General features: G+C 55.7%; 53 protein-coding genes, 4 tRNA genes, 2 pseudogenes, 1 riboswitch and 1 other annotated feature (1 of these 61 running past the window's edge). Of the genes and pseudogenes, 52 read left to right on the top strand and 7 right to left on the bottom strand.

Going from position 1 to position 57671, the window contains the following annotated elements; genetic code table 11:
• From DWZ54_RS08745 to rpsI, 10 genes are all read left to right on the top strand, one after another.
• Nucleotides 1-191 carry the final stretch of a cobyrinate a,c-diamide synthase gene (locus tag DWZ54_RS08745; protein WP_118475610.1) on the top strand. The gene continues 1183 nt to the left of window position 1, outside the view, so 191 of the gene's 1374 nt are visible here — the last part of the coding sequence; its start codon lies off the left edge, out of view; the stop codon is at nt 189-191.
• Nucleotides 179-721 (top strand): bifunctional adenosylcobinamide kinase/adenosylcobinamide-phosphate guanylyltransferase, encoded by a 543-nt coding sequence (gene cobU, locus DWZ54_RS08740; RefSeq protein WP_118475609.1) that lies wholly within the window; start codon nt 179-181, stop codon nt 719-721. The genes DWZ54_RS08745 and cobU overlap by 13 nt, the downstream gene beginning before the upstream one ends.
• Nucleotides 722-767: 46 nt before the next feature.
• Nucleotides 768-2297: a cobyric acid synthase gene (locus DWZ54_RS08735; protein WP_118475607.1), complete on the top strand. Its 1530-nt coding sequence runs from the start codon at nt 768-770 to the stop codon at nt 2295-2297.
• On the top strand, nt 2294-3244 hold the full coding sequence (gene cbiB, locus DWZ54_RS08730; protein WP_118475605.1) for an adenosylcobinamide-phosphate synthase CbiB: 951 nt from the start codon (nt 2294-2296) through the stop codon (nt 3242-3244). The genes DWZ54_RS08735 and cbiB overlap by 4 nt, the downstream gene beginning before the upstream one ends.
• A gap of 38 nt (nt 3245-3282) precedes the next feature.
• Nucleotides 3283-4059: an adenosylcobinamide-GDP ribazoletransferase gene (gene cobS, locus DWZ54_RS08725; protein ID WP_118475603.1), complete on the top strand. Its 777-nt coding sequence runs from the start codon at nt 3283-3285 to the stop codon at nt 4057-4059.
• On the top strand, nt 4050-4958 hold the full coding sequence (locus DWZ54_RS08720; protein WP_118475601.1) for a GHMP kinase: 909 nt from the start codon (nt 4050-4052) through the stop codon (nt 4956-4958). The genes cobS and DWZ54_RS08720 overlap by 10 nt, the downstream gene beginning before the upstream one ends.
• Nucleotides 4921-5994 (top strand): threonine-phosphate decarboxylase CobD, encoded by a 1074-nt coding sequence (gene cobD, locus DWZ54_RS08715; protein ID WP_118475599.1) that lies wholly within the window; start codon nt 4921-4923, stop codon nt 5992-5994. Before DWZ54_RS08720 ends, cobD begins: the two co-directional genes overlap by 38 nt.
• Nucleotides 5991-6611, top strand: coding sequence for an alpha-ribazole phosphatase (cobC, locus tag DWZ54_RS08710; protein WP_118475597.1), 621 nt, complete (start codon nt 5991-5993; stop codon nt 6609-6611). Before cobD ends, cobC begins: the two co-directional genes overlap by 4 nt.
• A 196-nt stretch (nt 6612-6807) precedes the next feature.
• Nucleotides 6808-7248, top strand: a complete 441-nt coding sequence (rplM, locus tag DWZ54_RS08705) for a 50S ribosomal protein L13 (protein ID WP_118013983.1) — start codon at nt 6808-6810, stop codon at nt 7246-7248.
• A 25-nt stretch (nt 7249-7273) separates the two neighbouring features.
• Complete coding sequence (rpsI, locus tag DWZ54_RS08700) at nt 7274-7666, top strand: 30S ribosomal protein S9 (RefSeq protein ID WP_005838873.1); 393 nt, start codon at nt 7274-7276, stop codon at nt 7664-7666.
• Between the two features lie 130 nt (nt 7667-7796).
• Here rpsI and DWZ54_RS12040 read toward each other — a convergent pair.
• Both DWZ54_RS12040 and DWZ54_RS12085 read right to left on the bottom strand, forming a co-directional pair.
• Nucleotides 7797-8012, bottom strand: a pseudogene (locus DWZ54_RS12040) (transposase); the annotation flags it as partial.
• A 447-nt stretch (nt 8013-8459) separates the two neighbouring features.
• Nucleotides 8460-8585, bottom strand: a pseudogene (locus DWZ54_RS12085) (helix-turn-helix domain-containing protein); the annotation flags it as partial.
• Between the two features lie 158 nt (nt 8586-8743).
• Here DWZ54_RS12085 and DWZ54_RS08690 point away from each other — a divergent pair.
• Complete coding sequence (locus DWZ54_RS08690) at nt 8744-10543, top strand: DUF262 domain-containing protein (protein ID WP_118475593.1); 1800 nt, start codon at nt 8744-8746, stop codon at nt 10541-10543.
• Nucleotides 10544-10836: 293 nt separating this feature from the next.
• Here the strand turns inward: DWZ54_RS08690 and DWZ54_RS08685 are convergent, their stop codons facing one another.
• Nucleotides 10837-11757 carry a C45 family autoproteolytic acyltransferase/hydolase gene (locus DWZ54_RS08685; RefSeq protein ID WP_118475591.1) on the bottom strand — a complete coding sequence of 307 codons (921 nt, stop codon included), beginning with the start codon at nt 11755-11757 and terminating at the stop codon, nt 10837-10839.
• 219 nt (nt 11758-11976) lie between these two features.
• Here DWZ54_RS08685 and DWZ54_RS08680 point away from each other — a divergent pair, with 219 nt between their 5' ends.
• Nucleotides 11977-12942, top strand: coding sequence for a metallophosphoesterase (locus tag DWZ54_RS08680; protein ID WP_158573644.1), 966 nt, complete (start codon nt 11977-11979; stop codon nt 12940-12942).
• A gap of 44 nt (nt 12943-12986) precedes the next feature.
• Nucleotides 12987-13502 (top strand): nitroreductase family protein, encoded by a 516-nt coding sequence (locus tag DWZ54_RS08675; RefSeq protein ID WP_118475587.1) that lies wholly within the window; start codon nt 12987-12989, stop codon nt 13500-13502.
• A 180-nt stretch (nt 13503-13682) separates the two neighbouring features.
• On the opposite strand, the gene DWZ54_RS08670 is transcribed toward DWZ54_RS08675, so the two are convergent.
• Complete coding sequence (locus DWZ54_RS08670; protein WP_118475586.1) at nt 13683-14582, bottom strand: LysR family transcriptional regulator; 900 nt, start codon at nt 14580-14582, stop codon at nt 13683-13685.
• A 126-nt stretch (nt 14583-14708) separates the two neighbouring features.
• Here DWZ54_RS08670 and DWZ54_RS08665 point away from each other — a divergent pair, with 126 nt between their 5' ends.
• The 5 genes from DWZ54_RS08665 to DWZ54_RS08645 all read left to right on the top strand — a co-directional run bounded on the left by DWZ54_RS08665 (nt 14709) and on the right by DWZ54_RS08645 (nt 20021).
• Nucleotides 14709-15503, top strand: coding sequence for an MBL fold metallo-hydrolase (locus DWZ54_RS08665; RefSeq protein ID WP_118475584.1), 795 nt, complete (start codon nt 14709-14711; stop codon nt 15501-15503).
• Nucleotides 15504-15995: 492 nt separating this feature from the next.
• Complete coding sequence (locus DWZ54_RS08660; RefSeq protein WP_158573643.1) at nt 15996-16889, top strand: sensor domain-containing diguanylate cyclase; 894 nt, start codon at nt 15996-15998, stop codon at nt 16887-16889.
• Nucleotides 16890-16925: 36 nt separating this feature from the next.
• Nucleotides 16926-18104 (top strand): ATP-binding protein, encoded by a 1179-nt coding sequence (locus tag DWZ54_RS08655; RefSeq protein WP_118475580.1) that lies wholly within the window; start codon nt 16926-16928, stop codon nt 18102-18104.
• A 262-nt stretch (nt 18105-18366) separates the two neighbouring features.
• Complete coding sequence (locus DWZ54_RS08650) at nt 18367-19119, top strand: helix-turn-helix transcriptional regulator (RefSeq protein WP_158573642.1); 753 nt, start codon at nt 18367-18369, stop codon at nt 19117-19119.
• 167 nt (nt 19120-19286) lie between these two features.
• A complete protein-coding gene (locus DWZ54_RS08645) occupies nt 19287-20021 on the top strand; it encodes a helix-turn-helix transcriptional regulator (RefSeq protein ID WP_118475577.1) in 735 nt (244 codons plus the stop codon).
• A 61-nt stretch (nt 20022-20082) separates the two neighbouring features.
• Here the strand turns inward: DWZ54_RS08645 and DWZ54_RS08640 are convergent, their stop codons facing one another.
• The gene (locus tag DWZ54_RS08640) at nt 20083-20289 is read right to left on the bottom strand and encodes a hypothetical protein (RefSeq protein ID WP_118015965.1); all 207 of its coding nucleotides are present in this window, start codon (nt 20287-20289) and stop codon (nt 20083-20085) included.
• 221 nt (nt 20290-20510) lie between these two features.
• Here DWZ54_RS08640 and DWZ54_RS08635 point away from each other — a divergent pair, with 221 nt between their 5' ends.
• The 12 genes from DWZ54_RS08635 to clpB all read left to right on the top strand — a co-directional run bounded on the left by DWZ54_RS08635 (nt 20511) and on the right by clpB (nt 33128).
• Entirely contained in the window at nt 20511-21209 is a 699-nt protein-coding gene (locus DWZ54_RS08635; RefSeq protein WP_118475575.1) for a Tat pathway signal sequence domain protein, read from the top strand.
• A 64-nt stretch (nt 21210-21273) separates the two neighbouring features.
• Nucleotides 21274-21527: a binding site (T-box leader), on the top strand.
• Between the two features lie 66 nt (nt 21528-21593).
• Entirely contained in the window at nt 21594-22217 is a 624-nt protein-coding gene (locus DWZ54_RS08630) for a phosphoribosylanthranilate isomerase (RefSeq protein ID WP_118475573.1), read from the top strand.
• 2 nt (nt 22218-22219) lie between these two features.
• Nucleotides 22220-23002, top strand: coding sequence for an indole-3-glycerol phosphate synthase TrpC (gene trpC, locus DWZ54_RS08625; RefSeq protein ID WP_118475671.1), 783 nt, complete (start codon nt 22220-22222; stop codon nt 23000-23002).
• A gap of 32 nt (nt 23003-23034) precedes the next feature.
• Nucleotides 23035-24222: a tryptophan synthase subunit beta gene (gene trpB, locus DWZ54_RS08620; RefSeq protein ID WP_118475571.1), complete on the top strand. Its 1188-nt coding sequence runs from the start codon at nt 23035-23037 to the stop codon at nt 24220-24222.
• Nucleotides 24222-25025, top strand: a complete 804-nt coding sequence (trpA, locus tag DWZ54_RS08615; RefSeq protein ID WP_118475569.1) for a tryptophan synthase subunit alpha — start codon at nt 24222-24224, stop codon at nt 25023-25025. The genes trpB and trpA overlap by 1 nt, the downstream gene beginning before the upstream one ends.
• Before the next feature lie 15 nt (nt 25026-25040).
• Nucleotides 25041-26540, top strand: coding sequence for an anthranilate synthase component I (trpE, locus tag DWZ54_RS08610; RefSeq protein WP_118475568.1), 1500 nt, complete (start codon nt 25041-25043; stop codon nt 26538-26540).
• Complete coding sequence (locus DWZ54_RS08605) at nt 26521-27090, top strand: aminodeoxychorismate/anthranilate synthase component II (RefSeq protein WP_118475566.1); 570 nt, start codon at nt 26521-26523, stop codon at nt 27088-27090. The genes trpE and DWZ54_RS08605 overlap by 20 nt, the downstream gene beginning before the upstream one ends.
• A 192-nt stretch (nt 27091-27282) precedes the next feature.
• A complete protein-coding gene (locus tag DWZ54_RS08600) occupies nt 27283-28281 on the top strand; it encodes a hypothetical protein (protein ID WP_118475564.1) in 999 nt (332 codons plus the stop codon).
• Nucleotides 28282-28292: 11 nt separating this feature from the next.
• A riboswitch (TPP riboswitch) is annotated at nt 28293-28391 on the top strand.
• A 65-nt stretch (nt 28392-28456) separates the two neighbouring features.
• Entirely contained in the window at nt 28457-29284 is an 828-nt protein-coding gene (locus tag DWZ54_RS08595) for a hydroxyethylthiazole kinase (protein WP_118475562.1), read from the top strand.
• Between the two features lie 28 nt (nt 29285-29312).
• Nucleotides 29313-29672, top strand: a complete 360-nt coding sequence (locus tag DWZ54_RS08590; protein ID WP_118475560.1) for an MTH1187 family thiamine-binding protein — start codon at nt 29313-29315, stop codon at nt 29670-29672.
• 2 nt (nt 29673-29674) lie between these two features.
• Nucleotides 29675-30364, top strand: coding sequence for a thiamine phosphate synthase (locus tag DWZ54_RS08585; RefSeq protein WP_199663312.1), 690 nt, complete (start codon nt 29675-29677; stop codon nt 30362-30364).
• A gap of 169 nt (nt 30365-30533) precedes the next feature.
• A complete protein-coding gene (gene clpB, locus DWZ54_RS08580) occupies nt 30534-33128 on the top strand; it encodes an ATP-dependent chaperone ClpB (RefSeq protein ID WP_118475556.1) in 2595 nt (864 codons plus the stop codon).
• A gap of 81 nt (nt 33129-33209) precedes the next feature.
• Here clpB and DWZ54_RS08575 read toward each other — a convergent pair whose 3' ends face one another.
• Nucleotides 33210-34055 carry a polysaccharide deacetylase family protein gene (locus DWZ54_RS08575; protein WP_118475554.1) on the bottom strand — a complete coding sequence of 282 codons (846 nt, stop codon included), beginning with the start codon at nt 34053-34055 and terminating at the stop codon, nt 33210-33212.
• Between the two features lie 206 nt (nt 34056-34261).
• Between DWZ54_RS08575 and map the strand changes: the two genes are divergently transcribed.
• From map to DWZ54_RS08490, 17 genes are all read left to right on the top strand, one after another.
• On the top strand, nt 34262-35134 hold the full coding sequence (gene map, locus DWZ54_RS08570; protein ID WP_118015977.1) for a type I methionyl aminopeptidase: 873 nt from the start codon (nt 34262-34264) through the stop codon (nt 35132-35134).
• A gap of 34 nt (nt 35135-35168) precedes the next feature.
• Complete coding sequence (locus DWZ54_RS08565) at nt 35169-36485, top strand: DEAD/DEAH box helicase (protein ID WP_118475552.1); 1317 nt, start codon at nt 35169-35171, stop codon at nt 36483-36485.
• A gap of 150 nt (nt 36486-36635) precedes the next feature.
• Complete coding sequence (gene pfp, locus DWZ54_RS08560) at nt 36636-37931, top strand: diphosphate--fructose-6-phosphate 1-phosphotransferase (protein ID WP_118475550.1); 1296 nt, start codon at nt 36636-36638, stop codon at nt 37929-37931.
• 159 nt (nt 37932-38090) lie between these two features.
• Nucleotides 38091-38166 (top strand) — tRNA-Met (locus DWZ54_RS08555).
• Nucleotides 38167-38216: 50 nt separating this feature from the next.
• Nucleotides 38217-38292: transfer RNA gene (locus DWZ54_RS08550), tRNA-Met, on the top strand.
• 11 nt (nt 38293-38303) lie between these two features.
• Nucleotides 38304-38379, top strand: a tRNA-Thr gene (locus tag DWZ54_RS08545).
• 8 nt (nt 38380-38387) lie between these two features.
• A tRNA-Met gene (locus DWZ54_RS08540) sits at nt 38388-38464 on the top strand.
• 180 nt (nt 38465-38644) lie between these two features.
• Nucleotides 38645-38794: a 50S ribosomal protein L33 gene (rpmG, locus tag DWZ54_RS08535; RefSeq protein WP_005839118.1), complete on the top strand. Its 150-nt coding sequence runs from the start codon at nt 38645-38647 to the stop codon at nt 38792-38794.
• A gap of 33 nt (nt 38795-38827) precedes the next feature.
• Nucleotides 38828-39007 (top strand): preprotein translocase subunit SecE, encoded by a 180-nt coding sequence (secE, locus tag DWZ54_RS08530; protein WP_118015982.1) that lies wholly within the window; start codon nt 38828-38830, stop codon nt 39005-39007.
• Nucleotides 39008-39022: 15 nt separating this feature from the next.
• Nucleotides 39023-39574, top strand: coding sequence for a transcription termination/antitermination protein NusG (nusG, locus tag DWZ54_RS08525; RefSeq protein WP_118015983.1), 552 nt, complete (start codon nt 39023-39025; stop codon nt 39572-39574).
• 42 nt (nt 39575-39616) lie between these two features.
• Nucleotides 39617-40042 (top strand): 50S ribosomal protein L11, encoded by a 426-nt coding sequence (rplK, locus tag DWZ54_RS08520; RefSeq protein WP_118015984.1) that lies wholly within the window; start codon nt 39617-39619, stop codon nt 40040-40042.
• A gap of 61 nt (nt 40043-40103) precedes the next feature.
• Nucleotides 40104-40784, top strand: a complete 681-nt coding sequence (gene rplA / locus DWZ54_RS08515) for a 50S ribosomal protein L1 (RefSeq protein ID WP_118015985.1) — start codon at nt 40104-40106, stop codon at nt 40782-40784.
• A 195-nt stretch (nt 40785-40979) separates the two neighbouring features.
• On the top strand, nt 40980-41519 hold the full coding sequence (rplJ, locus tag DWZ54_RS08510) for a 50S ribosomal protein L10 (protein ID WP_118015986.1): 540 nt from the start codon (nt 40980-40982) through the stop codon (nt 41517-41519).
• 151 nt (nt 41520-41670) lie between these two features.
• The gene (rplL, locus tag DWZ54_RS08505; protein ID WP_118475548.1) at nt 41671-42039 is read left to right on the top strand and encodes a 50S ribosomal protein L7/L12; all 369 of its coding nucleotides are present in this window, start codon (nt 41671-41673) and stop codon (nt 42037-42039) included.
• Nucleotides 42040-42316: 277 nt separating this feature from the next.
• Nucleotides 42317-46033, top strand: a complete 3717-nt coding sequence (gene rpoB / locus DWZ54_RS08500; protein WP_118475546.1) for a DNA-directed RNA polymerase subunit beta — start codon at nt 42317-42319, stop codon at nt 46031-46033.
• A 45-nt stretch (nt 46034-46078) separates the two neighbouring features.
• Nucleotides 46079-50056, top strand: coding sequence for a DNA-directed RNA polymerase subunit beta' (gene rpoC, locus DWZ54_RS08495; RefSeq protein ID WP_370245765.1), 3978 nt, complete (start codon nt 46079-46081; stop codon nt 50054-50056).
• Nucleotides 50057-50181: 125 nt separating this feature from the next.
• Nucleotides 50182-51033: an Mrp/NBP35 family ATP-binding protein gene (locus DWZ54_RS08490; protein WP_118475542.1), complete on the top strand. Its 852-nt coding sequence runs from the start codon at nt 50182-50184 to the stop codon at nt 51031-51033.
• Here DWZ54_RS08490 and DWZ54_RS08485 read toward each other — a convergent pair.
• Nucleotides 50988-51884 carry an AraC family transcriptional regulator gene (locus tag DWZ54_RS08485; RefSeq protein ID WP_233541665.1) on the bottom strand — a complete coding sequence of 299 codons (897 nt, stop codon included), beginning with the start codon at nt 51882-51884 and terminating at the stop codon, nt 50988-50990. The two genes, DWZ54_RS08490 and DWZ54_RS08485, sit on opposite strands and share 46 nt — an antisense overlap.
• Nucleotides 51885-52053: 169 nt before the next feature.
• Here DWZ54_RS08485 and DWZ54_RS08480 point away from each other — a divergent pair, with 169 nt between their 5' ends.
• From DWZ54_RS08480 to DWZ54_RS08460, 5 genes are all read left to right on the top strand, one after another.
• Nucleotides 52054-52380 (top strand): diaminopimelate epimerase, encoded by a 327-nt coding sequence (locus DWZ54_RS08480; RefSeq protein WP_118015991.1) that lies wholly within the window; start codon nt 52054-52056, stop codon nt 52378-52380.
• A 259-nt stretch (nt 52381-52639) separates the two neighbouring features.
• Nucleotides 52640-54598, top strand: a complete 1959-nt coding sequence (gene htpG / locus DWZ54_RS08475) for a molecular chaperone HtpG (protein WP_118475541.1) — start codon at nt 52640-52642, stop codon at nt 54596-54598.
• 317 nt (nt 54599-54915) lie between these two features.
• Nucleotides 54916-55521: an AAA family ATPase gene (locus tag DWZ54_RS08470; protein WP_118475539.1), complete on the top strand. Its 606-nt coding sequence runs from the start codon at nt 54916-54918 to the stop codon at nt 55519-55521.
• A gap of 29 nt (nt 55522-55550) precedes the next feature.
• On the top strand, nt 55551-56963 hold the full coding sequence (locus DWZ54_RS08465; RefSeq protein ID WP_118475537.1) for a glycoside-pentoside-hexuronide (GPH):cation symporter: 1413 nt from the start codon (nt 55551-55553) through the stop codon (nt 56961-56963).
• Nucleotides 56964-57423: 460 nt separating this feature from the next.
• A partial coding sequence (locus tag DWZ54_RS08460; protein ID WP_199663308.1) for an RRXRR domain-containing protein occupies nt 57424-57671 on the top strand: 248 nt, incomplete at its 3' end.

The following is a 57671-nucleotide window of genomic DNA, read 5'->3' as shown; positions in this document are numbered from 1 at the left end:
TCTCGCAGGAAGACGCAGCAGGAGACGGAGAGGGGCGGCCGTTCATCTTCACCAAGATGCGCAACGGCAGCCGCTATGCAGCCGGTCAGTGCCGCAAGCAGGCGCTTGGCAGCTACCTGCATCTTCATTTTGCCGGCTGCCCGGAGGCGGCAAAGCATTTCGTGGAGGCGTGTCAAGCATGGCAAAGATGATCCTCGTGACGGGCGGCGCCAGGAGCGGCAAGTCCTCGTTTGCTGAGGCGCTCGTGGCCAAAGCGGGCAGGCGCATCGCGTACATTGCAACGGCACAGATTTTTGACGAGGAGATGCGTTACCGCGTCGAGCTGCACCGCTGCCGCCGCCCGGCTGCCTGGCAGACGTATGAGGCACCGTTTGAGGCGGAAAAGGCCCTGCAGGACGCAGGACATTCACACGATGCCATCCTGTTTGACTGCGTGACCATCTATCTCAGCAATCTCCTGTGCAAGCCGGGCGAACGCACGGAGGAAGAGGAATACGAGAATGTACGGCAGGCCATGGCGCAGCTCATTGCATCTGTCCGGCAGCTGCCGGCAGAGGTCACGGTAGTCTTTGTCACGAATGAAGTCGGGGCCGGCATTGTGCCCGAGAATGCCCTGGCACGCCGCTACCGCGATCTCGCGGGCCTTGCCAACCAGCAGCTCGCGCAGGCTGCCAATGATGTCTATGCCGTCATCTGCGGCCTGCCCCTGCAGCTGAAATAATATGTATCTGAGTACAATCCATTCGGAATCAAAGGGGGACTTTGACGTGTCCAAATCCATCATGCTCATGGGAACAAGCTCTCATGTCGGCAAAAGCATCCTGACGACGGCGCTCTGCCGCATTTTCCATCGCGAAGGACGCCGCGTCGTGCCGTTCAAGGCGCAGAACATGGCGCTGAATTCCTACGTGACCAAGGAGGGCCTCGAAATGGGGCGGGCACAGGTCGCGCAGGCTGAAGCCGCCGGACTCGAGCCGATGGTCGACATGAATCCGGTCCTCCTGAAGCCGACGGGCCATTCGTGTTCGCAGGTTGTTCTTGAAGGACGGCCGGTTGGCAATATGAGTGCGCGCGAATACCACAAGGGCTATTCTCTGCAGGCATTCGGTGCCGTTAAGGCTGCACTCGGGCGCCTGCAGCAGGAATTTGATACACTCGTCATCGAGGGGGCGGGCAGCCCGGCGGAAATCAACCTCAAGGATCACGATATCGTCAATATGCGCGTGGCCAAATACCTGCAGGCCCCCGTGCTGCTCATCGCGGACATCGACCGCGGCGGCGCACTGGCCTCGCTCGTCGGCACACTGGAACTTCTCGATGAGGAGGAACGCGCCCTCGTCAAAGGGCTCGTTATCAACAAATTCCGCGGCGACGTATCCCTTCTGACGCCGGCTGTCGACTTCCTCGAGAAGAAGACGGGCAAGCCCGTGCTCGGCATCGTGCCGTACCTCGATCATCTTGGCATCGAAGATGAGGACTCAGTGTCGCTCGAGGACAAGGCTGCCGTGCCGCAGGGCGATGCGGAGATCCGCATCGCTGTCATCGAGACGCCGAAGCTCTCAAACTTCACGGATTTTGACGCACTTGCGGAGGAACCCGATGTCGAGGTCGATTACGTGCGCACGCCCGAAGAACTCGGTCACCCCGACCTCATCATCCTGCCGGGATCGAAGAACACGACGGAAGACCTGCTGCACCTGCGCAAAACCGGCATGGAGGCAGCAATCCGTGCCTGCACGGATCGCGGCATTCCGCTCATTGGCATCTGCGGCGGGTATCAGATGCTCGGCCGCCGGCTCGAGGATCCCGGCCATGTCGAATCGGAGTATGAGGCCATCGACGGTCTCGGTTACCTGCCGATGATTACGACCTTCGGTCCGGAAAAGCGCACGGTCCAGGTGACGGCGGCCTGCCCCGCGCTGGATTTCTTCCACGGCCATCTGACGGCAGCGGATATGCCGGGGTATGAAATCCACATGGGGCGCACGGAATTCCTGAAGCAGGTCCCGCATCCCTTCCATATCGTGCGGCAGGGGGATGAGCCGGCTGATTACTGGGACGGTGCCGTGAGCAGCGACCAGCTGATCTTCGGCACGTATATCCACGGCCTCTTTGATCATGACGGCTTCCGCCGCCAGCTCATCAACATTCTGCGCGGCTGCCGCGGCCTCTCGCCGCTGCCCGTCCAGCGTAGCCGCTGGCAGGAAAAGGAGGATGCGTACAACCGTCTGGCCGATACGGTGGCAGCGAGCCTCGACATGGAGAAACTGCGCGCCATTATGGAGGAGCGTCCATGAATGTAGCAATCCTGGCCTTTGTCATCGATACGATCATCGGCGATCCGCGCACGAAGTTCCACCCGGTCGTCCTGATTGGCAGGCTCATTTCGCTGCTCGAGCGCTTCTACTATCGTCCGGAGGAGAGCGACAGGCGCAAGTTCCTGTCAGGATCCATCCTTGTGCTCATCGTCCTCTTCCTCACCTACGACGTGGCAGCGGCGCTGCTCTATCTCTCGTACTACATCCCGTGGGAATGGGGGCAGGAGATCGTCGCGGCCTTCCTGCTCTCCTTTACGATTTCCCCGCAGAGTCTTGCCAAGGCGGGCAAGGGCATCTACGCGCTGCTGATTACCGGCGATCTGGCGGAGGCGCGCAAAAAGGTGGGCTGGATTGTCGGCCGCGATACGGACAAGCTCGATGACAGCGAGATTGCCCGCGCGACGGTGGAGACGATCGCCGAGAATACCGTGGACGGAATCATCTCGCCGCTCTTCTTCTTTGCCATCGGCGGCGTGCCGCTGGCCTTCCTTTACCGCGCGGCCAATACCATGGATTCGATGATCGGCTACAAGAACGAGAAATATCTGTATTTCGGCAGGGCTGCCGCGCGGCTCGACGATGTCCTCAATTACATCCCCGCGCGCCTGACGGGACTGCTGTTTGTGGCGGCAGCCTCGCTCCTGGGCTTCGATGCCGGCAACGCCCTGTGCATGATGCGCCGGGATGCCGACAAGCATCCGAGTCCGAACGGCGGCTATGCCGAGGCGACGGTGGCGGGGGCGCTTCATATCCGCCTCGGCGGCATCAACAGCTATTTCGGCAAGAAGACCTTCCGTGCTTATATGGGCGAGGCCATCGAAGCCACGGCGCCCAAGCACATCATGGAGTGCATCCGCATGATGTACACGGTGACGGTACTCTTCCTGATCCTTGTCTATGCTGTGCTGAAATTCATGGGACATTGAAGGCAGACGGATCTTGCCTTTTGGAAAGGAGCTTGAGCTTGCGTAGTTTTCTTACGGCGCTGCAATTCTTGACGCGCATCCACATCGTCAATCAAAGGGACCTGACGATGGCAGATTTTGGCCGCAGCACGCGGTATTTCCCGCTCGTGGGCGTTGTGCTGGGGCTTATTTATGCGTTTTTTGCCCTCGTGCTCATGGTGTTTCTGGGCAGCCATCTTTACACGGTGCGGGCTTTTCTTACCCTTTTGCCGCTGCTTCTGACGGGCGGCCTCCACTGTGACGGCTTCATGGACACGGTCGACGGGCTCTTTTCGGGCCGCAGCCGCGAGCGCATGCTCGAGATCATGAAGGACAGCCGCACGGGGTCGTTCGGTGTTGTCGCCTTCGGCTCGCTGCTGCTCTTCAACTGGTCGCTGATCCTTGACCTGCAGGAACCGGTGCTCGTCGTGGCGCTCTTTGCCATGCCCATCATCGGGCGCCTTGCGATGCTCTTCGTTGTCAGCTATTTCCCCTATGCACGTCCGGAAGGCATGGGCAAGGCGTTTTCGGAGATGGCGGACCATAAGGCCCTGGCCATCGGTGTCGTGACGGCCGTGCTCTTTGTCGTGCCGGTCGGCCTTGCCGCCATTCTGGCACTTGCCGCCGGTATCTTGTGGGCCTTTTTGCTTGGCCGCTATGCGACGCGGAAGCTCGGCGGTGTCACGGGGGATGTCTACGGCGCCGCGGAGATGACGACGGAGACGGTCGTGCTCGTCGTCTTTTTCCTCTGTGCGCATCTGCCGATTACCCGGGGAGCGCTATTCCTATGGATGTGATCGTGCGGGTGCCGGGGTCATGCGGTGAGCTCGTGCAGGGCTGCTGGCAAGGCGGGCCGTTCCTCGTGACCTGTCCCATCAATCGCTATACGACCGTGCAGGTCAGCACATCCTTTTCAGGCTGTGAGGACTTGGGTGACAAGGCAAAGCTTGTCCTGCAGGCCGTCTGCCGCCGTTTTGGCCGGGATGATCTGCCATGGGGCATCCGTCTCACTTCGGAACTGCCGCGCGGCAAGGGTATGGCCTCATCGAGCGCCGATATCGCCGCTGTGGCGGCAGCTGCCTCCCTGGCTTTCGGCAAGCCGCTGACGGCGGAGGAAATCCTGCGGCTTGCCGTGGCCATCGAACCAACGGACGGCGTCTTTTTTGAAGGACTTGCCTGCCTTGACCAGGTACAGGGCAGGCTCCTGGGCACTTACCGGCTGTCAGGCAGGGTGCCGCTGACGATCTTCGACACGGGCGGCACTGTCGATACCCTGGCCTTTCACCGCGAGGCGGAAAAACGGGTACCTGCCTACGGGGACATGCAGTTGCAGGAACTTCGCCGGCTCCTGACGATGGGAACACCTGCAGCACTGGCAGAAGCGGCGACGAGAAGTGCCTTCCTGCATCAGGCCGTGCTGCCAAAGCCCAATCTTCTGGAATTCCTGCATGATGCGCGTGCCTGCGGGGCACTCGGGCTCAACGTGGCTCACAGCGGCACCGTCGTCGGTGTCTTCTGGCCGCCGTCTCTTCCCGCGCAGCAGATTGCCAGGCAGACGAAGCAGCTCCAGGCAAAGCATGCCAACCTCTCCCTCTGGGGCCAGGTATATCTGCAGGAAGGCGGCATAGAATTCCAATATCAGCGAAAGGAAGCGGGGAATGATGAAACGCTTTGTTCATGGCGGCAATATATATGAGGATATACCGGCAGATGGCTGGCTTGATTTTTCGGCCAACATCAATCCGCTGGGGCTGCCGGCAAGTGCGCGTGAAGCCATTGCCTTGCATATCGGTGATGTCATCCATTATCCGGATCCTGCGGCCCGCAGGCTGCGTCAGGCGCTGTCGTCCTCGTATGATGTGGCACCGGACGCGCTCGTGCTCGGCAATGGGGCAGCGGAGCTCTTTTATCTCTTTTTCCAGACCTTCCGGCCGCAAAGGACCACCCTGCCTGTGCCTTCCTTCAGTGAATACGAACGGGCGGCGCTTGCCGCGGGCAGTTCGGTGACGTACTTCCAGCTGGATGCGCAGGAGGATTTCCGCTTCGATGGCGAGAAGCTGCGGGCGGCGCTGCCCGAGCAGGGCTGTGCCGTCGTCGGCAATCCCAACAATCCGACGGGCACCCTGCTCACGCGCGAGGAACTCATGCAGCTCGCAGATGCTGCCGCCGCCAGGAAGACCTGGCTGCTCGTCGACGAATCCTTCCTCGATTTCCTGCCGGACGATGCGCCGTACAGCCTGCTTGATGCAGCCGCAGAGAAGCCGTATCTTTTCGTCATCCGTTCGCTGACGAAGTTCTTTGCCCTGCCGGGCCTGCGCCTCGGTTTTGGCGCGGCTTCCCCTTCGGCTGTCCAGGCGATGGAACGCGGCAAGGATGTCTGGAACGTGAATCTCCTGGCGCAGGAAGCGGGCGCAGCCGCCCTGCAGGACCATGCCTATGCCGAGGAGAGCCGCGGGCTCGTCGCGGAGGAGCGCCGCTTCCTTTGCAGCCGCCTGGCGTCTCTTCCCGGCGTGCGCGTCTATCCCACGCAGGTGAACTTCCTGCTGCTTGATATCCGCGGCACGCATCTCTCGAGCACAGAGCTTACGGCGCGCATGCGCCGGGAGGAGGTACTCATTCGCGACTGCGGCAATTATCCGGGACTTGACGGCAGGAGTTACGTGCGCCTGGCCGTAAGGCAGCATGAAGAAAATGTAAAACTGTTAGAACGATTGGAGACGATTCTTTTATGATACGTTTTATCCTGGTCCGTCATGGCCAAACGGAGTGGAATGTGGGCGGCCGCTATCAGGGCCAGTCCGATGTGGCCCTGACCGAGGAGGGGCGTCAGCAGGCAAGGCTCCTCGCCGAGAACTTTCCCGTGGCGGAAGTCCACCGGATCTATGCGAGTGACCTCAAGCGGGCTTCGGAGACGGCCGATATCATCGCGGCGCGCTTCGGTCTGCCCGTGACCAAGGACAAGATTTTCCGCGAACTGTCCTTTGGCGACTGGGAGGGGCTGACCTATAAGGAAATCGTCTCGCGCTGGCCGGATGCCATGGAGAACTTCCTGCGCCATCCGGACAAGCTCAACATCCCGCATGGTGAGACGTTCCAGGAAGTCCAGCAGCGCGCCATGAAAGGACTGCATGCCATCATGGCAGATCCGGCCAACGAGGACAAGACCATCGTCATCGTTGCACATGGCGCCATCCTGCGCACCATCCTGACGGCACAGCTCCACATGTCTCTCGAATACGCCTGGAGCATCCGTCAGTTCAACACCGCAGTCAACATCGTACGCTACGATGAAGGCCGTCCGACCGTGGAACTCATCAACGGCACGGCACATCTCGGCAAGCTGCGCTGACGGGCTGACTTTTCCACAGGCAGCAGTGGAAAAAATCGTGGAAAAGCCTAAAAAAATTCCTTGACGAACAACCTATTTTTGAGTAGAATAATTCTATGTGATGTCACGTCATGTGTTTCCATAAGCCCCGGAGGCATACGATGGTTGCATCATATATGCTGAAACCAACAATTGAAATTATTAGGGGGGAAATCGCATGAAGACAACGTTTATGGCAAATGCATCCAATATCGAGCGCAAATGGTATGTTGTAGACGCTGAAGGCCAGACGGTCGGCCGCCTCGCAGCCGAAGTCGCTAAAGTTCTTCGCGGTAAAAATAAACCGACTTTTACTCCGCACGTTGACACGGGTGATTATGTCATCGTCATCAATGCAGAGAAGGTAAAATTCACGGGTAAGAAACTTACGGATAAGACGTATTTCCGTCATTCCGGTTATCAGGGCGGCACGACGTTCACGGCTGCCGGCCAGATGCTGGAGAAGTTCCCGGAGCGCGTTCTCGAGCACGCAATCAAAGGCATGCTGCCGAAGAACCGTCTCGGTGCGCAGATGTACCGCAAGCTCAGCGTTTACGCTGGTCCGGAGCATCCGCATGCAGCTCAGAAGCCGGAAAAGCTTGAGCTGAACATCCGCTAATACTGGAAAGGGAGGAACATAACACATGGCAGAAGTCATCTACTACGGCACTGGCCGCAGAAAGTCGTCCGTTGCCCGTGTTCGTCTGGTTCCAGGCGAGGGCAAAGTCACGATCAATGGTCGCGACATGGAAGAGTATTTTGGTCTTAAGACTCTCGAACTCATCGTTCGTCAGCCGCTGAACCTCACGGAAACGGTTGACAAGTACGACGTCATCGCAAACGTTGCTGGTGGCGGCGTTACGGGTCAGGCTGGCGCCATCCGTCACGGCATCACGCGTGCCCTGATGGAGATGAACGCAGAGCTCCGTCCGGCCCTCAAGAAGGCTGGTTTCGTCACGCGCGACCCGCGCGAGAAAGAGCGCCGCAAGTACGGCCTCAAGAAAGCCCGCAAGGCTTCCCAGTTCTCGAAGCGTTGATCGCTCGTTACATACGAACGTACAAAATCCCGTCAGCTACGGCTGGCGGGATTTTTTGCGTTCACGATTATGGAGAGCGTCCGAGGAAGGATATCAGGGTTTCATCGCGAATAAATTATATGGCGAATTGTCAAGCCAAGTGTAACACCTTTGAGAAATAGACCTCATATGGTGTTTTGTAACCAAGGCGCTTCCTCGGGCGAAGGTTCAGTTTATGGAATTTCCGTTGGATATAATCCTCTGGCGTGTCCGTGATATCTGTGCCCTTCGGGAAGAACTCCCGCAGGAGCCCATTGGTGTTCTCGTTGGTCCCGCGTTCCCATGGATGGTGCGGAGCGGGGAAATAGAATGGGCACGTATCTGCCTTCCAATGGCCACGGACGGTGCGTTTTTCTGCACTGGCAGGGCGCTCCTCGATGAGATGCGAGATGACGAACTTCCCACGACGCTCTTCTGTTCCCTTCTTGTGACGGCGCTTCCCATGATGACGCAGTCTCCGGAGGACGAACTTCGCAGATGTCCCTGTTGGATTCAGCAGGCCAGCACGCACTGCGCGGTAAATCGTTGAGATGCTGATGATGCGGCAGCCATGCTCTAGCTGGACGCGGCCAACAATCTCCTCCGGCGACCAGTGGTACTGCAGGATGCAGATCTGCACAAAGGAGCGCAGGGAAGCATTCTCCAAGCGCTTGTGTGGCCATACAAACGGCTCTGCGCCGCCTGTAGCGGGCCTGCGCAGCCAAAGGCTGGTACACGGCATGGAATGCTTGGCTGGGGCGGCATTGCGGCGAAGCTCACGCGAGATGGTGGACTTGCTCTGACTCAGCAGATGCGCGATTTCCGTGATGGATTTGCCGCCAACAAGAAAAAAGAATATCTTTTCGCGCTCAAATGGTGTAAGATGGGTGTAGTGGCACATATCTATCTCTCCTGTATGGGTATTCTTTTCAAACACCATTATAGCAGAGAGGTCTATGTGTCATTTTTATTTGGCTCTTTGAGAGCTGTTGCACTTAGATTGTAAATCCATCAGATATTACACTTAGATCGTAAATCTATCGGGTAGAAGGGGCATGTATGTCACAGTTCAATGTTTACAGCATATCCGTTGAGGATATCATTGGTTGGGTCAAGTCTGGGGAGGTTGCTATTCCTGAGATTCAGCGGCCATTTGTATGGAGTAATGCCAAGGTAAGAGATCTCATGGATTCTCTGTACAAAGGATTTCCTATTGGCTATATCATCGTCTGGAAGAATCCCGATGTGAAGTTGAAGGACGGCAGTCTCTCTTCCGGTAAGAAGATCTTGATTGACGGTCAGCAGCGAGTAACAGCACTTCAGGCGGCTGTTGCAGGGCTCATGGTCACAGGAGAGGATTACAAGAAGAAGAGAATCCAGATTGCGTTCAATCCAGTGACAGAGACATTTGAAGTATCGAATCCTGCCATCAAAAAGGACAACAGATGGATTCCTGACATAGCTGAGATATTCACACCAACTTTTTCGGAGTGGTCCTTTATCCCAAATTATTGTCAAGTGAACAATTTGGCCGGACAGGAACAGAAAGTAGCGTCTGCAATCAACAAGCTGAAATCCATCTACAATATCAGCATAGGCGTTACGGACTTGAGCCAGACACTCACAATCGATGAAGTGACCGATATTTTTATCCGAATCAATTCGCAGGGCGTCGTTTTGTCGCAGGCTGACTTTGCCATGTCGAAGATTTCAGCCGATGATTTTTACGGCGGGAATGATACCAGAAAGATGATTGATTATTTCTGCCATTTTATGCGGAGTCCGGTGGACTATGATGCAATCGCCGCCAACGATACAGAATTTGTCGAATATGGTGGAATGCAGAAAATAAAATGGGTTGTCAATGAGACAGAGGACATCTATGTCCCAGATTATACTGATGTACTGCGGGTTTCCTTTACGCACAAGTTCATGCGAGGAAAGATTGCAGATCTGGTCAGTCTTTTATCTGGCCGTGATTTTGAGACGAGAGAGAATCTGGAAAGCATCGCAGAAGATTCATTTCATAAGCTTCGTCAAGGCGTAGAGAATTTTGTAAACGAAACTAACTTCAAGCGCTACATCATGATTGTCAAGTCTACTGGGATTATTGATACATCGCTCGTCCGTTCACAGAACGTGCTGAATTTCGGATATATCTTGTATCTCACGTTGAGGGACAGAGGCATGAACGCCGCGCTAATCGAGAAGCTGGTGCGCAAGTGGATTGTTCTTTCCATGCTGACGGGGCGTTATTCTAGCTCACCTGAATCCGCGATGGACTACGATATCAAGCGCTTTACAGAAATGAATCCCGAAAAGTTTGTTGCAACTACGGAAGAAGGCGAGATGTCGGATGCCTTCTGGAATACAGTGCTTGTCCAGAGATTGGATACTTCCGTATCCAGCAGCCCGTACTTCTTGTTGTTCCTGATGGCACAGGTGAAAGCGGGCTCCCGAGGTTTTCTGTCTGAGCAGATCGATGTATCATCGCTGATTCAGCAGCGTGGCGACATTCACCATATTTTCCCGAAGAGGTATCTTCAGAAGAACGGCATCAACAACCGCAGGGACTACAATCAGATTGCTAATTACGTCTATACGCAGTCGGAAATCAACATCAAGATTAAGAATGATGCACCATGCGTGTACGTGGCAAAAATGAAGGAGCAAATTGCCAACGGCGAGTTGCAGTATGGTGGAATCACCGATGCAGATGACCTCAAGAAAAACCTTGCCGAAAACTGTGTGCCAGAGGAGTTCATGAACATGGATAGCAATGATTACAAGGCCTTCCTTGAGAAGCGGCGCATTCTGATGGCAGGATTTATTCGCAGGTTTTATGAGAGCTTGGGGTGATTGTATTGAGCAAAAAAAGTCCATTTGAAGAAGAATATGGCATCTGGATGACAGAGGATGAGTTGAAGAAATATAGAAATATGGGCGAGCTGACTCAAGGACTATATGAGGAAGGATTTCGAAGAGGCTTTGAATAGGGGAATGAGAGAATTCGGGCAGATTATTAAAAAAACCTCATGGAGAATACAGGATGGTCCTTGAATGAAGCGATGCGCGTATTGAAGATTCCATCCAATAAGGAAGCGCATTACAGACGGCTCATCAAAAAGCACTGACTGTGGTGAAATTTTATTTTATTGGGGTGTGATATTGTCGAATATCTCCTGTTTCGTGAGTCGGACCGTCTGCTCATGTCCGGCAGCGTCAGCTGCGGCCCGGTATTTCACATAGACCGTGAAATCTCCGTCCGGACGCAGCCAGACTACCATTTGAGCCACTGTCTGTGTATGGCTCGTCTCATCGCCTGTACGCCATAGCGAATTGACCGGACCGGCGGTCTGATCCTCGCCGATGCGAATGAAATCAGCGAGCGTATACTGTTTTTGAGTCTGCAGCAGTTCCATGACCCGGTCATAGCGTTTATGGCTGCTCTCATAATACTTCTCATTTTGCGCCGCCAGATCGGCGATCAGATAGTGGTTGGTATGGGCCAGGACGCCATTTTGACGCCTCTCTATGCGCACTTCTCCGTCCAGCCCGCCCTCTATCCAGGCGACCTCACTGCGGTCAGCCAGCATGACGAATCGCACGCCCTGGAATAGTTCCGGATGCTGCACCGCCTCCTCGACCGTTGCATAGCGCTCCAGCACCTTGCGCAGTGTTCCTTGGACCGGCGGATGAGCTTCAGCGGCTGCGGCCTTCTGCTTCTTCGTCACCGAGCTGACTGCCGCCGAATAGGTCACGAGTCCCGCCTCATTGACACCGCCACGCAGCTGATGACGCTCGAACGGCCCACCATAGAGACCATAATAACGATAACCGCCTGGCTGGCGAGGTTCCGATAGATGCAGTGACTGTTCCTGCGGCCGCCAGTCGCGGTTCTTTGCTGCTATCGTACCGCCGTCTGCCACAGCCGTTCCTTGCGCCGCATAAAGCGTACAGGCCAATGCTGGCACAGGAATACATAGCAACGCTGCTCCAAGCAGGCCTGTTAGCGCTCCCCGTAAGCCTTTGCCAGACCGTCCTGGCTCACCATGTAGCTGGCTTTTATTCATTTTATATCACTCCAAATCGTACGTTATATCGCCAACATAACACAAAAAACTTTATCCTGCAAGAGTCGCAGCTTTTCACAGCTGTGGTTGTACGTCTAAAAGACGGTATGGCATAATTGATAAAAGTTGGAGGCTTCGCAGACATTGGCGTGGGATGATGAAGTAGCTGCTTAGTGGTAAACTACTGTCTTATCACTTGTGGGGGAGATGGATAGATGCATGATGAACAGGCGTACATTCATAAAACGAGCACTATTGGGAGCTGGAGCCTTGTATTTGTGGCCGTGGCAATCTTGGATGCCAGTGTGGGGGAACGAGCGTGCCTATAAACGTCTCGTTGTGCTCGGTGATCCACATCTGCCGGTGCGCGTGGAGAAGCATCCGGACAAAGCGAAGCGTCAGGCTATCGTAGCGGCTAAACTGCACGCCATAGCCGATATAAATTCCTGGCCGGATGTCGATAGCATAGCGGTTGTGGGCGATATCGTGGCCCGCTATAGTATCCCGAGTGAGTATGATTTCATTCGTCAGTATTTTTCAAGTGTCAAGGTGCCACTGTACGTCATCGATGGCAATCATGAGATTCTGTATGAGGATGAACCGAATGAGAACGGCAAGCTCGTGAAAGGTGATGCCGAATCCAGGCGGCGCAAGTTGCAGCATTTCTGCGAGTTCTGGCAACTTTCGAAACCCTATTACAGTCTTGAGCTTGGCGGATGTCATCTGATATTCTTGGCGACAGAGGGGCCATTGCCTACGCAGATAAGTGCTGAACAGTTCGCCTGGCTAAAGAACGATTTGACAGAGCACCCGCAATCTACGCTGATATTCTTCCATGGACCACTCATGGGGACGTTGCTGAACTATAACAACTCGGTGAACAAGAAATCGACCGTGGCTCAACCGGTCAATGAGCTGCATGATTTGCTCATCTCCAATCCGCAAGTGCGTCTCTGGATTTCGGGACATACGCATACACCGGCTACAAATGACAGCTTTGCGGCTCCAGAAATCAATATGTATGGCTCGCGGATCATGAATATACACAATAGCGATATGGACAGGAAATATATCTGGACGAATTCGCTGTATATTTATGGCGATCATATCGATATTCGGACATTCGACCATAGAAGTCAGGACTGGATCGAAAACTATGATCGACAGATAAGACTTGATGATTGAGTGAAACTAAGTTAGGATAGATAATGAATAGGAGGTTGATGAACATGGCATTTATGGATTTGGCTAAGTCTAGATATTCGGTACGGAAATTCAGCGACAAGCCCATTGAGAAGGAAAAGTTGGATGCTATCCTGGAAGCCGGGCGCATTGCTCCGACGGGGCATAACTACCAGCCTTATCGGGTGTATGTGCTGCAGAGCGCGGAAGCACTGGAGAAAATCCGGGGCCTCACGCGTTGCGCCTTCAATGCGCCGGTGGTGCTGATGGTGACGGTGCGCAAGGACGAAGAATGGGTCAACCCTTTTGAACACAGCATCCGGGCCGGAGAGCAGGATGCCAGCATCGTTGCCACCCACATGATGCTGGAAGCCTGGGAACTTGGTATCGGGTCCTGCTGGGTGAACTTTTTCCCGGTGACGAAGACGGCGGATGCCTTCCAGCTGGAACTGAATGAAGTGCCTTTGCTGTTGTTGCCTATTGGCTACGTCGCGGCAGGAGCAAAGGCTGCCCCTCAGCACGCGCAGCGTAGGAGTAATGACGAGCTTGTAAGGGTATTGTAGTATCGCGCAGAGCAGTGGCAGTACAATCTCTTGAATGTCGTCATGCTATACCTCGGCAATCGCAAGACACAGGACAGCCTGATCGAGATGCTGCGCATCAAAATAAGGGCTTTTCAGCGTCATCCAGTTCTCGAAGCGTTGATCACTCGCTTTACACGAGCACACAAGATTCCATCAGCATCAGCTGGTGGGATTTTTTTTATGTATCCACTCTAAAAGAAAGTCACGGAAAAGGCGGCTTGCCTTTGTCGTGCGGACCTGCAGGTTTGCTACGAGATAGATCATCTGCCCGCCATTTTCTGCTTTCAGTCTTCGGCTCACGATATCTGGATGTGGGTATAGGGCATCCGCATAGTCGTAGCCGATGTTGATGGCCTTGTTTTCAAGGAGAAACGCGCGGATGATGCTTTCATCAGCCGTTTCCGCAAGGATGTGGATCTGTCGGCCGGGCACGAGGATGTGCTGGTCGATATTGTGGCGGAAGCAGTCATAGGCACGGCCTTTGCTGATGATGGTCTGACCGTCCAGGTCGTCATAGGTCAGAAACGGTTTTTTCGCCAGAGGATGTGATTTGTGCATCCGTACACTGTAATTGCTGAAAAAGAGGGGGATTCCCTCAAAACGCGTCTCGTCCAGCGGCCCCGTTACGATGGCAAAGTTGCATTGCTGCGCCGTCAATGCGGCTAGAGCCATGGCATCTGTCGTATCTACGATGCTGAGAATGATGGAAGGATACGCCTCATGGAAGTCGTTGATCAGGGGCGCACCAAGATAGGCGAGCACATGGTCGAGTGCATGAATGGTAACCACACTTTTTGACTGCGCCGCGAGCGTGTGGAGGCCGCATATGGCGTCGTATTCCTCTAGGAGACGTTTTGCATGAGGCAGCAGGATTGTTGCGTAGTCTGTTGGCATGACTCCTTTTATGCTGCGTACAAAAAGCGGCTGCCCCAGCTCTTCCTCAAGCAGACGGATTACCTTGCTCACGCCTTGCCTTGAGACAAATAGCCTGTCTGCGGCTGTCTTTATGTTCTGTGTCTGATAGACGGTTACGAAATACTGAAGCTGTTTCTGATTCATAGAGCACCTCCTGTGTTCATTATAGCGCAACTATATAGTTGCTTCAATCATCTCTTTATCTTCTTTTCCCTGTGTCATGACTCCGCTATAATGAGGCATATAAAGAACGAGGAGGTTTTGCATACTATGAAAATCACACAGATCCGCAACGCGACTAACCGCTTAGTATATGCCGGTAAGACGTTTCTCATCGATCCCTGGCTTTCCCCGAGCCACATGTTCACTTTCGCCGACGTGCCCGGGCATCCCTACCATATCCCTGACCAGGTGAAGGAGCATCTGCCGATGCCGTTCTATGACCTTCCCATGTCTACAGAAGAAATCCTGGAAGATGTCGACTGCGTCATCGTCACGCACCTCCATCCGGACCACATTGACATTTCTTTCGCCGACGGTACTGTAGGCGCCCCACTCGATAAGGCTGTACCCATTCTCTGCCAGAACGAAGAAGATGCGGTTGTCCTGAAGAAATCTGGATTTCAGGAGATCACCATCCTTCCGAAAGAATGGATGAAAATAGGAGATGCCAGCATCCGTCAGGTTCCCGCTCTCCACGGCACCTACCTCCCCTGCGGGAATGCCATGGGCGTCCTCTTTGAAGCAAAAGACGAAAAGACATTCTATCTTGCTGGCGATACCATCTGGTATGAGGAAGTCGCTGCAACCATTGAGAAATTCCGACCAGGAGTAATCGCCCTCAATGCCTGTGCAGCGGAGACTCTCGAGAATGGCCGTCTGATCATGGGGGATGAAGATGTCTGGAATGTGTCGCTTGCAGCTCCTGATGCCAGACTCTATATCACGCATATGGATAACGTTCCCCATGCATCCATCACTCGCCATGTGATGCGCGGCCGCCTGGCTTCTCGTGGCGTCGTGAATTACGATATGCCAGCCGATGGCGAGAGCGTTGTATATTGATGGATACCAATCAAACTATTTGACTGAGATTTGCGTACAAGTTCGACAGATTCGTTTGCATGTGGTAACAAGATTGTGCTGTGGTAATTTTTGCGTTGTAAATCATCTTGGAGAAGGCGCTGAAGAAGGAGCATTAACGACAGCTATCACACTGTGGCTGACCCGATGAACTATACGCACAATATACAAAAAGACTGGTGACGTCCTATACATGAAGGATTTTCGGCGTTATCCAGTTCTCGAAGCAATCGCTCGTTTTATACGAACATACAAGATCCCATCGGTCATTGGCCGGTGGGATTTTTTGCTATGTTGTCAATCATCTGGAATCCTAGTAGAATAGAGATAGATTGAACGAATGTGCAGAAAGGCATTGTCATGAGCAATATTTCGGGGAATTTTTCAGGGAAACATAAACGGGAGCCGGGAGGCGTGGATGGACGCGTGGATATGCTGCAGGGTGTAGCAGGAGGCTTTGCAGACGGAAACCGGATGCTGAGGACGTTGATGGATGCCATGCCAATCGGCTGCTACGTGCTGCGGCCGGACCATACGGTGCTGTACTGGAATCCTGCGGCGGAGCGGCTCCTGGGCTTCTCGGCGGAAGAGATGCAGGGCAGGCGCTGCGTGGATATGCCGCTTGGCTGTTCCTTCACGGACAGCAGCCGTATCGGCTCGCACTGTCCGGCAATCATTGCCTATGCGACGGGCAAGCCCCGGACGCTGGAGATGTTCATGCGGCGCAAGGATGGCAGGGACGTCCTGCTGCGCAATACGCTGGTGCCGCTGAAGGATGAGGCGGGAACGGTCCGGGAACTCGTTTCATTCTTTGTCCCGCTGACAGAGGAAAATTACGACCAGGGGCTGGTAAAGGCCATCTATGAGACAGCGACGCGGGATCCGCTCACATGTCTGCCCGGACGGAAATTCATGGAAGTCTGTCTGGATGAGGCGCTGGAAATCTATCGGCGGACGGCGCAGCCTTTTGCCGTGCTCTTTGCCGATGTCAACAATTTTCATGACATCAATAATACATACGGCCATGCGGTGGGGGACGAACTCCTTCGCGCGTTCGGGATTGCCCTGCGGCAGTATGGCAGGAAAGCCGACCGGTTCTGCCGCTGGGGCGGCGACGAGTTCGTGGGGCTGCTGCACCTGAAGCAGCCGGATGACATCAAGGGGGCGGCGCAACGTTTCCTGAAGATTGCGAGCGACTGTGAGGTAACGGAAAACGGACAGGCGATATCCTGCCGTGCGGCAATCGGCATCACTGTCGTTCGTGAAGACGATACCATCCACACCATCGTTGCGCGCGCTGACCACTACATGTACCTGGCCAAGAAGCGCAAAGAGGACCAGATTGTCACAGACTTTGATTTTGATTGATACAGGGAATAAAGGAAAAGGAAGAACATACAGGATATGACCATTTTTATGGACGATTGGAAGAAGAAACAGGAAATTACCGTGGAAGAACTGGCGGCACTTAGTCCGGATGAGGTCTGCCTCGTGGACATTCGCGACGAAGTGGCGTTTGAGCGTGGCTCGCTGCCGGGGGCGCAGAATCTGAATCCCTTGGAATTGCAGCAGGGGGGATACGATCTGCCGGAGGAAAAACTCATCGTCTGCATCTGCATGTGGGGCAAGATCAGCCTTGGCCTCGCGCAGAATCTTTGCCAGCAGGGCTATACGGCTGTTTCCCTGCAGGGCGGCTATGCCCTCTGGCTGCAGCGGAAACTGGAACGTGAGACGGCCGAGGCGGCGGAGGACGAGGAGCGCCTCAAGCGTATCGAAGGCTCTCTGCGCAAGAAGTTCAAGAGCAAGATATCCAGCAAATTCGTCGAGGCCATCTGCAAATTCGAGCTCGTGTGCCCGGGCGACAAGATTGCGGTCTGCATCTCGGGCGGCAAGGACTCGATGCTCATGGCGAAGCTCTTCCAGAACCTCAAGCGTCACAACAAGTTCCCGTTCGAGCTCGTCTTTCTCTGTATGGATCCCGGCTACAACGAGATGAACCGCCGCATCATCGAGGAGAATGCCAAGCTGCTGCATGTGCCGCTGACCTTCTTCTCGACGGATATCTTCGAGTCGGTCTTCCATGTGGAGGAATCTCCGTGCTACCTCTGCGCCAAGATGCGCCGCGGCTATCTCTACCGCAAGGCCCGCGCGCTCGGCTGCAATAAGATCGCACTCGGCCATCACTTCGACGATGTGATCGAGACGAACCTCATGAGCATGCTCTACTCCGGCGCCATCCGCACGATGATGCCAAAGGTCAGGAGCACGAGCTGCCCGGGCATGGAGCTCATCCGGCCGCTCTACTACATCCATGAGGCAGATATCAAGCGCTGGCGCGACGACAATGGCCTCTACTTCATCCAGTGCGCCTGCAAGTTCACTGAGACGTGTTCGACCTGCCACACGGATGGCACGACGGACTCCAAGCGCCTCGAAGTCAAGAAGCTCATCACGAAGCTCGCGGAGACGAACCGCCAGGTTCCCGGCAATATCTTCCATGCCCTTGAGAATGTCAATCTCGACACGGTCCTGAAGTACAAGCAGGCCGGCAAAGAACACAGCTTCCTGGAACAATATGATTAAGCATCAGCCCCACCGTTTTTCGGCGGGGCTTTTGCTGTCTTCGTGGCAGCCTGCAGGCAGATTTTGCATTTCGTGACAAAAAATGACCGTTTGGTGCTATTTTCATACAGGAGATTCAAATCCGTGCTATCCTAAAAGCAAATGAATCTTATCTTTGCTTTATTGTTTACCTGCATTTGGATTGAGAGCATCACAGCGTGATTTTTGTGTGACATCTTTTGTGTGATATCCCCCGCAGGCACTGGAAATGGAGGCGCGAATCATGTTCATGGATGCAGAGAATTTCAAAGGGCAGGTTGAAATCCTGGCCCGTAACATCAATCACGATTTTTATGAAAAGCGCAAGACCATTGAGGAGCTCCTGGAACAGGTTGATCCGCACGGCTTCAGCTGGATCGGTTCGGCGGAGCATGAAATTTTTTACGATTTAAAATCCGCCAAGCGGTATTTCGCCGAACAGCGCCGCAAGATGGCGGTGCCGATGCTTGACATCCGTGAGGAACGATATGTGGCGCAGCTCCTGACGCCGGAAGTCTGCGTGGTCATCTGCGAATACATCGTGGAGACACCGCCGCAGACGGAGCAGATCATCAGTGAGCATCAGCGCGTGACGTTCGTCGTGCGTCAGGATGAAAGCGGCAGGATGTGGATCTGTCATATTCATACGTCAAATCCCTGGGCTATCATGCGGCATGACGAATATTTCCCGACGAAAATTGGCCGGCGCAATTATGAATACATGGAAGAGCTCATGCAGAAACAGAAATTCAAGGAAATCAAGGAGCTGACGAAGCGTCAGAACCAGATTCTCTTCCAGATGATGCAGGGCAAGACGTATGCACAGATTGCCGAGATTCTGGGCATCAAGGAACGCACGGTGCGCTATCACATCACGGAGATCTGCAACCGCTATCATGTGGCGGGGCGCAAGCAGCTCATGGCGTACCTCTTTGAGCACTCTTCCTCGGCGGACGAAAAGCCAGCATTCGCTGGCAGCAGCATGACAAAGAAATAAAGACAGCCTCCAGGTGACGGGGCATACGAAACCAGTTGTTATGATACGGCTGGTTTTTCTTTTATCCCTGTCGCGTACCTGTCAGTTGTGACAGGGACGTGAAATTTCAAATTTATTATAATGTTATTGTGATAAAAGCAGAACCTGGGAAATGGAGGATTTTTGCCATGTTCACAGATCAAGAATGCTTTAAGAAACAGGCGAAGGTTATGGCCCGCAACCTGACACATGACTTTTATGAAAAGAAGAAATCGGTGGAGGATATCCTGTCCGCAGCGGACCCGCATGGCTTCAGCTGGATTGGCGCAGGGAAGGCAGAGGTCTTCTGCACGCTGCGCACGGCCTGTCATTATCTTGCGGAGCAGCGCCGGGAAAGGGCCGTGCCGTCCATCGAGATACAGGATGAGGTCTATGAGGCGCAATTGCTCGCATGCGATGTCTGTCTGGTCATCTGCGAATATCTGCTCAATGTCACGCTGGAAACGGGACAGGTCCTGAGCGAATGGCAGCGAGTGACGTTCGTCGTGCGGCAGGATGAGGAAGGCAGGTGTTTTATCAGCCACATCCACACCTCGAATCCCTGGTCGTTCATGCACAATGAGGAAGCCTTCCCGGCGAAGATCGGACGGCGCAATTTCGAATACATGACGGAGCTCCTGCACCAGAATAAATTCCAGGAGATCAAGGAGCTGACGAAACGGCAGAACCAGATTCTCTTTCATATGGTACAGGGCAAGACGTATCCGCAGATTGCGGCGGCGCTCGGCATCACGGAGCGCACCGTGCGCTACCATATCAATGAGATTTGTGCGCGCTACAAGGTGTCGGGCCGCAAGCGGCTCATGGCCTATCTCTTTGAGCAGGTCCTGACCATCCGGGAAGAGCACTTGGCTTTACAATAATTGGAATGCGGCAATAAAAAATCCGGCGGGGAAATTCCCTGCCGGATTTTTTATTACGAGCTTATTTTTTCAGCGCTTCCTTGAGCGTCTCCGTCATGGCTTTCTGCACGATGCGGAGCACGTCCTCTACGACAGCGTTGTACATGTCACCGCCATCGACGACGCCGCGGCCGTTCTCCGTGAGGAAGAACTTCTTCGGCGGCTCGTTTTCCTTGTAAGCTTCGCTGAGCTTATCCTGGACGAGTTTCTCGATTTCCTGTTCAGTCATCCTAGTCACCTCTTTCTGTAATAACCTGTATTTATTATTATACGACATCGGTACGGTTTTTTCCTTGTTTTTTTGAAATTTGACTGGAAAGAAATACAATGTATTTCTAACTCGTTGCTAAAGACAAGTTAAAGCCGAACACCTATACTGTATCCATAACAAAAATGTTATGGATATTTCTGATTTTACGGATAATGATGCAATAGAAAGGCGATGATGAAATGAATTCGCTCAAGAAGAAAATGATAGCCGGCATGCTGGCCGGTGCAATCCTGACGGCTGGCGGCGTGGGGCTGCTTTCGACGCAGTCCGGGGCAGCTCATTCGTATGCTGCCACGCAGGTAATGGGGCCGCGCGGCGGAGGTCAGATGGATACGGCGGATATGGCAAAACGCATTGCTGAGGAGTTTTGCGTCAGCGAGAGTCAGGTCCAGACGGCCATCGAGGACAAGAAGGATTTCCGCGATATCGGTCAGGCCGCCATGCTGGCCAAGCTCAGCGGCAAGTCCTTTGCCGATGTCATGGCGATGAAGACCGGCGACGCCGATTGGCGTGATATCGGTGCAAAGCTCGGCGTCACCCATGATCAGGTTCTGGCCGAGCGCGATGAGATGACGGCCAAGCGCATCAGCCAGCAGGGCAATGTCGATCCGGATACCGTCGTTGCACTGCTGAAGGATGGCTACCATCCGCAGGATATCGACATGGCCGGCCGTCTGGCCAAGGCGGCAGACAAGGATGTCCGGAAGGTTCTGTCCTATAAGAAGATCAACAACACGTGGTCGGATGTGGCCAAGCAGCTTGGCGTGGATGAATCGGCTGTTCGTCCGCGAATGTGGAACAGAGGTCCGCACCGCATGGATGATGATGGTCATTATCCTGGTATTATGGACGGAGATATGCAGGATTTTTGTGAATAAACCCTTGACAAGGCAAAAAGATGCGTGTAATATAAGACCCATCGACAAGTTAACAGTGTTACAGATGAAATCATCGAACAGGAAATAGTAGCATGGTCTCTATCCCTTCAGCGAGCTGGCGGCTGGTGCAAGGTCCGGCGCGATATGCCGTGTGAATGGTCCTGCGAGAGCCCACCGAACCTGTGAGGAAGTAGGCTGGGACGGCTGCCCCCGTTATCGGGCTACGGTATCGGACCTTGTTCCCGTACCGGATGAGAAGAACAGCAATGGCTGCTGTTGAATTCGGGTGGCACCGCGAAACGAATATTCGCCCCGTCAGGCAGAAAACGAATCTGCCAGGCGGGGTTTTTTATGTTTATGGGATACAGATGAGGAGATGGCAGGATGCTTCGAGCAAAATTATGCGGCATGAAGACAGAGGCGGCAGCAAGGGCTGCCGATGAGGCGGGGGCGGATTTCATCGGTTTCATCTTCTGGCCGGGCAGTCACCGCTTCGTGACGCCTGCTGAGGCTGCCGTCATCGGACGCACGGTTCATTGGGCCAGGAAGGTCGGGGTCTTTGTCGATGAAGAGCCTGCAAAGGTCTGTGCGGCGGCGGATGAGGCCGGGCTCGATTACATCCAGCTGCACGGCCACGAGGATGCAGCGTACGCCAGGCGGCTGAACCGGCCCGTCATCAAGGCTTACCGGTACGGCGACGGTTTCTCGGCCGCGGCCGCCAATGATTTCCCGGCGGAGTTCATCCTCGTCGATGCATACCGGCCGGGACAGGCGGGCGGCACGGGTGAGTCCTTTGACTGGCAGCGTGCCGCCGCGGAGATTCGGGCCGTCGAGAAGCCGGTACTGATAGCCGGCGGCATCAGCGAGGCAAATGTCGCCGAGGCGGCGGAGATTTTCCAGCCATACGGCGTCGATGTCTCGGGCAGCCTCGAGGTGCACAAAGAGAAATCAGTCGACAAGATACGCTCCTTCATGCAGAAGGTAGCAGCATGGAATGGGAGGAATTGACATTGCGGGATATATTAGCTGAGATCGTGGCGAAGAAACGCGATATCGTGGCGGCGGCCAAGCAGGAGCTGCCGCTTGCGGAGGTGAAACGGGGCCTCTCGCCGGCGTCCTTCCGCATGGCGCAGGTGTTCAAGGCGAAGCCGTGGAACCTCATTGCCGAGTGCAAGCTGCAGAGCCCGGCCAAGGGCCGCCTGTGCCGGAGGTACACGGTGGAGGAGCTCGCACATATCTACGAGAACAACGGTGCCGCGATGCTCTCGGTACATACGGATCCGCATTTTCTTGGCTGTAATGAGGATTTCCGCAAGGTCCGCGGTGAGGTGAAGCTGCCGCTTCTGCGGAAAGATTTCATCATCGACCCGTATCAGATTTACGAGGCCAGGATGCTCGGCGCCGACGCCGTCCTGCTCATCGCGCGCATCCTGACGCCGGAGCAGCTCAAGTCCTTCCTCTACACGACCTGGAGCCTCGGCATGGATGCACTCGTCGAGGTTCATGACCGCCGTGATATGGAGGCAGCGCTCGCGACGCCGGCTGAGTTCATCGGCATCAACAACCGCAACCTCGTGAGCTTTACGACGTCGATCGAGCAGACGATGGAGCTCCTGCCGTATGCGGACTGCGAGCGGACGCTCATCAGCGAGAGCGGCATCTTCACGCTGGATGATGCCCAGCGGCTGGCCGATGCGGGCTGCCAGGGCATCCTCGTCGGGGAAGGCCTCGTGCGGGCCGATGATGTCGCCGCGCAGACGCGGGCCTTTGCCGGTGTCAAGGCCCGTGCATAAAACAGATAGCAAGAATGGAAAGGAAGATATACATGAATACGAAAGGCAGATTTGGAGCTTATGGCGGACAGTATGTCCCGGAAATCGTAATGCCGGCCCTCAACGAGCTGGAGGCCGCTTATGCAAAATACAAGGATGATCCGGAGTTCCAAGAGGAATTCAAGAGCTACCTGCGCGAATACGCCGGCCGCCCGACGAATCTTTATTACGCCGAGAAGCTCACGAAGCATTATGGCCGCGCGAAGATTTTCCTCAAGCGTGAGGATCTCCTGCACACGGGCGCGCACAAGATCAACAATGCGCTCGGCCAGGCACTGCTCGCCAAGCGCATGGGCAAGAAGCGCATCGTCGCAGAGACGGGCGCCGGCCAGCATGGCGTCGCTTCGGCCACGGTCGCCGCACTTTTCGGCATGGAGTGCCATGTATTCATGGGCGCGCTCGATGTGGAACGCCAGAAGCTCAATGTCTTCCGCATGAAGTTGCTCGGCGCCAAGGTCATCCCGGTTTCCTCCGGTACAGGAACGCTCAAGGATGCGACGAGTGAGGCTATTCGCTACTGGGCGACGAATATCACGGATACGCATTACATCATCGGTTCTGCCGTCGGCCCGCATCCGTATCCGACGATCGTGCGCGACTTCCAGAAGGTCATTGGCGAGGAGATTCGCGCGCAGATGATGGAGAAGATTGGCGGCCTGCCGAACTACCTCATCGCCTGCGTCGGCGGCGGCAGCAATGCCATTGGCACGTTCTACGACTTCCGCAACGACGCGTCCGTCAAGAAATTCGGTGTCGAGGCCGGCGGCCGCGGCGAAGCGCCGACCGACAATGCCAAGACGCTGTCGGGGGCCGGCGAGCCGGGCATCCTGCACGGTGCCTTCAGTTACCTGCTGCAGGATCCGGACGGCCAGGTCGTCGAGGCATACTCCATCTCGGCAGGCCTGGATTATCCGGGTGTCGGACCGGAACATTCCTATTATAAGGATGCCGGCATCGTCAAGTACGTATCCGTCACGGACCAGGAAGCACTCGATGCGTTCCAGCGCCTCTCGAAGGTCGAGGGCATCATCCCGGCAATGGAGAGTTCGCATGCACTCGCGTATCTCGAGAAGCTGATGCCGACGACGAGCCCGGATGAGACGGTTGTCGTCACGCTCTCGGGCCGCGGCGACAAGGACGTACAGATGGTAGCAAAGGTTCTCGGGGAGGAGATAGAGTAATGAGCACGCGTTTGGATAAAAAAATGGCCGCTCTCAAGGCAGCCGGCAAAAAAGGAATCTTCATCTATATCACGGCTGGCGCACCGGATATCGAAACGACCATTGAGGCTGTGAAGCAGGCGGAGGCCGCCGGCGCCGATGTCATCGAGCTCGGCCTGCCGTTCTCCGATCCGATGGCCGACGGTCCCGTCATCCAGACGGCTTCGGTTGTGGCTCTCAGGAACGGCATGACGCTCAAGAAGGAACTCGAGATTGTCCGCAAGATCCGCACGTTCTCGGATATCCCGCTGATCGGCATGGGTTACATCAACAACATGTACCATTACGGCTTTGAGAAATTCGTCACGGATTTCAAGGCTGCGGGAATGGACGGCGTCATCGTTCCCGATGTGCCGCACGAGGAGTCGGGCGAAATGCGCAGAATCTGCGCGGCGCATGACTTCCATCTGGCTGAGTTCATCACGCCGGGCACGACGGAAGCGCGCATGGCAGAGACATGCAAGGGCGCGACGGGCTTCATCTACTGCGTTTCGAACAACGGCGTCACGGGTGTCAAGAAAATCAATTATTCGACGATCGGCAAGGTCTGTGAGAAGGCCCGCCGGTTTACAGACACGCCGCTGGCTGTCGGCTTCGGCATCGGTTCACCGGAAGCGGCCGTCGAGGCTGCCGCCAAGAGCGATGCCGTGATTGTCGGCAGTGCCGTCGTCAAGCGCCTGCTCGACGGCAAGATGGAGGAAGCCGTGCAGCTCATCCGCGACATGCGTGCGGCACTCGATAAGGCATACGCCCGGAAAGCCTGAAAGGAAGGGGTCATCATGGAGCTGAAACCATCACGGGAGGCGTTCCATAAGCTCGCGGCGGAGACGAATCTCATCGCCGTCACCAAAGAGATCAACATGGATATGGATACGCCAGTATCCGTTTATTACAAGCTTGTCGGCGAAAAGAAGGGCTTTATCCTCGAATCCGTCGATACGACGCATCAGCAGTTCGGCCGCTATTCCTTTATCGGTGCCGAACCGTTTGCCCGGCTGCAGGTCTTTTGCAACAAGCTGATGATCAAGGAGAATGACCTGATGAAGTGCATCGACGGCGCGCCCGTCGACACCATCAAGGCGTACATGAAGAATTTCCGTCCGGCTGTCGAAGATCCGTCGCTGCCGCTCGCCAACGGCGGCATGGTCGGCTATCTCAACTACGATATCGTCGCGACGTTTGACCGCGTGCGCGGCATGGATTTAGGCGAGGAAGAACTTTTGGGGCAGTTCATAATCTGCCGTGTGCTCGTCGTCTACGACGCACTGCGCAACCGCGCCAGGCTCGTCTGCCTGGCCGATGTCGATGGACGCGACATCGACGAAGCGTACGATGCTGTCGCCGCCAAGATCGCATCCCTTGAAGAACGGCTCTCGGCGCCGCTGCCGAAACAGGAGAAAAAAGCGGCTAAACGCCGGGAAAAGGTTGACTTCCTCAAGAAATTCGGCCAGGCCCCCGAGGATTTCCTTGCAGCCATCCGCAAGGCCAAGGAGCATATCTTCGCGGGTGATATCTTCCAGGTTGTGCCGTCGCGCCAGTTCCGCGAGAAGATTACGAAGCCCTGCTTTGACTTCTATCGCCGGCTGCGTCAGGTCAATCCCTCGCCGTACATGTTCTATTTCAATTTCGGCCGCGTGAAGCTCGTCGGCGCTTCGCCGGAGATGCTCGTCAAGGTATCGGGCGATACGGTCTACACGTACCCGATTGCCGGCACGCGCCGTCGCGGCAGGAATCCGCAGGAGGACAAGACGCTCGCGGAGGGCCTGCAGAAGGATGTCAAGGAGTGTGCGGAGCACTCGATGCTCGTCGATCTCGCACGCAACGATATCGGCCGCATCAGCGAGCCGGGCAGCGTGCGCGTGACGAAGCTGCGTCAGGTCGAGTATTTCAGCCATGTCATGCACATGGTGTCGGAGGTCGTCGGCAAGCTCAAGCAGGGGTATACGCCGATGGATGTGCTCAAGGCGACGTTCCCCGCGGGGACGGTCAGCGGCGCGCCGAAGCTGCGCGCCATGGAGATCATCCATGAGCTCGAGCCCGTGCCGCGCAATTCGTATTCGGGTACGGTCGGCTACATGGATTTCTGCGGCAACATGGATATGTGCATCACGCTGCGCACGATGCGCATCGAGAACGACGACACCGCCATCATCCAGTCGGGAGCCGGCATCGTCGCCGACTCCGTTCCTGAAAAGGAATACCAGGAAATCCTGCAGAAATCAAAGGCGTTGTTTGAGGTCGTAGAGGAGGTGGAAAACGATGTTGTTGCTTTTAGATAACTACGACTCCTTTACGTACAACGTTTACCAGCTCCTGTCGGAGCTCGGGGCCGAGGTCGAGGTCATCCGCCACGACAAGACGACAGTGGAGGAGGTTCGGCGTCGCGGCTACGAGGGCATTGTCATCTCGCCGGGGCCCGGCGTGCCGAAGGACGCCGGCATCAGCGAGGATGTGATCCGCGAGCTCGGCGGCGAGGTGCCAATTCTCGGTATCTGCCTTGGCCATCAGGCCATCGGCGAGGTCTTCGGCGGCAAGGTCGTGCGTGCGGGCGAGATTATTCACGGCAAGGTATCGCCGCTGCATCACAACGGCAAGGGGCTCTATGCCGGCCTGCCACAGGATATCGAGGTCGGCCGCTATCATTCACTGATCATCGACCGTGCGACGCTGCCCGACTGCCTCGAAGTCACGAGTGAGCTGCACGATGGCACAATCATGGGCGTGCGCCACAAGGAGATGGACATCGAGGGCATCCAGTTCCATCCGGAATCCATCCTGACGCCGACGGGGAAGACGATGATGCAGAACTTCCTTGCGCATCTTTCCTGAATATCTAAGCACTTTTTTAGCACCTCCTGGAAATCGTTTGGGTTTCTTTTAGAAATCATGTGCAGCAAGCAGGATTTTTGCCCGGTACCGGGGAATAACATAAAGAAACATCCCGTAATGGGGAAGACTATTCCAGCTGCTGCCTGTCTGCATGATGGCCGCTGACTGGAACCGGGAGGAGGAAGATGCCTTATGATGTCCAAGAGAAAGGGGATGGCCGCTGCTTTGCTGGCACTGTCCCTGTGGCTGGCTCCCTATGGGGAAGCCTCGATGGCACCTGCAGCTGCAGAACCCGTGGCAACGGCTGAACCGTCAGCACCGGCAGCAGCGCCTGCCGAAACGGTGGTGCCGCTCGATGCCAGGGCTTCGCTGGATAAGGCTTTCGATCAATTGGCAGAAGTCAAGAACGGGACGTATGATTTGTCGCTGGTGGCGACGACGCCGAAGGGCAGTGCCACGCTTACGAGCGGCATCTCATTTGTATCCGAGCCGTACACGCGCGCAAAGGGGCAGATGGCCATCGGTTTTTCGCTGCCGGGCGCGCCGGAATTTGAGCGCGATCTCGCCTACTACATCCGCGAGTCGGAGCAGGCCACGGCCTTTTACTGCCGTCTCGGTCATGGCGAATGGGAGAAATCCGTGACGAAGCGCCAGCCAATGGACAAGACGGTCAACGAGTTCTGGACGGCGGCTTTCCGCAACGGCTTCATGGATTTTGCGAAGGATGTGCAGTTCGGCGTGAAGGAAGGAGCGGCACAGACGTACCTCGTGACGGTGGATGGCAAGGCCCTCGGCAAGCTTTATCTCGAGAATGAGCACCCGAACCTCGCCAATGCCGACATGCAGAAAACGCTGGAGTCAATCCTTAAGAATGTGCCGGATTTCACGTATACGGTGACCATCGATGAGGAGAAGAACACGCTGACGGATTTCCACGCCAATCTGACGGAGCCCATCCGCAAGGCGGGGCTTATCTATCTGAAGCGCAGCGATATGACGCGCGAGGATAAGGATTCGTACCGCAAGGTTCTCGAAAACAGCACGGTGGAATTGAGCCTCAAGGGCCGTGACTTCAACGAGCTCGAGGATGTGCAGGTCCCCGCTGAGATCCTGGCCAGTGCGCGTGATATCAAGGCCGGCACGGCCAATGCAAACGCCGCGCCTGCCGGCAAGAAGGCAGACGTCAAGTAAAATCGCATATCGATTATTTGCAGGGGGACACCTCGGTGTTGAGAAGGCATGGCCTGACCCTTAGAACCTGTGGAGTCAAGACTCGCGAAGGGAGCAAAGACATTCGGAGCTCGCCGGCAGGCGGGCTCTTTTTGACGCCGGGGCTCCTGGAGAAAGAAAGGCAAGGGTGATAGATATGGAACTGGAAGAAATCAAGCAGGGCGTTCTCCTGGCCGTCCGCAAGGCGAAGGAGACGACGCCGCTCGTGCCATCCATCACGAATTCAGTGACAATCAATTTCGTGGCGAATGCGCAGCTGGCGGCCGGCGGTTCAGCCGCCATGGTCTATCTGCCCGATGAAGGGACGGGCATGGCGGCTCTCGGTAGTGCCATGTACATCAACATGGGGACGCTGCTGCCCATCTACGAGAAGACGCTGCCGCTGACGGCGCACAGCCTGGCTGATCATCATCATCCCTGGGTGCTCGACCCCGTTGGCATCGGACTCGGCGGCATGCGGCGGGATCTTTTGCTTGCGTTCCGCCAGACGCCACCGGCCATCGTGCGCGGCAATGCGTCGGAGATCATTGCGCTCGCGAATCTCTGGCAGCTCGATTCGGGCATGGCGGCTGACGGCGTGCGCGGCGTCGATGCGACGGACAGCGTGCGCGAGGCGAAGCTGGCGGCCGAATCGCTGGCCCGCTTCACAGGCGGTGCCACGGCCGTGTCTGGCCCCCTCGATCTCGTGACGGACGGCACGACAACGGTCATGAGCGAGGGCGGCTCAGAGCTTTTCACGAAGGTCACGGGTGCCGGCTGTTCCCTTGGCGGCGTGGCAGCCGTCTACGCCGCTGTGACCACGCCGTTTTTCGCGGCGCTGGCGGCTGTGCAGGCGTACAATTTCGCCGGGAAGAAAGCCGAACAGCGTGCCGGCGGACCGGGCACTTTCGCCGCTTATTTTCTTGATGAGCTCTATCAGGCGAAGCCCGAGGAGGTCGCGGACAATCCGTTCTATATGATATGAATCGATGACATGAAAAGGGGGCTTTACGATGAATGCGCTGATTGCGGTGGCCATTGCTCCGTGTGGAACCGGTGAGGAAATGTCGTCTTATGTCGGCGAGGTCGTGCAGGTTATTCGGGAATCGGGACTGCCGAACCGCACCAATTCGATGTTCACGGAAATTGAAGGCGAATGGGATGAGGTGATGGCCGTGGTGAAGAAGGCCACGATGGTGCTGGCCGACCGCGGTATCCGCACGGAGGTGGTCCTGAAGGCGGACATCCGTCCGGGTTATCGGGATATGATGCATGGCAAGCTGGAACGCATGGAGAAAAAGATTGCCATGGCAAAGACGAACCAGGCAAATCAGGTGAATCAGGAAAATCAGGAAGGAAGCGATGCGAAGTGAATATGCGTGAACGACTCGATATCTCTGCGTATTTTGTCGTGGGGCCGGAGAACACACTCGGGCGGCCGGTGCCAGAGGTTATCCGCGCGGCGGTCAGCCACGGCTTTACGTGCCTGCAGCTGCGTTCCAAGACGGCATCGGCAAGGGAGCTCATAAAGCTGTGTGGCGAGACGGCTTGCGTGCTGCAGGAGCTCCACAAGGAGGACGCGGTGGCCTTGCTTGTCGATGATCGTCTCGATGTCGTGCTGGCCGCACGTGAGCAGGGCATCAAGGTGGATGGCATCCATGTGGGGCAGAGCGATGTGCCCGTGAGTGTCTGCCGCAAGTATCTTGGCGAGCGTGCGGTCATCGGCCTCTCCGCCCGCACGAATGAGCTTCTCGATTACGTCCGCCATGCCGATACATCCGATATCGATTATTTTGGCGCGGGGCCGCTGCACGAGACGCCGACGAAGCGCGACTGCGGCCGCGGGGCCGATGGGCGCGTGATCACGCGGAGCTTTGAAGAGCTCACGGAGCTTCACCGCATCAGCCCGGTGCCCGTCGTCGTGGGCGGCGGCGTCAAGGCCTGCGATCTGCCTGCACTCAAGGCGACAGGCGTCGAAGGTTTCTTCGTGGTCAGCGCCGTGGCGGGAGCTGAAAATCCCGGCCGGGCAGCGGAAGAGATGGTGTCCATCTGGCGAAAATCCTGAGCTTTTTGCCTGTGAATTGCCCTCCAAAAAAATTTTGAAAAAATAAGTCAAAAAGTCGAAAAAGTATTTGACTTTTTGACTTATTGCGCTATAATAAGATTCAGGAACGGACGAAAGCCGCTCCGCAAGAATCAGAAAATCAGACAGAGCGATTATGGAGGATACGATTATGGGACAAGAAAAATACACAGCCAAGACGCTGGCGGCCCTGCAATCCGCTCAGCAGATCGCGGCCATGAAATATCATCAGGAAATCACGTCGGCCCATGTGCTCCTGGCACTGGCCAAGGAACCTGAGGGGCTGCTCGCGACGATCTTTGAGGAATGCCAGGCAGATCTGCCGATGCTCAAGGCAAGACTCGAGCAGGAACTCGCGAAGATCCCGAGTGTCAAGGGCACGGACCGCCTCGGCATGGGCATGGACATGGTCCGCGTGCTCGGCCGCGCCGAGGAATATGCTAAATCCATGAAGGACGATTACGTTTCGACGGAACATCTGCTGCTGGGCCTTGTGACGGACGGCAGCAGCGAGGTGCAGGATATCTGCCGTCAGTTCCATCTGACGAAATCGGCCATCCAGGCTTCCATCAAGAAGAACCGCAAACAGAATGTCACGACGGATAATCCGGAAGAGGGCTATAAATCCCTCGAGAAATTCGGCCGCGATTTGACGGCTGCGGCGCGTGCCGGCAAGCTCGATCCGGTTATCGGCCGCGACGAGGAGATTCGCCGCACCATCGAGATCCTTTCGCGCCGGACGAAAAACAACCCGGTGCTCATCGGTGAGCCGGGTGTCGGCAAGACGGCCATCGTCGAAGGCCTCGCACGCCGCATCGTGGCGGGCGATGTACCGGAATCCCTCAAGAACAAGACGCTGTTTTCACTCGATATGGGTTCTCTGATCGCCGGTGCGAAGTACCGTGGCGAATTCGAGGAACGCTTGAAGAACGTACTCAATGAGATCGCCAAGTCGGAAGGACAGATCCTGCTCTTCATCGATGAGCTTCATACGGTCGTCGGTGCCGGTGCCTCGGAAGGCGCCATGGATGCCGGCAACCTCCTGAAACCGATGCTGGCGCGCGGCGAGCTGCGCTGCATTGGCGCGACGACGCTCAACGAATACCGCAAGTACATCGAGAAGGATACGGCTCTCGAGCGCCGCTTCCAGCCGGTCATGGTCGGCGAGCCGAGCGTAGAGGATACGATCTCAATCCTGCGTGGCCTCAAGGAACGTTACGAAGTTCATCATGGCGTGCGCATCCGTGATGCGGCGCTCGTCGCAGCTGCCACGCTTTCCGACCGCTACATTTCCGACCGTTTCCTGCCGGATAAGGCCATCGACCTCGTCGATGAAGCCGCTGCCAAGCTGCGCACGGAGATTGAATCCATGCCGGCGCCGCTCGATGAGATCCGCCGCAAGATCATGCAGCTGGAGATTGAGGAGCAGGCACTCAAGAAGGAGACGGATGAAGCTTCGCAGCAGAAGCTCTCCCGCATCACGAAAGAGAAGGCTGACCTGCAGCAGCAGGAAGCGGAACTCAAGAAGCAGTGGGAGACGGAAAAGAATGCCATCCTGCGCGTGCGCGCCATCAAGAAGGAAATTGACGGTGTGAACAGCGAGATGGAAGCAGCCGAGCGTGCGTACGACCTCAACCGCATGTCGGAACTCAAGTACGGCAAGCTGCCGGAACTCCAGAAGAAACTCAAGGAGGAGGAAGCGATCATCGCGGCCAAATCCAAGGACGACCGCCTGCTCAAGGAGGAAGTCGGCGAGGAGGACATTGCCAAGGTCGTCAGCCGCTGGACGGGCATCCCTGTGACGAAGATGCTGACGGGCGAACGCGAGAAGCTGCTGCATCTTGAAGATGTGCTGCACGACCGCGTCGTCGGCCAGGATGAAGCCGTCAAGGCCGTCAGCGAAGCCATCCTGCGCGCGCGTGCCGGCATCAAGGACCCGAACCGTCCAATCGGTTCGTTCATCTTCCTCGGCCCGACGGGCGTCGGCAAGACGGAGCTCGCGAAGACGCTGGCAGAAGCCCTCTTCGATGATGAGCGCAGCATGATCCGCATCGATATGTCGGAGTACATGGAGAAGCACAGCGTATCGCGTCTCATCGGCGCGCCTCCGGGCTACGTCGGCTACGATGAAGGCGGGCAGCTCACGGAAGCCGTGCGCCGCCGTCCGTACAGCGTCATCCTGCTCGATGAGATCGAGAAGGCACACCGCGATGTCTTCAACGTGCTGCTGCAGATCCTCGACGATGGCCGCTTGACGGATGGCAAGGGCCGTGTCGTCAACTTCAAGAACACGGTCATCATCATGACGTCGAACCTCGGCTCGCATGAGATCCTCAACAAGAGCTATGAGGAGGCAAAGGTTGCGGTCAAGGATATCCTCAAGGATTACTTCCGTCCGGAATTCCTCAACCGTGTCGATGACATCATCGTCTTCAAGGCCCTCGAGAAGGAACAGGTCAAGAAGATTGCCGCCATCATGCTCAAGAGCCTCGGCGAACGCCTGGAGCGTCAGGTCAAGATTTCCCTTGCCTGGACCGATGAGGCACTGACGGCACTTGCCAATCAGGGCTTCGACCCGAACTTCGGTGCCCGTCCGCTGCGCCGCCTGCTCGTGCATACGGTTGAAACGGCACTTTCCAAGAAGATCATCCGCGGCGACGTGCAGGAAGGCGATACCGTCGAGATCGGCTACGATGGACATGATTTCACCTTCACGACGCAGGTCAAGGCGACGGTGGAAGATTAAACTTGTGCGGCTGACACAAGTGGCCGTATAAAAAGGGCTCCTGCATGAGCAATCATGCGGGAGCCCTTTTTTGTACGGATATTATGGTGCCGGGATGAATTTTGCGAGGATTGTATGGCCGTCCTTGACGAGGCTGCGGCTCAGCGCGTCGAGCGGCGCGAAAATCGGCGCGTACTCAAGGCGCAGGCGGAAGCGCAGGAACTGATGCGTCGTGCAGCCGAAAATCGGCACGCGGTCGAGGACGAAGGGGTTCTCCGAGGGGGAAGCCAGGCCGTAGTGCACGGTGAAGGCAGCGCGATAGCCGGCCTCCTTTGTCATGCGCTCGAGTTCCTGGTCATAGGAGCCGCAGGGGTAGGCGATGAAGCGAATCGGCTTATTCAGCCGCCATTCGAGGGCCTGCTTGGAGGCGGAAAGCTGCGTCCAGACTTCATCGGCCGGGATTTTGTCGAGTTCCGGATGCGAGAGCGTATGGCTCTCGAAGTCGATGAGGCCGCTCTGCTGCATCTCTTCGACTTCGCCCCAGGTCATGTAATTGGGGTACGTGCCCATGAAATCGGAAATCAGGAAGATCGTTGCCTTGAGGTTGTATTTCTGCAGGATCGGGAAGGCATTCTTGTAGTTGTCGACGTAGCCGTCATCGAAGGTGATGATGACGGGCTTTTCCGGAAGCGGCGTGCCGTTTTCCCAGGCATCGAGCATTTCTTCTGGCGTGATGGCATGGTAGCCATTGTCGACGAGATACTGCATCTCTTCTTCAAATTGTGCCGTCTGTACGGTCAGGGAGTTTTGGTCACGGTCATTGATCTGGTGGTAGTTCAGCACCGGCACGGCCCGGTCCGCTATGTGCATCCGATAGGCGCAGATCCCGACGATGCCAATGCATGCAATCAGGAGCAGCAGCAGGATTCGTTTCAACCATCTAGTCATCCAGACACATCCTTTTCTTTCAAGTTCGTAGAAAATTTACATACCGTTTAGTATATAACAAGGCGTTGGTACGGTCAAGGAACGTGAAGTCTCAAGAAATTGTTTTACGAATCCTGAAATCCGTCCTATAATAGATACGTACCATATACTTAGGAATCGGCGGAAAGAGCCGGACTATTCTAAGGAAGAAGGAGTTTTTTCACATCATGATGAGAAATGATTTATGCTGGTGTGGCAGCGGCAAGAAATATAAGAAGTGCCACGCGGATTTTGACGAGCGTATCTCGGAAATGAAATTCGATATCTTCAAGGGCCAGGTGCGTCCGCCGAAGAAGATCATCAATAATGAGAAGGATATTGCCGGTGTACGGGCAGCAGGCGTCATCAACGATGGTGCGCTTGACCTCATGACGGAGCTCGTGAAGCCGGGCGTGGATACGGCGAGCCTCGACCAGGCCGCTGCCGACTACATCCGCGAGCGCGGCGGCATCCCAGCCTGCCTCAACTATGAGGGCTATCCGAAGAATGTCTGCATCTCCATCAATGAGGTCGTCTGCCACGGCATCCCGTCGCAGAAGACCATCCTCAAGGAAGGCGACATCCTCAACATCGATATCACGACGATTCTCAACGGCTATTATGCGGATGCTTCGCGCATGTACATTGTCGGCCAGGCTTCGCCTGAAGCGGAGAAGCTCGTGCGCGTCACGAAGGAGTGCATGGAACTCGGCGTCGCCGCAGCCAAGCCCTGGCATTTTCTCGGCGATATCGGCGCGGCCTGCGAAGCTCATGCGCATGAGAATGGCTATTCCGTCGTCACGGATCTCGGCGGCCATGGCGTCGGCAAGGATTTCCATATGGAGCCGTTTGTCCCGCATGTCGGTGAGAAGGATACGGGCATGCTGCTCGTGCCGGGCATGATCTTGACGGTTGAGCCGATGATCAACGAGGGTTCGTACAAAGTCGTGGTTGACAAGGGCGATGGCTGGACGGTCCGCACAAAGGACAAGAAGCTCTCGGCCCAGTGGGAGAACACGATCCTCATCACGGAGACGGGGACGGAGGTTCTTTCGTCCTGAAGAACGGTATAACGCGAAAGGATAATCAGAAGCAATGACAACATTCAAGGATTTAGGCATTCGGGATGAACTCTGCGAGGTCCTGCGCTATCAGGGCATCCGCGAGGTGACGCCGGTGCAGGGACAGGCCATCCCCGTCGTGCGGGCCGGCCGCGACTGCATCGTGCAGGCGCAGACGGGCACGGGCAAGACGCTGGCCTTCCTGCTGCCAATCATCGAGAAACTCAAGCCGCAGGCTGAGGTCGCACAGGCGCTCGTCGTGACGCCGACGCGTGAACTGGCCATCCAGATTGCCAAGGTGGCAAAGACGGTCGGGGAGGCTGCGGGCATTTCCTCACTCGTCATCTACGGCGGGCAGGATATCGAGCGGCAGAAGCAGAAGCTGCGGCGCCATCCACAGCTCATCATCGGCACGCCGGGACGTCTGCTCGATCACCTGCGCCGCAGGACGATTGATCTCTCTCAAGTCAACAAGGTCGTGCTGGATGAGGCAGATGAAATGATGCGCCTGGGCTTTATCGAGGATGTGGAGCTCCTGCTCAAGGAGACGGCGCCGGATCGTCAGCTCATGCTGTTTTCGGCGACGATGCCGGACCGCATCAAGGCGCTTTCGTTGCGTTACATGCAGACGCCGGAGAATATCGCGGTCAAATCGGAGCATGTGACGCTCGATGCCATCGAGCAAGTCATCATCGATACGACCGAGGAGACGAAGATCGACAAGCTCTGTGAGCTCATCAATCAGGATCAGCCTTATCTGGCCATGGTGTTCTGCCATACGAAGCAGCGCGCGCATATGGTGACGATGGCACTTGCGGCCCGCGGCTATCTCGTCGATGAGCTGCACGGCGACCTTTCGCAGGTCCAGCGCGCGCTGGTCCTCAAGCGTTTCCGCAAGGCGGAGCTCCAAATCCTCTGTGCGACGGATATCGCCGCGCGCGGCCTCGATATCGAAGGTGTGACGCATGTTTTCAACTATGATATCCCGCACGATGCGGAGAGCTACATCCACCGCATCGGCCGCACGGGCCGTGCCGGTGAGCACGGCAAGGCCGTGACATTCGTCAATGCGCGCCAGTATGATCTGCTGCGCCGCATTGAGTCGGGCATCAAGAGCCGCATCGAGAAGCAGCGTTCGGAGCGCGGCCGCCGCCACAAGGAGAAGCAGGAGCAGATCCTCAAGGAGATCCGGGCCAAGCGCCAGGAACACAAGGCGAAGAAGAAGCCGCTGTCCAAATACGCGAACCGCAAGGGCGCCGCGCACAAGGGCCGCAATGACCGGAGCCGCCGTCAGAAGCCGCATGGAACCAAGACGAATATGAGCCGCCGCTCGAAGATGGGACGGCACTGATACAGGACTGCATCAGCTTTGGGGCTGGTGCAGTTTTATTTTTACGAAAAAGTTGTCAAAAAATTATATAAAAACGAAGAAACAGGCAGGAATCTGGCAGGAAAGAGCGAAATAAAGAAAATAGATTCAGTTCAACAAGGGGGTATTTACATGATCGGCATCAAGAAAGTTATTGCAATCGTCTGTGGCGGCGGCCCGGCTCCTGGCATCAACAGCGTCATTTCCGGCATCACGAATGAAGCAACGCGTCATGGCTGGGATGTGCTTGGCATATACGATGGTTTTTCGCGCCTGGCCCGCGGCGAGAAGAACTACGTGCGCCTCGAACCGAAGGACATCAGCCACATCCATATGACGGGCGGCTGCATCCTCAAGATGTCCCGCTTCAACCCGACGAAGAAGGAATCAGATCTGCGCACGGTCGTCGAGACGCTGACGGAGCTCGGTGTCACGCATCTCGTGACGATTGGCGGCGACGATACGGCCTACAGCTCGGCAGCTGTTTCCGAAGAAGCCCGCAAGATGGGGCGTACGATCAATGTCGTTCATGTGCCGAAAACCATCGATAACGATCTGCCGCTGCCGGAAGGCGTGCCGACGTTCGGCTTCGAGACGGCCCGCGCCTTTGCGACGACGGAGATCGAGAACCTCATGGAAGATGCGCGCACGACGAACAACCGCTGGTACTTCACGATCGCCATGGGCCGCACAGCCGGTCACTTGGCTCTCGGCATGGGCCGCAGCGCCGGTGCCGCCATCACGATCATCCCGGAGGAGTTCCCGCAGGAGAAGATCCCGCTGCAGCAGCTCGTCGATATCATCACGGGTGCCATCGTCAAGCGCTACCTGACGGGCAAGAATTACGGCGTAGCTGTCATTGCCGAAGGCGTCATCGAGAAGATCATGCCGGAAGACTTCAAGAAACTCGGCGAGGTCGTCATGGACGAGCACGGCCATATCCGCTACAGTGAGCTCGACTTTGGTGAAATCCTCAAGCAGGCCGTACTGGCTGAGGTCAAGAAGATCGGCATCAAGATTTCCATTATTGATAAGGAAATCGGCTATGAGCTGCGCTGCTCGGCGCCGATTGCCTACGATATCGACTACGCGCGCTCGCTTGGCTATTCGGCCGTCAAGTTCCTCATGCGCGGCGACAGCGGTGCTCTGATTTCCATCCAGAACAATGAGGCCGTGCCAATGCGCTTCGAGGACATCAAGGACCCGGCTACGGGCAAGACGCGCGTGCGCAAGGTCAACATCAAATCCGTACAGTATCGCATTGCCCGCGGCTCGATGATGCGCATGGAGAAGGAGGATCTCGACGATCCGGGCCTTGCCAATGCGTATCGCATGACGCCGGAGGCCTTCAAGGCCCGCTACGCCTATCTCTTTGACGATGCCCCAACGCCGGCACCGGAGCAGAAAGAGGAAGCAGCAAAGAAATAAAGGCACCCTGTGTGCAGGAATCAGCCCCTTGGCAGGCGGCGGGAGAACTTCTCCTGCCGTCTTTTTTATTTTTTTTAGAAAAGGTGTTGACATGATGCTTAATATGCTCTATAATTACTTCTTGTCAGCCGGGGTTACTACTCCGGTGTGCGACGATATCGCGGGATGGAGCAGTCGGTAGCTCGTCGGGCTCATAACCCGAAGGTCACAGGTTCAAGTCCTGTTCCCGCAACCAAATGATAATTCCATTATTTATATATAGAGAACAGATTTTATCTGTATCATCGCGGGGTGGAGCAGTCGGTAGCTCGTCGGGCTCATAACCCGAAGGTCACAGGTTCAAGTCCTGTCCCCGCAACCAAATGGAAAGTTGCTGATATAGCTCAGTCGGTAGAGCGTATCCTTGGTAAGGATAAGGTCACCAGTTCAATCCTGGTTATCAGCTCCATAATATACGGCGGCATAGCTCAGTTGGCTAGAGCATGCGGTTCATACCCGCAGTGTCCGGAGTTCAAATCTCTGTGCCGCCACCAATTTTGTTCCATGACCCCTCTGCAGGGGTTTTATTTATGTCACGAACCAGTCCGCTTCCTTGAGAAAAAGATTTTGTTTTGTCAAGGAAAATTTGTTGACAGGCTTTTGCAAGTGTGATAAATTGTATTAGTGACATTATGAAAAGGTCAACTTTTGCAACGTAAGGGGTGTAATAAAGGATGCGCAACAATATCACGTTGGAGTGCACGGAGTGCCATAGCCGCAACTACCGCACCAACAAGAACAAGAAGAACAACCCGGATCGTCTGGAGTTCAATAAGTACTGCAAGTTCTGCAAGAAGCATACGGTGCATAAGGAAACGAAGTAAGAGCGCGGTTCGCGGTACGAACGGGGATGTGAAGTGATTGTGAAGAAGTTCCTGGACGAAGTAGTCGCAGAGATGAAAAAGGTGTCCTGGGCCACGAGAAAAGAGGTCGTGACGTATACGGGTGTCGTTGGCATTGCCGTAGCCGTCGTCTGCGCCTTGATCTGGATCTGTGACACATTCTTCGCGAGATTGTTCCACATCATTTTAAGGTAAGCTGGGTGAAAGAGCATGGCAGATAAAGACGAGATGGATCTTCGTCAGGATAATCCTGGCAGAGCCTGGTACGTTATCCATACGTATTCGGGTTATGAGAATAAGGTCAAGGCTAACCTTGAGCGTCTCATCCATACGGCCAACATGGGCAACATGATCTTCAATGTGGTTGTACCCGTTGAGGATGAGGTCGAAATCAAGGACGGCAAGAAAAAGGTCGTTCCGCGGAAGGTCTTCCCCGGGTATGTGCTGGTCGACATGATCGTCGACGAACATTCCTGGTACGTTGTGCGCAACACCACCGGTGTAACCGGTTTTGTCGGTTCCGAGAAACATCCGATACCGCTTACTGATGCTGAGGCAAAACGTATTCTGAAATCCATGGGCGAAGAAGAACATAAACCCGAGCTCGATGTGGCAATCGGGGATGTGGTTCGCATCAATACGGGTGTCTTTGAGAACTATACGGGCACGGTTACCGAGATTGACGAGGAAAAAGCGCGTCTCAAGGTTCTCGTGGAAGAGACTCCGATTGACCTTGGTTTCGATCAGGTCGAAAAGCTTTGACCGGAACCAACAAGTTATTCTTTTTAGGAGGTGAAAACTACAATGGCTAAAAAAGTTGCGAAAATCGTAAAGCTTCAGGTTATGGCTGGCAAAGCTAATCCGGCTCCTCCGGTAGGTCCTGCCCTCGGTCAGGCCGGTGTCAACATCATGGGCTTTTGTAAGGAATTCAACGAAAGAACTAAATCGCAGGCTGGTCTTATCATCCCGGTCGTGATTACGGTTTTTGAGGATAGATCCTTCACGTTCATCACGAAGACGCCGCCGGCTGCTGTTCTGCTGAAGAAAGCTGCTGGCCTCGACAAGGCTTCTGGCGAACCGAACAAGAACAAGGTCGCAAAACTGCCGCGTGCAAAGGCACAGGAAATCGCTGAGAGCAAGATGAAAGATCTCAACGCTGGCGATATCGAAGCTGCTACCCGCATGATCGAGGGTACGGCACGCAGCATGGGTATTGAGATCGTCGACTGATCCCAGACCCTTCCTCCTGTGGGAGGCAATACCGTTATAACCACAACAAAGGAGAATGACAATGTCTAAAGCTGGTAAGAAATATCAGGAAGCTGCCAAGCTCGTAGAGGCTGGTAAGCTTTATCCGGCTGCTGAGGCAATGGAACTCGTCAAGAAGACGGCTACGAAGAAGTTCGATGAAACGATCGAGCTGCACGTCCGTCTCGGCGTTGATCCGAAGTATGCTGATCAGCAGGTCCGCGGCGCTATGGTCCTGCCGCATGGCACGGGCAAATCCAAGCGCGTCCTCGTCTTTGCCAAAGGCGAGAAGGTTAAGGAAGCCGAGGCTGCAGGTGCAGATTTCGTCGGCTCCGATGAAATCGTCCAGAAGATCCAGGGCGGCTGGCTCGACTTCGATGTCGCTGTCGCTACGCCGGATATGATGGGCACGGTTGGTCGTCTTGGTAAGATCCTTGGTCCTCGCGGCCTCATGCCGAACCCGAAACTGGGTACGGTCACGATGGATCTCACGAAGGCCATCAGCGAGATTAAAGCAGGTAAAGTCGAATACCGCACCGATAAGGCCGGCAATGTTCATTGCCCAATCGGCAAGGCATCGTTCGACGCTGAGAAGCTTCAGCAGAACTTCCAGGCCCTGATTGATACACTGATCCGCGTAAAACCGGCTGCTGCAAAAGGCCAGTACATCCGCTCCGTCACGGTGAGCGCGACGATGGGCCCGGGCGTACCAGTCCAGTTCTGAGGATCAGCGAGACTCCGGTCTCCACAATCGCATATCGAAGGCTGTAGACAGCAGGTTTGATATTCCATCATCTAACGACGATCGTGTCGCCTGCCGAGGCCGGAGTCACCTAACTTCGAAAATGTGACCTCCGGCGGACAGCCGGAGGTTTTTTGATCTGTTTTAAAATCCAGAATGACAGGAGGTGTAACTAGAATGGGTGTTACTTCCGCTAAACAGGCTGTTGTCGCTCAGCTCAAGGAGCAGCTCGAGTCCGCTAAGGGCGTCGTGCTTACGAGCTACAAAGGTCTTACGGTTGCACAGGATACGGAACTCCGCCGCGAACTCCGCGAAGCAGGCGTTTCCTATCATGTTGTAAAGAATACGATGATGCGCATCGCTGCCAAAGAGGCTGGCCTCGAAGGTATCGACGAGCATCTCGAAGGCACGACGGCTTTCGCATTCTCCACGGAGGATGCTGTCGCACCGGCCAAGGTTATCTGCGGCTTCATGAAGAAGAACAAGCTTGAAGAAGCTGAGATCCTGACGGTTAAAGTCGGTGTTGTCGAGGGCAAGGTCATCGGTGTCGATGAGGTCAAGGCTCTCGCAGCTCTGCCGTCCCGCGAAGAACTCATTGCCAAGCTGCTTGGCAGCATGAACGCTCCGATTTCCAATACGGTCAATGTTCTGCAGGGTGTTATTCGCAACGCGGTCTATGTGCTTGACGCTGTCCGCGCACAGAAAGAGTCCGCATAATCCCGTTTCTTTGAATGGGGGACTCAGACGAGAAGCTGCTTAGCTTCTCCTGAACAAGTTTGATCGCGGGCTTCGGTCCGTGGTTATCCGGGACATTCCCGAAAAGAAGAAAATCAAAACGAAGATACAAGAAAATTGGAGGTAAATTCAAATGACTAAAGAAGAAATCATGGAAGCCATTGAAAACATGACTGTCCTCGAGCTGTCCGAGCTCGTAAAGGCTATGGAAGAGAAGTTCGGCGTTAGCGCTGCTGCTCCGGTTGCTGTTGCTGCTGCCGGCGCTGCTGCTGGTGCTGCTGCTGAAGAGAAGACCGAGTTCACGGTTGTTCTCTCCGCTGTTGGCGACAAGAAGATCAACGTTATCAAGGCTGTCCGTGAAGCTACGGGCCTCGGCCTGAAGGAAGCCAAGGCTCTCGTTGATGGCGCTCCGGCTCCGGTCAAAGAGAACATTGCCAAGGCTGACGCTGAAGCTCTCAAGGCTAAGCTCGAAGAGGCTGGCGCTACGGTTGAGCTGAAGTAATTTCAGTTGACGCGTTTCGGAACCGTCCCCCTGGGGCGGTTCTTTTTTTATGATTTTCCTTATCGGGGTTGACATGTCAGAAAAGCTATGATATAGTGTTAAACTACAGGAAAATGAATAGGGAAAACCATGTGTCAGCGGAAAGGAACGGAAGCAAGGTGTAAAAAAATAAGCATACCTTGTTTTTTTCTTGTTCTATGGTTCCGCGTCTATTTGTGTTGTTTCTCTATCTTTCAAAGATCATTCTAGTAAATCAGGCTAAGGGGTGAAGGATTTAATGTTTAATCCTGTGCCGGTGGGCAAACGAACCAGGTATAGCTATGCCAGAATCAAAGAGGTCATGGAAATGCCGCATCTGCTGGACATCCAGCGGAACAGCTACAAGTGGTTCCTTGATAAAGGGCTGCAGGAAATCTTCCATGATATCTCGCCAATCCAGGATTTCTCCGGAAATCTGGTACTGTCCTTCGAGAGCTTCTCGCTCGGCGAGCCGAAATATGAGCTCGACGAATGCAAAGAGCGTGATGTGACGCTGGCTGCACCTCTTCGGGTGAATGTCCGCCTCATCAATCGCGAAACAGGCGAAATCAAGGAGCAGGAAGTCTTCATGGGGGATTTCCCGCTCATGACAGATACAGGTACGTTTATCATCAATGGTGCAGAGCGTGTTATCGTCAGCCAGCTCGTTCGTTCTCCGGGGGCTTATTACGGCGAGGAGATCGATCCGACCGGCAAGCACCTCTACAATGCTACGGTCATTCCGAACCGTGGCGCATGGATTGAACTCGAGACGGATACGAATGATGTCGTGTCCGTCCGCATTGACCGCACGCGCAAGATGCCGGTGACTTACTTCATCCGTGCCCTTGGGTTTGATACGGACGAGAAGATCCTGGAGCTCTTTGGCGATGATCCGCGCATGCTCAACACGATTGAGCGCGACGGTGAAGAAGTCAAGTCCCAGGGCAAGGCTGTCATCGAGATCTACAAGCGCCTGCGTCCGGGTGAACCGGCCAATGAGGACAATGCCACGCAGCTCCTCAATTCGCTGTTCTTTGACCCGAAGCGCTACGACCTCGCAACGGTCGGCCGTTACAAGCTGACGAAGAAGCTCGGCTGGAAGCGCCGCATCCTCGGCAAGGTCCTCGCAGAACCGATTGTCGATCAGGAAACGGGCGAGATCGTCATCCCGCAGGGCGAAGTCGTGACGGAAGAGATGCTCGATGCTGTCGATGTGGAGCGCGAGAAGCAGCTCTTCGGCGATGGCAAGCTCATCACGCTGTACCTGATGAAGAAGGACGGCGGCAAAGTCCGTCTGCTCTGCTCGCCGACGCTCGACATCCATGACCGCACGATCACGAAGAACGATATCCTTGCGTCCATCAGCTACCTGCTGAACCTCATGGACGGCTTCGGCACGACGGATGATATCGATCATCTCGGCAACCGCCGCGTCCGTGCCGTGGGTGAACTGCTGCAGAATCAGTTCCGCATCGGTCTTTCTCGCATGGAGCGTGTCGTGCGCGAGCGCATGACAATCCAGGATGTCGATGTCATCACGCCGCAGGCGCTCATCAACATCCGTCCGGTCGTCGCTGCAGTCAAGGAATTCTTCGGTTCCTCCCAGCTGTCGCAGTTCATGGACCAGCACAATCCGCTGTCCGAGCTCACGCATAAGCGCCGTCTCTCGGCTCTTGGCCCGGGCGGTCTGTCCCGCGAGCGCGCCGGTTTCGAGGTCCGCGACGTACACAACTCCCACTACGGCCGCATGTGCCCGGTCGAATCCCCAGAAGGTCCGAATATCGGCCTCATCGGTTCGCTGGCTACGTATGCCCGTGTCAACCAGTTCGGTTTCATGGAGACGCCGTACCGCCGCGTCGACAAGGAGACGCATCGCGTGACGGATGAAGTCCGCTACCTGACGGCCGATGAAGAGGATGAACTCGTCATCGCTCAGGCCAATGAGCCGCTCGACGAGAATGAGTGGTTCATCAATGAGCGTGTCACGGCACGTTACAATGAGGAAACCGGCCTGCATGCGCGCGAAACGGTCGACTACATGGACGTCAGCCCGCGCCAGGTCTTCTCGATTGCCACGGCCATGATCCCATTCCTCGAAAACGATGATGCGAACCGTGCCCTGATGGGCGCGAACATGCAGCGCCAGGCTGTGCCTTTGCTGCGCACGCAGGCTCCGCTCGTCGGCACGGGCATGGAGTACAAGGCCGCCTGTGACTCCGGCGTCATGGTACTCGCCAAGCATGCCGGCGTCGTCGAGGAAGTTACGGCTGATCACATCGATGTCCGCACCGACAAGGGCGAACTCGATCACTATAAACTGCAGAAGTTCCTGCGTTCCAACCAGGGCACCTGCATCAACCAGGTCCCAATCGTCTTCAAGGGCGACCGCGTAGAGGAGAAGCAGCCAATCGCAGACGGCCCGGCTACGGACCACGGCGAACTCGCCCTCGGCTACAACATCATCGTTGCTTACATGCCGTGGGAAGGCTACAACTACGAGGATGCCGTGCTGCTCTCCGAGAACCTCGTCAAGCGCGATATCTACACGTCCATCCATATCGAGGAGTACGAATGCGATGCCCGCGATACGAAGCTCGGACCTGAGGAAATCACGCGCGATATCCCGAATGTGGCGGAAGAGGCCCTCAAGGATCTCGATGATGAAGGCATCATCTCCATCGGCGCTGACGTGCGTCCTGGTGATATCCTCGTCGGCAAGGTCACGCCGAAAGGCGAGACGGAACTGACGGCTGAGGAGCGCCTGCTGCGCGCCATCTTCGGTGAGAAGGCTCGTGAGGTCCGCGACACGTCGCTGCGCGTCCCGCATGGTGAACAGGGCAAGATCGTTGATGTCAAGATCTTCAGCCGCGAGAACAACGATGAGCTGCCACCGGGCGTCAACCGCCTCGTACGCGTCTACATCGCGCAGAAGCGCAAGATCTCCGTCGGCGATAAGATGGCAGGCCGTCACGGCAACAAGGGTGTCGTCTCGCGCATCATGCGCCAGGAAGACATGCCGTTCCTGCCGGATGGCACGCCGGTCGATATCGTACTGAATCCGCTGGGCGTCCCGTCCCGCATGAACATCGGACAGATCCTTGAGGCGCATCTCGGCCGTGCCGTGCTCGAGATCGGCAAACAAATCAAGGAGAATGATCCGACGATTGAGCAGCGTCTGCGCGATCTCGGTTACGATGTGGACCGTTACGGCATGCCGAAGCCGGATGTCGCCGGCCTGCATATCGCAACGCCAGTCTTTGACGGCGCCGGCGATGATGAAGTATTCGGTACGATCAAGGCCGCAGGCCTGCCGGTTGACGGCAAGACGGTCCTTTACGACGGCCGCACGGGTGAACCGTTCGAGAACCGCGTAACGGTCGGCTGCACGTACTTCCTCAAACTGCATCACCTCGTTGATGATAAGATCCACGCACGTTCCACGGGCCCGTACTCCCTCGTCACTCAGCAGCCGCTCGGTGGTAAGGCTCAGTTCGGCGGCCAGCGCTTCGGCGAAATGGAGGTCTGGGCTCTCGAGGCTTACGGTGCTGCTTACACGCTGCAGGAAATCCTCACGGTCAAGTCCGATGATGTCGTCGGTCGTGTCAAGGCGTACGAAGCTATCGTCAAGGGCGAGAACATTCCGGAACCGGGTGTGCCGGAATCCTTCAAGGTCCTCATCAAGGAGCTTCAGTCCATCGGCCTCGATATCAAGGTGCTCAATGAGGATGCCAAGGAAATCATGATTCAGGATGATGACGATGACGACATCAACATCAATGAGACGGCAAAGAAGCTCGATCTCGATGTCGCAGGCGTTGACCCGAATAAAGATGGTGCAGCAGAACCAAAACCGGAGAATGTTGACCATTATGACGAAGGCGCTTCGTCCGATGACGAGAAGCCGGATGACATCATTGCCGATATCGGCAGCCTCGGTTCCATTGTAGAGCCGGATGGTAAGGATGAGGAATAAGAAGGGAGTGTCATCTCTTTGCTGGATGTAAATAATTTTGATTCGATGCGCATCGGTCTTGCCTCGCCGGAGAAGATTCGCGAGTGGTCCTATGGCGAAGTCAAGAAGCCAGAAACCATCAATTACCGTACGCTCAAGCCGGAGCGTGACGGTCTGTTCTGCGAGCGTATCTTCGGACCGACTCGTGACTGGGAATGTCACTGCGGCAAGTACAAGCGCATCCGCTATAAGGGCATCATCTGCGACCGCTGCGGCGTCGAGGTGACGCGGGCCAAGGTCCGCCGCGAGCGCATGGGCCACATCGAGCTCGCCGCTCCGGTTTCCCATATCTGGTATTTCAAGGGCATCCCGAGCCGCATGGGCCTGATTCTCGACATCTCCCCGCGCGCCCTCGAGAAAGTCCTGTACTTCGCTTACTACATCGTCCTTGATCCGGGCGAAACGGACCTCACGAAGAAGAGCCTCCTGTCTGAGAAGGATTATCATGAAGCTCTTGAGAAATACGGCAATACCTTCCGCGTCGGCATGGGCGCCGAGGCCATCAAGGAGCTCCTCGAGGAGCTCGACCTCGACCGCATGAGCGAAGTCCTGCGCAAGGAAGTCCGCACGGCTTCCGGCCAGAAGAAGGTCCGTGCCATCCGCCGCCTTGAGGTGGTCGAGGCATTCCGCAAGTCCGGCAACAAGCCGTCGTGGATGATCCTTGACGTCGTACCGGTCATCCCGCCGGAGCTGCGCCCGATGGTCCAGCTCGACGGCGGCCGTTTTGCGACGTCCGACCTCAACGACCTCTATCGCCGCGTCATCAACCGCAACAACCGCCTCAAGCGCCTGCTCGATCTCGGTGCACCGGACATCATCGTCCGCAACGAGAAGCGCATGCTGCAGGAAGCCGTTGATGCCCTGATCGACAACGGCCGCCGCGGCCGCCCGGTCACGGGCCCTGGCAACCGCCCGCTGAAATCCCTTTCCGATATGCTCAAGGGCAAGCAGGGCCGTTTCCGCCAGAACCTGCTCGGCAAGCGCGTCGACTATTCCGGCCGTTCCGTTATCGTCGTCGGCCCGGAGCTCAAGCTGCATCAGTGCGGTCTGCCGAAGGCCATGGCTCTCGAGCTCTTCAAACCGTTCGTCATGAAGAAGCTCGTTTCCTCGGGCGCAGCGCACAACATCAAGAGTGCAAAGCGCATGGTGGAGCGTGCACGTCCTGAAGTATGGGATGTCCTCGAGGACGTCATCAAGGAGCATCCGGTTCTCCTGAACCGCGCCCCGACGCTGCATCGCCTCGGCATCCAGGCTTTTGAGCCGGTCCTCACCGAGGGCCATGCTCTGAAGCTGCATCCGCTGGCCTGCACGGCATACAACGCCGACTTCGATGGTGACCAGATGGCCATCCATCTGCCGCTTTCGGCTGAGGCCCAGACGGAGGCCCGCATCCTGATGCTCGCCGCCAACCACATCCTCGCACCGAAAGACGGCAAGCCGATCATCGTCCCGACGCAGGATATGGTTCTCGGTTCTTACTACCTGACGATCCTCAAACCGGGTGCAAAAGGCGAAGGCAAGGTCGTCACGGGTATTGCCGAGGCCCTGCTTGCTTACCAGCAGCATGACCTCGAGCTCCAGGCTGAAATCCAGTGCCGCATCGAAGGCTACGGCCTCGTCCGCACGTCCCTCGGCCGCATGATCTTCAACGAGATCCTGCCGCAGGAGCTGCGTTACTATCATCAGGACAAGGAGACTGGCGAGTGGCGTCTCGGCATTCTCATGAACAAGAAAGAGCTTGGCAAACTCGTTGCCAACTGCTATAACCACTTCGGTGCCACGAAGACGGCAGAAGTCATCGATGGCGTCAAGAATCTCGGCTACCATTACGCCTGCATCGCCGGCATGACGGTTGCCATCTCCGATGTCATCGTGCCGCCGAAGAAGAAAGTCATCATCGGCGATACGCAGAAGATCGTCAACAAGGTTGAGCGCCAGTATGACCGTGGTCTCATCACGGAAGACGAGCGCTACCACAAGGTCGTCGACCTCTGGTCGAAGGCCACGGATGACGTCGCTGATGCCATGATGGAGAACATGGATGCCTTCAATCCGATCTTCATGATGGCGGACTCCGGTGCCCGTGGTAACAAACAGCAGATGCGTCAGCTGGCCGGCATGCGCGGCCTCATGGCTGACCCGTCCGGTAAGATCATCGACCTGCCAATCACGGCAAACTTCCGTGAGGGTCTGTCGGTATCCGATTACTTCATTTCTTCGCATGGCGCCCGCAAGGGTCTGGCCGATACGGCACTGCGTACGGCTGACTCGGGGTACCTCACGCGCCGTCTCGTCGACGTCGCGCAGGATGTCATCGTCCGCGAGGAAGACTGCGACGTTTCGACGCTGAACCTCGTGCAGGCTCGTGCCCGCCTTGCCGCTTCGACCTTCGATGCACTCGAGATTCTCAACGACAGCCTCATGGGCCGTCTGCTCGGTGCCGATGTCATCGACCCGGAGACGAAGGAAGTTCTCTTCCCGCGTGATACGATCCTCGACGAGGAGAAACTCACGACGATTGGCGAGAAGAATGTCCGCGAGATCATGGTCCGCGGCTCCTCGCTGGCTTCGGAAGCTGCCCTTTCGAACGCGATGGTCACCGAGGTCATTTCCCTCGGCGAGCCGGATGAGGCTGCCCGCCAGAAGATCAAGGATTCCATGATCCGCGAGACCTGCGGCAAAGAAGTCACGCACGATGTTGTCGACGATGAAGACAATGTCATCCTCGAGGCCGGCAAGAAGATCACGACGGAAGACTTCGAGCGCATCCTTTCCAGCACGGCCCATGAGCTCCATGTTCGCGACAACAATGTCCGCGGCATCGAGGTCGAGGCCATCAAGGAAGGCGACGGCATCATCGAGTCGCTGGCAGAGCGCATTGTCGGCCGTGTCCTGGCGGAAGACATCATCGATCCGGAGACGGGTGAGAAGATTGCTTCCATCAACGACAGCGTCGACGAAGAACTCGCCAAGCGCATCGAGAAAGTACGCGATCACGTATCGATCCGCAGCGTCCTGACCTGCAAGTCGCAGTTCGGCGTCTGCATCAAGTGCTACGGCCGTGACCTTGCCAACCAGGCAGAGGTCGAGATCGGCGAAGCTGTCGGCATCATCGCCGCACAGTCCATCGGCGAGCCGGGCACGCAGCTCACGATGCGTACCTTCCATTCCGGCGGTGTCGCCGGTGACGATATCACCCAGGGTCTTCCGCGTGTCGAGGAACTTTTCGAGGCCCGCAAACCGAAGCATCACGCCATCATCGCTGAGATCGAGGGCGTGGCTGAGGTTGAGGACTCCGGCAAGGGCATGCGCAAGGTCACAATCCGTCCGGCTGAGGGCGAGGCCCGTGAGTACGCTATCCCGTATGGTGCTCGCATGCACGTCAAGCAGGGCATGCATCTGAAGCCGGGTGACAAGCTCACCGAAGGCTCGGTGAACCCGCACGACATCCTGCGCGTCTGCGGTCTGCAGGCTACGCAGCGCTACCTCGTGTACGAAGTACAGAAGGTATACAAGTCCCAGGGTGTTGAGATCAACGATAAGCACATCGAGGTCATGGTCCGCCAGATGCTCCACAAGGTCAAGATCGAGGAATCCGGCAGCACAGATTTCCTGCCTGGCGAATACATCGACATCAACTCCTTCGAGTCGGCCAACACGAAGGCCATTGAGGAAGGCGGCGAGCCGGCTGTGGCAAAACCGATCCTGCTCGGCATCACGAAGGCATCGCTGGCTACGGATTCCTTCCTGTCAGCAGCGTCCTTCCAGGAGACGACGCGTGTCCTGACGGATGCCGCCATCAAGGGCAAGGTCGATCCGCTCATCGGCCTCAAGGAGAATGTCATCATCGGCAAGCTCATCCCGGCTGGTACGGGCATGAGCCGTTACCGCAACCTCAAGGTTGTCGAGACACACCCGAAACCGGCTCCGGAAGCTCCGGCAGAAGAGACGCCGGAAGAGACTTCCGAGCAGACGGGAGCCTGATGACACCAATGCGGTGTGCATAACGCATAAAAAGAAAACCTTCCCCGTTTTTGGGGAGGGTTTTTCCATTATTATCGCGAAAATACATCAAGTATCTGCTACTTTGTTTTTAGGAGGTATTGTAAATGTCAGAAACATGCAATCATGATTGCGGCTCCTGCGGCACGACCTGCGGCCAGGATACGCGCAAGAAGGACTTCCATGAAGCACCGAATGAACTGAGCTCCATCCGCCACGTCATCGCGGTCGTCAGCGGCAAGGGCGGCGTCGGCAAATCGCTCGTGACGGGCCTCATGGCGGTGGCCATGAGCCGCAAGGGCATGCATACGGGCATCCTCGATGCCGACATCACGGGCCCATCCATCCCGAAGATGTTCGGCGTGAAAGGAGAGGTGCGCGGCAGCCAGGCCGGTGCTTACCCCGTGACGACGGCCGGCGGCATCGATATCGTCAGCATGAATCTCCTTCTCGAGAATTCGACAGACCCCGTCGTCTGGCGCGGCCCGATCATCAGCGGCGTCGTCAAGCAGTTCTGGCACGACTTCATCTGGGAAGATGTCGACTACATGTTTGTCGACATGCCGCCGGGAACGGGCGACGTGCCGCTCACGGTCATGCAGTCCATCAAGCTCGATGGCATCATCATCGTCACGAGCCCGCAGGAACTCGTCTCCATGATCGTCGAGAAAGCCGTCAAGATGGCGGAAGGCATGAAAGTCCCCATCCTGGGCCTTGTCGAGAACATGAGCTATTTCGAGTGTCCGGACTGCGGCAAGCGCCATGAGATCTTCGGCCACAGCCACATTGAAGAGATCGCGAAGGCTTACCATCTCGATGTGCTCGCCCGCATTCCCATCGAGCCGCAGCTCGCAGCAGAATGCGATGCCGGCCAGATCGAGACGATTGCCGATACCCATATGCAGGATGCCGTTCAGAAGCTCCTGGCTGCTGACAAGCCGGACGACGCCGAGGCATGAGCTTTGCGCCATTCCTTCGGACTGCAGTGGAAATGCGCGTGAAAGGCGCGTGAGAAGGTCGAGTAATCATGGAAGCCGGTCTCTGTGCTGATGCGTGTGACGGCCATATCCGTGCGCAGCAGGTCGCGGGCCAGCAGCAGGCGTTTGTTCTGGATGTACTGGTGCAGGCTGTAGCCTGTGGCTTCCTTGAACTTGCGCATGAGATAGTAGCGGCTCAGGAAGACCTCTTCAGAGAGGCGCTCGACGGAGAGCTCCTCGGTCAGATGGCTGCTGATGTAGCGAAGGACCTGCTGGATTTTTGGGTCATACGTCACGCCCTCCTGCGTGCGCAGTTCATGTTCGGCCATGCTGCGGTTGAGCAGGATCAGGAATTCCATAAAGACAATTTCGGTATACAGCCCATTGGCAAATCCTTGCCCGTGGGCTGTTTTTTCGACTTTGTCCATATGGTAGAGCAGGTCGTGGCTGTGGCCGGGCAGCTGATGCATGACGCTGCCTTCAGCGCGTGCCGTCGCAAAACAGGCCGCAAGATTGGCGCCGTGTGCCTGTGCAGACCAGCGCGCGAGAAAATCCGGCGCAACGTAGATGACGATGCGCTCGTACGGCGTATCGCTGTTGCGGAAGACCGGCCGATGGATTTCGCCGGCCGAGACGAAGACAATATCGCGCTCCTGCAGCGGATACGTCTTTCCTTCTATGATGTAGTCGACGCTGCCGCTGAGGAACATGATGATCTTGTGGAAGTCGTGATAGTGGAACGGGATTGCGCGCAGATTCCGGTCCTTGAGACGGAATACGCGGAAGGCGCCGCTGAGATAACCCTTCTTGGGGTAGGCGGGTATCGCTGTCATGACATATCATCCTCCTGTCATATGGAAATGCCCTTTGCTTTTCCACTGTGTTTACTTGTATCATAGAGCATTTTTTGCAATATAGAAAGCATATTTTCTGATTTTCTTGCGAAAAACTTCCTGTTATAATAAAGCCATCGCAAGCAAAGAAGAAAGGTTGGTGGCCCTCATGATGGTCGTTCGTGTTTATAAAGCAGAAAACAAGGAATACATGGTGATGGATGGCACGCAGGGATTCCTGCCCGGCGCAGCGGCTGTCCGCCTGCTGATGCATCGCCGTCATGGCGTCGGTACTGACCGCTTGCTGGTCTTCACGGGCAGTGAGGAAGTTCCTTCCTTTGCCGCCTTCACGCCGGAAGGCGAGCAGCAAGAGCTCACCGCTGCCGATTACGCTGTGCTGAGCCGCAGCAAGGAAGATTACGAGCTGCGCCTGACGAACGGTTTCGTCGAGCGCCTGCGCGCCGTTGATGCCGAGCGCCTCGTCTGCGCCGGCTGAGGACCGCTGACAGGATGTCCTGAATGCGCGGCCCTGCAGCGAAGCCTGCATCTGCCGCGAACCATACAGAGAGATGCGTTTCAGGGTTAAAAAGGCGAAAGGGCCTGTTCTGGTTTTGCCAGAGCAGGCTTTTTTCGTCTTTATCTTTGACTTTTTGTTGTTTATGGTGTATAGTAGTAGCTGTACGTTAGCACTCGAACATTGTGAGTGCTAACAATGACTTTGTCAACAAATTTTACCATAAGAAAGGCAGATTCACATGGGAAAAGAAAAATACGAGTTTAAGGCAGAAACCAAGCAGCTGCTGGATCTCATGATCCATTCCATTTACACGAACCATGAGATTTTCCTGCGCGAGCTCATCTCGAATGCTTCCGATGCCATCGATAAGGCGCATTTCGAGAGCCTGACGGACCGCAGCCTGCTCGAAGGCGATGCGAACTTCGAGATCTTCCTGACGCCGGATGCTGAGCAGCATACGCTGACGATTGCCGACAACGGCATCGGCATGAACCGCGAGGAGCTCATCGAGAATATCGGCACGATTGCGAAGTCCGGTACGAAGGCCTTCCTCGAGCAGCTCAAAAAGGCAAAAGAGGAGAACCAGGACCTCACCGATAAGGAAATGATCGGCCAGTTCGGCGTCGGCTTCTATTCGGCCTTCATGGTTGCCGACCAGGTGACGATCGTCTCCCGCAAGGCCGGCGATGCACAGGCCTGGAAGTGGGAGTCCTCGGCTGATGGTTCCTACACCATCGAGGAAGCGGAGCGCGCCGAACGCGGCACGAGCATCACGCTGCATCTCAAGAAGGAATTCTGTGGCAAGGAAGCTGAACAGGACTTTACGGATCCGTACGAGATCGAACGTCTCGTGAAGAAGTACAGCGATTACGTCCGTTATCCGATCAAGATGGACTTCACGTTTGAAGAAACGCCGAAGGACAAGGACGGCAAGGAGATCGAAGGCGCCGAAAAGATCAAGAAGGTCGAGACGCGCACGCTCAACTCCATGCAGCCGCTCTGGACGAAGAACAAGTCCGAGATCAAGAAAGAGGAGTACAACGAATTCTTCAAGCATCAGTTCCATGAGTGGGAAGATCCGATGGAAGTCTTCCACACGAAGGCCGAAGGTGCCGTGGAGTACACGGCCCTCTTGGCCATCCCTGCACATGCGCCGTACAATCTCTACCAGACGGATTATGAGCCGGGCGTGCAGCTCTACAGCCGCCACGTCTTCATCATGGACAAGTGTAAGGACCTGCTGCCGGATTACCTGCGCTTCATGAAGGGCCTCGTCGATTCGCCGGATCTCTCGCTCAATATCTCGCGTGAGCTCCTGCAGCAGAGCCGCGAACTCAGGACGATTGGCCGTGCGCTTGAGAAGAACATCCTCAAGGCACTGGCCCGCAAGCTCAAGAATGACCGCGAAGCTTACGAGAAGTTCTGGAACGAGTACGGCAAGTCTTTGAAAATCGGCATCTACAACAGCATCTACAGCGGCTCGTCGGATACGGTCGACAAGCTCAAGGATCTCATCCTGTTCCTGAGCTCCAAGGAAGGCAAGCTCGTCTCGCTCAAGGAGTACGTGGAACGCATGCCGGAAAGCCAGAAGAAGATTTACTATGCGACGGCCAAGGATAAGGAAACGATTGAGCATCTGCCGCAGATGGAAACGCTGCGCGACAAGGGCATCGAGGTCCTGTATCTCCTGGATCCGGTCGATGAGTTCTGCCTGGAGACAATCCACGAGTACGAGGGCAAGCCGTTCCACTCGATCAGCCGCGGCGACCTCGATCTCGACGATGCCGAGAGCCAGGAAGTCAAGAAAGAGACGGAGGAGATTCAGAAGGATAACGGCGATCTCATGAAGGACATCAAGGAAGTCCTGGGCGATAAGGTCGCGGATGTCAAGGTGTCGGCACGCCTCAAATCGAGTGCCGTCTGCCTTGTCGCCGATGAAGCGGGTCCGTCGCTTGCCATGGAGCAGACCTTTGCCGATATGAAGAATCCGCTCTTCAAAGCAAAGCGCATCCTTGAGATCAACCCGCATCATGAGCTCTTCCAGCGTCTGCAGCAGCTTCATACGGCAGGCAAGGACAGCCAGGATTTCAAGGATTACTGCGACCTTCTTTACACGCAGGCCCTGCTCATCGAGGGCATCCTGCCGGAGAACCCGGTCGACTTCGCGAATAAAGTCGCCAAGCTCATGGCCAAATAAGCAGTTTTTAGCATTTTCTCATAGATTTTTTCAGAAAAGGGAACATAGGGGAATACGTTTACCCTCTATGTTCTCTTTTTTATTTGTTATAGAAATGTACATACAATTATGAAAACAAATAAAAAATCAAAAACCATCTTGATTTTTATTATTCCATAGCGTATAATACAGTTGTAAGCAAAAGAAAACGTTTGCTACTACGAAAGAAAAGACAATCGGTGGCGCGCTGCCGAGGTGTTCAAACGGCGTGAGGGGAAATTGCCTACCTGTTTTTTACCGTAGTGAGAAAACGTTTACATTTAAAGGGGGAAATCACTATGAAAGAGAACCTTGTGATCACGATCAGCCGTCAGTATGGTGCGGGTGGCCGTGAGCTGGCAGGGATCCTGGCTGAGAAACTGGGCATCAAGCTTTACGACCGTCAGCTCGTGCATCTTGCTGCGGCCAAGCTCGGCATCCATGACCTCAGCGAGGAGGAACTGCTCGAGATGGAGAATACGGTCAAGCCGCTTTCCATGAGCTTTATCCCGTTCCATTCCTTCGGTACGCACATGGGCGAGTCCAGTCAGGGCATGTTCATGAGCGAGTCCGCTGTCATCCGCAAGATCGCCCAGGATGGCTCCTGCATTTTCCTCGGCCGCTGCGCCGATTATGCCCTGCGCAACAGCGACAACCATTTCGACATCTTCATCTGTGCCGATGATGAGTATCGCGAGAAACGCGGTCAGACTGTCTATGAGGGCAAGAGCCTCAAGGAACTCAACCGCGAGAATGAGAAACGCGCCCGTTACTACAATTACTATACGGGCCGTACGTGGGGCGATGGCGCGAATTACGACCTCGTCGTCAACACGAGCAAGGGAGCATCGCTCGATACGATTGCCGATGCCATCATCGCGTACATCGACAAAATCAAAGGTTGAGGGCTTGATTTTTTAGGGAGGCATTCATAATGAATAGCAAATTACTGCAGCGCATCTGTTATGCGTGCGGCACGTTTGGTCATGACGTGTTCTATGCCATGATCGGCACTTATTTCATGATCTTTGTCACAAGCAACCTGTTCCATTCCAATAATCCGAGCCACGATGCCTACATGATCGGCATTGTCACGACGATCATCCTCGTGCTCCGTATCCTCGAACTTTTCGTCGATCCGTTCATCGGCAACCTGATTGATAAGACGAAGACGCGCTGGGGCCGCTTTAAGCCATGGGTCATCGTCGGTGCATTCGTCGCAGCCATCACGCTGGCCCTCCTGTTCACGGATTTCGGCGGCCTGACGGTTACGAATCCGACGCTTTATCTGATCCTCTTCGCCATCATCTACTTCATCATGGATATCTTCTACAGCGCCAAAGACGTTGCCATCTGGTCCATGATCCCGGCTCTTTCCTTTGATTCCCACGAACGTGATATCACGGCCACGATTGCCCGTATCGGTTCCGTTTTTGGTGCCAACCTCGTCACGGTCATCGTCATGCCGGTTGTCCTCTACTTCTCGCTGAATCAGAACGGCGGTGCCGGTGACCCGACCGGCTGGTTCGCCTTTGCCTGCGTCGGCGGCGGTATCGCAACGCTCGGCGCCATCATCCTCGGCCTCGGCACGCATGAGCAGGAATCGGCTCTGCGCGAGAACAAGACCGAGACGTCTGCCAAGGATGTATTCAAAGTCCTGATGCAGAACGACCAGCTCATGTGGACGGCCATCGCTTACCTCGTCTATGGTATCGGCATCAACATCGTCAACAACTTCAACCTCTATTACTTCATCTATGTCATCGGTGATGCTACGAAGTTCTCGATCCTCGGTGTCATCAACACGGTCATCGGCCTGATTGCCGTTGCCCTGTTCCCGGCTCTGACGGCCAAGTTCAGCCGCCGCAAGCTCTTCTTCGCTTCCATTGCCATCATGCTCGTCGCACTCCTGATTTATGCGATGTCCGGCACGAATGTCACGATGGCTCTCATCGGCGCAGGCCTCTTTGCTCTGCCGCAGCCGCTCGTCTTCCTCGTCGTCCTCATGACAATCACGGACTCCGTCGAGTATGGCCAGCTCAAGATTGGCCATCGCGATGAAGCGGTCTGCCTCTGCGTGCGTCCACTCGTCGATAAATTCGCTGGTGCTGTCTCGAGCGGCATCATCGGCCTCGTCGCCGTCTGGGTCGGCATGACGGGCGGTGCTTCCGCTGCTGATATCAAGCCGGATGCCCTGTTCCACTTCCAGATTGTCATGTTCGCCGCACCGATTGTCCTCATGGTCATCGCTTCCTTCATCTACCGTGCAAAGGTAACGCTGACGGAAGCAGAGCATGCACGCATCGTCCGTGAGCTTGAAGAGAAATGGGAAGACCTGAGCAAATAATCAGGCCTCAGCCAGATTCGAGCATCTGGGTACAAATAAACAAAGCCGTTATTTGACCTGAGGAGGAGGCCGTTGTACCATGGAGATACAGCGGCCTTTTCTCATGTATCCTTACGGGAAAAGAGAAAATAAAAGGTATAAGGTATAAGTTTAAGGACGAACTGTTAAGTAGACGATAACATCGATAAATGTGCTCATAAGTGGGCAAATATTCTTATGGGTACATGCTTAACGAGCCGTTTCTAGCCCAAGTGACCGTGTTCAGTGAAAACTGTTTGCGGGATGAACTACGTTATCGGGAAAAGTTAAAAAACCACCTGCGGGTGTACTTTCAGCCTGCTGCTCTGGGAGTGCCAACCAAGAAACACCGCTAATGCCTTGTGGTGACAACAGGGAAACACATGAACTTCCGATGACTTGGGCACGAAGGAAAATTCTCCAAAAATGGAAGGTGGCAGAGATGCCTAATATTAAGAAATATGCGTTCGTTTTGGACGCTGAAGGGGAACAGCTCGACCCCACAATCGAGCAAAATGCTTGGCGACAGGTTCGCCAGCATAAGGCAAAGCTGGTGTCGAGGTTCCCTATGGTTATCCAACTGAATAAGGTGGTGGATATTCCAAACACCGACGAAATTCGTTGCGGTATCGATGACGGTGCGAACCACGTTGGTATTGCTCTAGTGCAGAAGTGCCAGACTCGCAACAA

The sequence above is a fragment of the Mitsuokella sp. AF33-22 genome (assembly GCF_003475755.1).
Classification (GTDB): Bacteria; Bacillota; Negativicutes; order Selenomonadales; family Selenomonadaceae; genus Mitsuokella.
This window is presented reverse-complemented; position numbering and strand designations above follow the sequence as displayed.

What these genes read in the sequence shown, in the direction of transcription:
- DWZ54_RS08680 (WP_158573644.1), top strand. Translation starts at nt 11,977, where the DNA reads ATGATGAACAGGCGTACATTCATAAAACGAGCACTATTGGGAGCTGGA.
- DWZ54_RS08490 (WP_118475542.1), top strand. Translation starts at nt 50,182, where the DNA reads ATGTCAGAAACATGCAATCATGATTGCGGCTCCTGCGGCACGACCTGC.
- rplK (WP_118015984.1), top strand. Translation starts at nt 39,617, where the DNA reads ATGGCTAAAAAAGTTGCGAAAATCGTAAAGCTTCAGGTTATGGCTGGC.
- cobU (WP_118475609.1), top strand. Translation starts at nt 179, where the DNA reads ATGGCAAAGATGATCCTCGTGACGGGCGGCGCCAGGAGCGGCAAGTCC.
- cobD (WP_118475599.1), top strand. Translation starts at nt 4,921, where the DNA reads ATGATGAAACGCTTTGTTCATGGCGGCAATATATATGAGGATATACCG.
- DWZ54_RS08575 (WP_118475554.1), bottom strand. Translation starts at nt 34,055, where the DNA reads ATGACTAGATGGTTGAAACGAATCCTGCTGCTGCTCCTGATTGCATGC.
- nusG (WP_118015983.1), top strand. Translation starts at nt 39,023, where the DNA reads ATGGCAGATAAAGACGAGATGGATCTTCGTCAGGATAATCCTGGCAGA.
- htpG (WP_118475541.1), top strand. Translation starts at nt 52,640, where the DNA reads ATGGGAAAAGAAAAATACGAGTTTAAGGCAGAAACCAAGCAGCTGCTG.
- DWZ54_RS08690 (WP_118475593.1), top strand. Translation starts at nt 8,744, where the DNA reads ATGTCACAGTTCAATGTTTACAGCATATCCGTTGAGGATATCATTGGT.
- DWZ54_RS08660 (WP_158573643.1), top strand. Translation starts at nt 15,996, where the DNA reads ATGCTGAGGACGTTGATGGATGCCATGCCAATCGGCTGCTACGTGCTG.
- DWZ54_RS08650 (WP_158573642.1), top strand. Translation starts at nt 18,367, where the DNA reads ATGTTCATGGATGCAGAGAATTTCAAAGGGCAGGTTGAAATCCTGGCC.
- DWZ54_RS08630 (WP_118475573.1), top strand. Translation starts at nt 21,594, where the DNA reads ATGCTTCGAGCAAAATTATGCGGCATGAAGACAGAGGCGGCAGCAAGG.
- cobC (WP_118475597.1), top strand. Translation starts at nt 5,991, where the DNA reads ATGATACGTTTTATCCTGGTCCGTCATGGCCAAACGGAGTGGAATGTG.
- DWZ54_RS08595 (WP_118475562.1), top strand. Translation starts at nt 28,457, where the DNA reads ATGGAACTGGAAGAAATCAAGCAGGGCGTTCTCCTGGCCGTCCGCAAG.
- DWZ54_RS08605 (WP_118475566.1), top strand. Translation starts at nt 26,521, where the DNA reads ATGTTGTTGCTTTTAGATAACTACGACTCCTTTACGTACAACGTTTAC.
- pfp (WP_118475550.1), top strand. Translation starts at nt 36,636, where the DNA reads ATGATCGGCATCAAGAAAGTTATTGCAATCGTCTGTGGCGGCGGCCCG.
- rpoC (WP_370245765.1), top strand. Translation starts at nt 46,079, where the DNA reads ATGCGCATCGGTCTTGCCTCGCCGGAGAAGATTCGCGAGTGGTCCTAT.
- rplM (WP_118013983.1), top strand. Translation starts at nt 6,808, where the DNA reads ATGAAGACAACGTTTATGGCAAATGCATCCAATATCGAGCGCAAATGG.
- DWZ54_RS08665 (WP_118475584.1), top strand. Translation starts at nt 14,709, where the DNA reads ATGAAAATCACACAGATCCGCAACGCGACTAACCGCTTAGTATATGCC.
- DWZ54_RS08470 (WP_118475539.1), top strand. Translation starts at nt 54,916, where the DNA reads ATGAAAGAGAACCTTGTGATCACGATCAGCCGTCAGTATGGTGCGGGT.
- DWZ54_RS08565 (WP_118475552.1), top strand. Translation starts at nt 35,169, where the DNA reads ATGACAACATTCAAGGATTTAGGCATTCGGGATGAACTCTGCGAGGTC.
- DWZ54_RS08590 (WP_118475560.1), top strand. Translation starts at nt 29,313, where the DNA reads ATGAATGCGCTGATTGCGGTGGCCATTGCTCCGTGTGGAACCGGTGAG.
- DWZ54_RS08480 (WP_118015991.1), top strand. Translation starts at nt 52,054, where the DNA reads ATGATGGTCGTTCGTGTTTATAAAGCAGAAAACAAGGAATACATGGTG.
- DWZ54_RS08720 (WP_118475601.1), top strand. Translation starts at nt 4,050, where the DNA reads ATGGATGTGATCGTGCGGGTGCCGGGGTCATGCGGTGAGCTCGTGCAG.
- rplL (WP_118475548.1), top strand. Translation starts at nt 41,671, where the DNA reads ATGACTAAAGAAGAAATCATGGAAGCCATTGAAAACATGACTGTCCTC.
- trpA (WP_118475569.1), top strand. Translation starts at nt 24,222, where the DNA reads ATGAGCACGCGTTTGGATAAAAAAATGGCCGCTCTCAAGGCAGCCGGC.
- clpB (WP_118475556.1), top strand. Translation starts at nt 30,534, where the DNA reads ATGGGACAAGAAAAATACACAGCCAAGACGCTGGCGGCCCTGCAATCC.
- DWZ54_RS08655 (WP_118475580.1), top strand. Translation starts at nt 16,926, where the DNA reads ATGACCATTTTTATGGACGATTGGAAGAAGAAACAGGAAATTACCGTG.
- DWZ54_RS08640 (WP_118015965.1), bottom strand. Translation starts at nt 20,289, where the DNA reads ATGACTGAACAGGAAATCGAGAAACTCGTCCAGGATAAGCTCAGCGAA.
- DWZ54_RS08465 (WP_118475537.1), top strand. Translation starts at nt 55,551, where the DNA reads ATGAATAGCAAATTACTGCAGCGCATCTGTTATGCGTGCGGCACGTTT.
- DWZ54_RS08685 (WP_118475591.1), bottom strand. Translation starts at nt 11,757, where the DNA reads ATGAATAAAAGCCAGCTACATGGTGAGCCAGGACGGTCTGGCAAAGGC.
- DWZ54_RS08675 (WP_118475587.1), top strand. Translation starts at nt 12,987, where the DNA reads ATGGCATTTATGGATTTGGCTAAGTCTAGATATTCGGTACGGAAATTC.
- rplA (WP_118015985.1), top strand. Translation starts at nt 40,104, where the DNA reads ATGTCTAAAGCTGGTAAGAAATATCAGGAAGCTGCCAAGCTCGTAGAG.
- rpmG (WP_005839118.1), top strand. Translation starts at nt 38,645, where the DNA reads ATGCGCAACAATATCACGTTGGAGTGCACGGAGTGCCATAGCCGCAAC.
- trpE (WP_118475568.1), top strand. Translation starts at nt 25,041, where the DNA reads ATGGAGCTGAAACCATCACGGGAGGCGTTCCATAAGCTCGCGGCGGAG.
- DWZ54_RS08600 (WP_118475564.1), top strand. Translation starts at nt 27,283, where the DNA reads ATGATGTCCAAGAGAAAGGGGATGGCCGCTGCTTTGCTGGCACTGTCC.
- DWZ54_RS08670 (WP_118475586.1), bottom strand. Translation starts at nt 14,582, where the DNA reads ATGAATCAGAAACAGCTTCAGTATTTCGTAACCGTCTATCAGACACAG.
- DWZ54_RS08585 (WP_199663312.1), top strand. Translation starts at nt 29,675, where the DNA reads ATGCGTGAACGACTCGATATCTCTGCGTATTTTGTCGTGGGGCCGGAG.
- cbiB (WP_118475605.1), top strand. Translation starts at nt 2,294, where the DNA reads ATGAATGTAGCAATCCTGGCCTTTGTCATCGATACGATCATCGGCGAT.
- rpoB (WP_118475546.1), top strand. Translation starts at nt 42,317, where the DNA reads ATGTTTAATCCTGTGCCGGTGGGCAAACGAACCAGGTATAGCTATGCC.
- rplJ (WP_118015986.1), top strand. Translation starts at nt 40,980, where the DNA reads ATGGGTGTTACTTCCGCTAAACAGGCTGTTGTCGCTCAGCTCAAGGAG.
- DWZ54_RS08485 (WP_233541665.1), bottom strand. Translation starts at nt 51,884, where the DNA reads ATGACAGCGATACCCGCCTACCCCAAGAAGGGTTATCTCAGCGGCGCC.
- map (WP_118015977.1), top strand. Translation starts at nt 34,262, where the DNA reads ATGATGAGAAATGATTTATGCTGGTGTGGCAGCGGCAAGAAATATAAG.
- DWZ54_RS08645 (WP_118475577.1), top strand. Translation starts at nt 19,287, where the DNA reads ATGTTCACAGATCAAGAATGCTTTAAGAAACAGGCGAAGGTTATGGCC.
- rpsI (WP_005838873.1), top strand. Translation starts at nt 7,274, where the DNA reads ATGGCAGAAGTCATCTACTACGGCACTGGCCGCAGAAAGTCGTCCGTT.
- trpB (WP_118475571.1), top strand. Translation starts at nt 23,035, where the DNA reads ATGAATACGAAAGGCAGATTTGGAGCTTATGGCGGACAGTATGTCCCG.
- DWZ54_RS08635 (WP_118475575.1), top strand. Translation starts at nt 20,511, where the DNA reads ATGAATTCGCTCAAGAAGAAAATGATAGCCGGCATGCTGGCCGGTGCA.